Annotated in this window: 46 protein-coding genes, 1 tRNA gene and 1 other RNA gene (2 of these 48 running past the window's edge); 37 read left to right on the forward strand and 11 right to left on the reverse strand. The window is 69.4% G+C overall.

Translation table 11 applies throughout. The annotated features are described in order from the left end of the window. Both ACN6M5_RS17375 and ACN6M5_RS17380 read left to right on the forward strand, forming a co-directional pair. A protein-coding gene (locus tag ACN6M5_RS17375; protein ID WP_434951757.1) for a phosphatase PAP2 family protein crosses the window boundary here: on the forward strand, positions 1–444 show its 3' portion. It extends 234 nt beyond the left edge of the window; the window shows 444 of its 678 coding nt (coding positions 235–678); the start codon falls outside the window, past its left edge; the stop codon is at positions 442–444. Positions 445–739: 295 nt separating this feature from the next. Next, positions 740–8,023: an LPXTG cell wall anchor domain-containing protein gene (locus tag ACN6M5_RS17380; protein ID WP_434951759.1), complete on the forward strand. Its 7,284-nt coding sequence runs from the start codon at positions 740–742 to the stop codon at positions 8,021–8,023. 110 nt (positions 8,024–8,133) lie between these two features. Here ACN6M5_RS17380 and ACN6M5_RS17385 read toward each other — a convergent pair whose 3' ends face one another. Further along, positions 8,134–8,277: a hypothetical protein gene (locus ACN6M5_RS17385; protein WP_434951761.1), complete on the reverse strand. Its 144-nt coding sequence runs from the start codon at positions 8,275–8,277 to the stop codon at positions 8,134–8,136. Further along, positions 8,274–8,504, reverse strand: a complete 231-nt coding sequence (locus ACN6M5_RS17390) for a hypothetical protein (protein ID WP_434951763.1) — start codon at positions 8,502–8,504, stop codon at positions 8,274–8,276. The genes ACN6M5_RS17385 and ACN6M5_RS17390 overlap by 4 nt, the downstream gene beginning before the upstream one ends. Before the next feature lie 95 nt (positions 8,505–8,599). Between ACN6M5_RS17390 and ACN6M5_RS17395 the strand changes: the two genes are divergently transcribed. Both ACN6M5_RS17395 and ACN6M5_RS17400 read left to right on the forward strand, forming a co-directional pair. Continuing rightward, a complete protein-coding gene (locus ACN6M5_RS17395) occupies positions 8,600–9,868 on the forward strand; it encodes a saccharopine dehydrogenase family protein (protein ID WP_434951765.1) in 1,269 nt (422 codons plus the stop codon). Between the two features lie 125 nt (positions 9,869–9,993). Then, entirely contained in the window at positions 9,994–11,988 is a 1,995-nt protein-coding gene (locus tag ACN6M5_RS17400) for a helicase HerA-like domain-containing protein (RefSeq protein WP_434951767.1), read from the forward strand. Positions 11,989–12,047: 59 nt separating this feature from the next. On the opposite strand, the gene ACN6M5_RS17405 is transcribed toward ACN6M5_RS17400, so the two are convergent. Both ACN6M5_RS17405 and ACN6M5_RS17410 read right to left on the reverse strand, forming a co-directional pair. Continuing rightward, positions 12,048–12,932 (reverse strand): aminoglycoside phosphotransferase family protein, encoded by an 885-nt coding sequence (locus tag ACN6M5_RS17405; protein ID WP_434951769.1) that lies wholly within the window; start codon positions 12,930–12,932, stop codon positions 12,048–12,050. Next, a complete protein-coding gene (locus ACN6M5_RS17410) occupies positions 12,929–13,813 on the reverse strand; it encodes a helix-turn-helix domain-containing protein (protein ID WP_434951771.1) in 885 nt (294 codons plus the stop codon). The genes ACN6M5_RS17405 and ACN6M5_RS17410 overlap by 4 nt, the downstream gene beginning before the upstream one ends. Positions 13,814–13,830: 17 nt before the next feature. Here ACN6M5_RS17410 and ACN6M5_RS17415 point away from each other — a divergent pair, with 17 nt between their 5' ends. Then, on the forward strand, positions 13,831–14,439 hold the full coding sequence (locus ACN6M5_RS17415; RefSeq protein WP_434951773.1) for a GNAT family N-acetyltransferase: 609 nt from the start codon (positions 13,831–13,833) through the stop codon (positions 14,437–14,439). A gap of 3 nt (positions 14,440–14,442) precedes the next feature. Here the strand turns inward: ACN6M5_RS17415 and ACN6M5_RS17420 are convergent, their stop codons facing one another. Next, on the reverse strand, positions 14,443–14,979 hold the full coding sequence (locus tag ACN6M5_RS17420) for a hypothetical protein (protein WP_247597293.1): 537 nt from the start codon (positions 14,977–14,979) through the stop codon (positions 14,443–14,445). A 417-nt stretch (positions 14,980–15,396) separates the two neighbouring features. Here ACN6M5_RS17420 and ACN6M5_RS17425 point away from each other — a divergent pair, with 417 nt between their 5' ends. Both ACN6M5_RS17425 and ACN6M5_RS17430 read left to right on the forward strand, forming a co-directional pair. Next, entirely contained in the window at positions 15,397–15,909 is a 513-nt protein-coding gene (locus ACN6M5_RS17425; protein ID WP_434951775.1) for an FBP domain-containing protein, read from the forward strand. 35 nt (positions 15,910–15,944) lie between these two features. Then, the gene (locus ACN6M5_RS17430) at positions 15,945–16,544 is read left to right on the forward strand and encodes a hypothetical protein (protein ID WP_434951777.1); all 600 of its coding nucleotides are present in this window, start codon (positions 15,945–15,947) and stop codon (positions 16,542–16,544) included. 46 nt (positions 16,545–16,590) lie between these two features. Here the strand turns inward: ACN6M5_RS17430 and ACN6M5_RS17435 are convergent, their stop codons facing one another. Together ACN6M5_RS17435 and ACN6M5_RS17440 are read right to left on the reverse strand one after the other, a co-directional pair. Continuing rightward, a complete protein-coding gene (locus ACN6M5_RS17435) occupies positions 16,591–17,964 on the reverse strand; it encodes a DUF1254 domain-containing protein (protein ID WP_434951779.1) in 1,374 nt (457 codons plus the stop codon). Between the two features lie 119 nt (positions 17,965–18,083). After that, positions 18,084–19,076, reverse strand: coding sequence for an AraC family transcriptional regulator (locus ACN6M5_RS17440; protein ID WP_434951781.1), 993 nt, complete (start codon positions 19,074–19,076; stop codon positions 18,084–18,086). Between the two features lie 248 nt (positions 19,077–19,324). On the opposite strand from ACN6M5_RS17440, the gene ACN6M5_RS17445 reads away from it, so the two are divergent. From ACN6M5_RS17445 to ACN6M5_RS17490, 10 genes are all read left to right on the forward strand, one after another. Next, positions 19,325–19,657 (forward strand): hypothetical protein, encoded by a 333-nt coding sequence (locus ACN6M5_RS17445; protein WP_434951783.1) that lies wholly within the window; start codon positions 19,325–19,327, stop codon positions 19,655–19,657. A 248-nt stretch (positions 19,658–19,905) separates the two neighbouring features. Beyond that, complete coding sequence (locus ACN6M5_RS17450) at positions 19,906–20,991, forward strand: nitrilase-related carbon-nitrogen hydrolase (RefSeq protein ID WP_085371075.1); 1,086 nt, start codon at positions 19,906–19,908, stop codon at positions 20,989–20,991. A gap of 116 nt (positions 20,992–21,107) precedes the next feature. Continuing rightward, positions 21,108–22,211 carry a sugar ABC transporter substrate-binding protein gene (locus tag ACN6M5_RS17455; RefSeq protein ID WP_434951786.1) on the forward strand — a complete coding sequence of 368 codons (1,104 nt, stop codon included), beginning with the start codon at positions 21,108–21,110 and terminating at the stop codon, positions 22,209–22,211. Between the two features lie 101 nt (positions 22,212–22,312). After that, the gene (locus tag ACN6M5_RS17460; protein ID WP_434951788.1) at positions 22,313–23,821 is read left to right on the forward strand and encodes a sugar ABC transporter ATP-binding protein; all 1,509 of its coding nucleotides are present in this window, start codon (positions 22,313–22,315) and stop codon (positions 23,819–23,821) included. A 55-nt stretch (positions 23,822–23,876) separates the two neighbouring features. Further along, the gene (locus ACN6M5_RS17465) at positions 23,877–24,953 is read left to right on the forward strand and encodes an ABC transporter permease (RefSeq protein WP_434951790.1); all 1,077 of its coding nucleotides are present in this window, start codon (positions 23,877–23,879) and stop codon (positions 24,951–24,953) included. 56 nt (positions 24,954–25,009) lie between these two features. Continuing rightward, positions 25,010–26,023: a LacI family DNA-binding transcriptional regulator gene (locus ACN6M5_RS17470; protein ID WP_434951792.1), complete on the forward strand. Its 1,014-nt coding sequence runs from the start codon at positions 25,010–25,012 to the stop codon at positions 26,021–26,023. 31 nt (positions 26,024–26,054) lie between these two features. Further along, entirely contained in the window at positions 26,055–26,996 is a 942-nt protein-coding gene (locus ACN6M5_RS17475; RefSeq protein WP_434951794.1) for an aldo/keto reductase, read from the forward strand. 45 nt (positions 26,997–27,041) lie between these two features. Beyond that, positions 27,042–28,691 carry a GMC family oxidoreductase gene (locus ACN6M5_RS17480; protein WP_434951796.1) on the forward strand — a complete coding sequence of 550 codons (1,650 nt, stop codon included), beginning with the start codon at positions 27,042–27,044 and terminating at the stop codon, positions 28,689–28,691. Positions 28,692–28,726: 35 nt separating this feature from the next. Further along, entirely contained in the window at positions 28,727–29,443 is a 717-nt protein-coding gene (locus tag ACN6M5_RS17485) for a gluconate 2-dehydrogenase subunit 3 family protein (protein ID WP_434951798.1), read from the forward strand. Positions 29,444–29,618: 175 nt separating this feature from the next. After that, positions 29,619–30,602 carry a LacI family DNA-binding transcriptional regulator gene (locus ACN6M5_RS17490; RefSeq protein WP_434952437.1) on the forward strand — a complete coding sequence of 328 codons (984 nt, stop codon included), beginning with the start codon at positions 29,619–29,621 and terminating at the stop codon, positions 30,600–30,602. 15 nt (positions 30,603–30,617) lie between these two features. Here the strand turns inward: ACN6M5_RS17490 and ACN6M5_RS17495 are convergent, their stop codons facing one another. Then, on the reverse strand, positions 30,618–31,196 hold the full coding sequence (locus ACN6M5_RS17495; RefSeq protein WP_434951800.1) for a TetR/AcrR family transcriptional regulator: 579 nt from the start codon (positions 31,194–31,196) through the stop codon (positions 30,618–30,620). A 111-nt stretch (positions 31,197–31,307) separates the two neighbouring features. Between ACN6M5_RS17495 and ACN6M5_RS17500 the strand changes: the two genes are divergently transcribed. Continuing rightward, on the forward strand, positions 31,308–31,874 hold the full coding sequence (locus ACN6M5_RS17500) for a hypothetical protein (RefSeq protein ID WP_434951802.1): 567 nt from the start codon (positions 31,308–31,310) through the stop codon (positions 31,872–31,874). 53 nt (positions 31,875–31,927) lie between these two features. Beyond that, positions 31,928–32,233, forward strand: a complete 306-nt coding sequence (locus tag ACN6M5_RS17505) for an EthD family reductase (protein ID WP_434951804.1) — start codon at positions 31,928–31,930, stop codon at positions 32,231–32,233. A gap of 25 nt (positions 32,234–32,258) precedes the next feature. Here the strand turns inward: ACN6M5_RS17505 and ACN6M5_RS17510 are convergent, their stop codons facing one another. Beyond that, positions 32,259–32,846: a TetR/AcrR family transcriptional regulator gene (locus ACN6M5_RS17510; protein WP_434951806.1), complete on the reverse strand. Its 588-nt coding sequence runs from the start codon at positions 32,844–32,846 to the stop codon at positions 32,259–32,261. Between the two features lie 94 nt (positions 32,847–32,940). On the opposite strand from ACN6M5_RS17510, the gene ACN6M5_RS17515 reads away from it, so the two are divergent. Continuing rightward, positions 32,941–33,963 carry an aldo/keto reductase gene (locus ACN6M5_RS17515; RefSeq protein ID WP_434951808.1) on the forward strand — a complete coding sequence of 341 codons (1,023 nt, stop codon included), beginning with the start codon at positions 32,941–32,943 and terminating at the stop codon, positions 33,961–33,963. Between the two features lie 95 nt (positions 33,964–34,058). Here ACN6M5_RS17515 and ACN6M5_RS17520 read toward each other — a convergent pair whose 3' ends face one another. After that, positions 34,059–34,937: a DUF2971 domain-containing protein gene (locus ACN6M5_RS17520; RefSeq protein WP_434951810.1), complete on the reverse strand. Its 879-nt coding sequence runs from the start codon at positions 34,935–34,937 to the stop codon at positions 34,059–34,061. A 202-nt stretch (positions 34,938–35,139) separates the two neighbouring features. Continuing rightward, positions 35,140–35,227, reverse strand: a tRNA-Ser gene (locus ACN6M5_RS17525). A 104-nt stretch (positions 35,228–35,331) separates the two neighbouring features. Between ACN6M5_RS17525 and ffs the strand changes: the two genes are divergently transcribed. The 17 genes from ffs to ACN6M5_RS17610 form a co-directional block, all read left to right on the forward strand. After that, an RNA gene (gene ffs, locus ACN6M5_RS17530) (signal recognition particle sRNA small type) lies at positions 35,332–35,428 on the forward strand. Positions 35,429–35,533: 105 nt separating this feature from the next. Beyond that, a complete protein-coding gene (locus tag ACN6M5_RS17535; protein ID WP_434951812.1) occupies positions 35,534–36,868 on the forward strand; it encodes a DUF1254 domain-containing protein in 1,335 nt (444 codons plus the stop codon). 3 nt (positions 36,869–36,871) lie between these two features. Further along, positions 36,872–38,995: a phosphate acetyltransferase gene (gene pta / locus ACN6M5_RS17540; protein ID WP_434951814.1), complete on the forward strand. Its 2,124-nt coding sequence runs from the start codon at positions 36,872–36,874 to the stop codon at positions 38,993–38,995. Further along, positions 38,992–40,209 carry an acetate/propionate family kinase gene (locus ACN6M5_RS17545; protein WP_085371059.1) on the forward strand — a complete coding sequence of 406 codons (1,218 nt, stop codon included), beginning with the start codon at positions 38,992–38,994 and terminating at the stop codon, positions 40,207–40,209. The genes pta and ACN6M5_RS17545 overlap by 4 nt, the downstream gene beginning before the upstream one ends. Positions 40,210–40,233: 24 nt before the next feature. Further along, complete coding sequence (locus ACN6M5_RS17550) at positions 40,234–41,589, forward strand: acyl-CoA thioesterase/BAAT N-terminal domain-containing protein (protein ID WP_168688785.1); 1,356 nt, start codon at positions 40,234–40,236, stop codon at positions 41,587–41,589. Next, complete coding sequence (locus ACN6M5_RS17555) at positions 41,586–42,881, forward strand: acyl-CoA thioesterase/bile acid-CoA:amino acid N-acyltransferase family protein (RefSeq protein ID WP_434951817.1); 1,296 nt, start codon at positions 41,586–41,588, stop codon at positions 42,879–42,881. Before ACN6M5_RS17550 ends, ACN6M5_RS17555 begins: the two co-directional genes overlap by 4 nt. Next, on the forward strand, positions 42,881–44,173 hold the full coding sequence (locus ACN6M5_RS17560) for an acyl-CoA thioesterase/bile acid-CoA:amino acid N-acyltransferase family protein (protein ID WP_434951819.1): 1,293 nt from the start codon (positions 42,881–42,883) through the stop codon (positions 44,171–44,173). Before ACN6M5_RS17555 ends, ACN6M5_RS17560 begins: the two co-directional genes overlap by 1 nt. 70 nt (positions 44,174–44,243) lie before the next feature. Then, on the forward strand, positions 44,244–46,847 hold the full coding sequence (locus ACN6M5_RS17565) for a DNA polymerase III subunit gamma and tau (RefSeq protein ID WP_434951821.1): 2,604 nt from the start codon (positions 44,244–44,246) through the stop codon (positions 46,845–46,847). 3 nt (positions 46,848–46,850) lie between these two features. After that, complete coding sequence (gene recR, locus ACN6M5_RS17570) at positions 46,851–47,447, forward strand: recombination mediator RecR (RefSeq protein WP_085371410.1); 597 nt, start codon at positions 46,851–46,853, stop codon at positions 47,445–47,447. A 109-nt stretch (positions 47,448–47,556) separates the two neighbouring features. Then, positions 47,557–48,843, forward strand: coding sequence for an aspartate kinase (locus ACN6M5_RS17575; protein ID WP_085371411.1), 1,287 nt, complete (start codon positions 47,557–47,559; stop codon positions 48,841–48,843). Between the two features lie 100 nt (positions 48,844–48,943). Beyond that, positions 48,944–50,014 carry an aspartate-semialdehyde dehydrogenase gene (locus tag ACN6M5_RS17580; protein WP_434951824.1) on the forward strand — a complete coding sequence of 357 codons (1,071 nt, stop codon included), beginning with the start codon at positions 48,944–48,946 and terminating at the stop codon, positions 50,012–50,014. A 71-nt stretch (positions 50,015–50,085) separates the two neighbouring features. After that, positions 50,086–51,561 (forward strand): malate:quinone oxidoreductase, encoded by a 1,476-nt coding sequence (locus ACN6M5_RS17585; RefSeq protein WP_434951826.1) that lies wholly within the window; start codon positions 50,086–50,088, stop codon positions 51,559–51,561. Between the two features lie 238 nt (positions 51,562–51,799). Further along, positions 51,800–53,482, forward strand: coding sequence for an ABC-F family ATP-binding cassette domain-containing protein (locus ACN6M5_RS17590; RefSeq protein ID WP_434951828.1), 1,683 nt, complete (start codon positions 51,800–51,802; stop codon positions 53,480–53,482). 41 nt (positions 53,483–53,523) lie between these two features. Then, entirely contained in the window at positions 53,524–54,660 is a 1,137-nt protein-coding gene (locus tag ACN6M5_RS17595) for an Rv2578c family radical SAM protein (protein WP_085371415.1), read from the forward strand. Between the two features lie 132 nt (positions 54,661–54,792). Then, entirely contained in the window at positions 54,793–56,160 is a 1,368-nt protein-coding gene (locus tag ACN6M5_RS17600; protein ID WP_434951831.1) for a sensor histidine kinase, read from the forward strand. Next, positions 56,157–57,371 (forward strand): hypothetical protein, encoded by a 1,215-nt coding sequence (locus ACN6M5_RS17605; protein WP_434951833.1) that lies wholly within the window; start codon positions 56,157–56,159, stop codon positions 57,369–57,371. Before ACN6M5_RS17600 ends, ACN6M5_RS17605 begins: the two co-directional genes overlap by 4 nt. Further along, on the forward strand, positions 57,368–57,671 hold the start of the coding sequence (locus tag ACN6M5_RS17610; RefSeq protein WP_434951835.1) for a response regulator transcription factor. Its footprint extends 371 nt past the window's final position; 304 of the gene's 675 nt are visible here — the first part of the coding sequence; the start codon lies at positions 57,368–57,370; its stop codon lies beyond the right edge, outside the window. Before ACN6M5_RS17605 ends, ACN6M5_RS17610 begins: the two co-directional genes overlap by 4 nt.

Here is a 57,671-nt window from a genome sequence, read left to right on the forward strand (position 1 = left end):
GGCTCGATCGTCGTGCCCGTCGTGATCGTCCTGTTGCTGCTGGCCTTCCGGCGGCCCTGGGGTGCGACGTTCTTCGCCGTGGCGAGCATCCTGTCGGTGGCGTGCGTCCAGTTGCTCAAGCACACGGTGGGCAGAGCGCGCCCGACCGAGATCCTCGTACACTCCGACACCGGGTCATTCCCGTCCGGGCATACGGCCAACGCCGCGACGATGGTGGTGGTCCTCGCGATCATCTTCCCGCGGGTCTGGGTGTGGATCGTTGGCGTGCTCTGGGCTGTGCTGATGGCGGTCAGCCGCACCTATCTGGGGGCGCATTGGCTGAGCGACACGATCGGCGGACTGTTGCTCGGCGCGGCCATCGCGGTGATCGTGTGGGCGCCGCTCGCGCTGCGGCTGGCGAAGGAACGTCTGGAACCGCATCCGTTCTTCCTGGCGCGGCGCTGAGTCCTACATAAAATATTCTGCACTTCTCGCGTTATCGATAAGGCGTTTCGGGGTCTGCTCAATTAGGCCATCCGACGACCCACCGCACTGTGGGTCGATCCGGGTGCGTCCGCGGAAGAACGTGCCGGTGTCGCCGGCCGACTCTCCTGCAGCAACATTCGACGTCGAACCTGTCAGTGGATGTGAAAAACCCGCCCGGCTTGTCAGCCAGCGCCGCATCCACCGACGATTGGAGAAAAGCAGCGTGCGTTCTAGAAAACTGAGGTCAACTCTCGCCATTGCGGTGGTGGGTGGCGTGGGAGCAGGAGGGCTGATCGCCCTTCCAGCGGCCGCGGCTCCCGGGCAGCCATTCGACCCGACGGTCGGTGCCGTCTACATGGGCCTGGCCACGGACGCCGGAAACAACAACACGCTTCTGGTGAGAGCCGACAACCTGGATTCCGGCCTGAATTTCCAGATCGTCGGTGCCCCTCAGAGCGGGTACAACGCCCTCGGGTTCCACTCGACCTCGAACTTCATCTTCGGGTTCGCTGACAAGCCGGTGACATCCAAGGGCACCTGGATCCGAATCGACTCCGAAGGAAACCTCACCCAGTACGGCGTTCCTGCTGGCGCCTTCCCGGTGGGCTTCGACCCGGCTGCGATCACCTACTACGGTGGAACGTTCGGCAAGGGCGCATACGTCAACACGTTCGTCTTCCAGTACATGATCGGCCAGACGTCGTACATCGGTGTCGTTCCTGTTGCCGACGACGGCACGCCTCTGGCCGGCGGCACCTTCTTCCCGTCTCCGATCTCCGTCTCGGACCTGGCGTTCACGCAGGGGTACTACTGGGGATTCGGTCCGACAACGATCACTCGCATCGACCCGGTCACCTACCAGACCACGGAGTTCCCTCGACCAGCCGACCTGGCGCCGGCGGTGCTGGCGGGCACGGGCGGTGCCTGGACCTTCCCGAACGGCAACCTCGGCTTCATGTACGGCTCAACCGGCACGGTGTCCGGTCGTCCGGCGGTACAGATCCAGATCACGAACCCCAGCTCGGCCAATCCGACGTTCACCACGATCGGGCAATACGACTACCCAGGCTCGGCTGCTCAGGCGGACGCGACATTCGTCGGCCTCGACGCCGAAACCGACCTGATGCTCGTGAAGTCGGCGCCGGCGACGGTGACCCCGGGCTCGACGATCACGTACACGTTCGACGTGTCGAACCTCTCTGCGTTCACCTCCTCCGGCTCTGTCATCTCCGACACGCTGCCGGCTGCGCTGACGAACATCCAGCTGCCTGCCGGCTGTCTCCTCGATGCCGGTGTCCTCTCCTGCAACGTGCCCGTGCTCGCCGCGGGTGAGCACCACGTGGTCTCGTTCACCGCGCAGGCGCCTCTCACTCCGACGACGATCCCGAACTCCGCGGTCGTGTTCGGCAACGAGTCCGACCCCAACCTGCTGAACAACATCTCCAGCGTGTCGACCATCGTCGCCGCCGATCCAGGAAGCGCCAACGCCGCTGCGTCCGCTGCTGCCGACTCGCAGGGCAATGCCGCCGCTGTCGGTGCGGGTAACGCGGATGCGACCACCACGGCGTCCGCTGCCGCGGACATCTCTGCCGCTGCTGCCGCCCAGGCAGCGGCGAACACCACCGGGTCCACGGACGCGTCGTCCGACGCGACCACGGCGACCGCGGCGCAGGCTGCTGCCAACGCTGCGGCCTTCGGAGACAACAGCACGGACGCGAACGCGTCGTCGTCAGCCGCCGCAAACGGCGATGCGTCCGCCGCCGCGCAGGCTGCCGCCAGCGCAACGGCATCCACCGATGCAGCGGGCACGAGCTCGGCGAACGCGAACGCGTCGTCGTCCGCCGCCGCGGACTCGCAGGCCAACGCTGCCGCTATCGGTGCCGGCAACGCGGACGCGACCACGCAGGCGTCTGCTGCTGCGGACATCTCGGCTGCCGCTGCGGCGCAGGCTGCCGCGAACCCGTCGGCGTCCACGGACGCGTCGACCGACGCGACCACGGAGACGTCGGCTCAGGCCGCCGCGACCTCGGCCGCGAACGGTAACAACTCCTCGACGTCGAACGCCTCGACCTCGGCTGCCGCGAACGGCGACGTGTCGGCTGCTGCTCAGGCCGCGGCCAACGCGACGTCGTCCACCGACGCGTCCACGACGAGCACGGCGAACGCGAACGCGTCGGCCTCCGCCGCTGCCGACTCGCAGGCCAACGCTGCCGCGATCACCGCGGGCAACGCGGACTCGACCACCACGGCCTCCGCCGCGGCAGACATTACCGCTGCCGCTGCCGCGCAGGCCGCTGCGAACCCGTCCGCGTCAACGGATGCGTCCACGGACGCGACCACGCAGACGTCGGCTCAGGCGGCTGCGACCGCCGCGTCGAACGCGAACAATTCGACGGACGCGAACGCGTCGACGTCGGCTGCCGCGAACGGCGATGTATCGTCCGCTGCTCAGGCGGCGGCGAACACGACCGCGTCCACCGACGCGTCCACGAACAGCACCGCGAACACGAACGCTTCGGCGTCCGCCGCTGCTGATTCGCTGGGGAACGCTGCCGCGGTCGGCGCTGGAAACGCGGACGCGACCACCCAGGCCTCCGCCGCTGCGGACATCTCGGCTGCTGCTGCCGCCCAGGCCGCCGCGAACCCGACTGCTTCCACGGATGCGTCGACCGATGCGACCACGCAGGCGTCGGCTCAGGCCGCGGCGACCGCGGCGTCGAGCGCAACCACTACGACCGACGCGAACGCGTCGACGTCGGCTGCCGCGAACGGCGACGCGTCCGCTGCTGCTCAGGCGGCCGCGAACGCGACGTCGTCCACCGACGCGTCCACGACGAGCACGGCGAACGCGAACGCGTCGTCGTCTGCCGCTGCCGACTCGCAGGCGAACGCTGCCGCTGTCGGCGCCGGTAACGCTGACGCGACGACCACGGCGTCCGCTGCAGCGGACATCTCGGCTGCTGCTGCCGCCCAGGCCGCCGCGAACCCGACTGCTTCCACGGATGCGTCGACCGACGCGACCACGCAGACGTCGGCTCAGGCCGCCGCGACCTCGGCCGCGAACGGTAACAACTCCTCGACGTCGAACGCCTCGACCTCGGCTGCCGCGAACGGCGACGTGTCGGCTGCTGCTCAGGCCGCGGCCAACGCGACGTCGTCGACCGATGCGTCGGCCACGAGTGCTGCGAACGCGAACGCTGCTGCGTCTGCTGCTGCTGACTCGCAGGGCAACGCTGCTGCGGTTGCCGCCGGTAACGCGGATGCGTCCACGCAGGCGTCTGCTGCCGCCGACATCTCGGCCGCTGCTGCCGCCCAGGCTGCCGCGAACCCGTCCGCATCGACCGACGCGTCTACGGACGCGACGACCCAGACCGCTGCTCAGGCGTCGGCTCAGGGTGCGTCGAACGGTGACAACACGGCCGCCGCGAACGCTGCGACCTCGGCCGCGGCGAACGGCGACATGTCGGCTGCTGCTCAGGCAGCTGCGAACACGACCGCGTCGACCGATGCGTCGACCACGAGCACGGCGAATGCGAACGCGTCGGCGTCGGCCGCTGCCGACAGCCAGGCGAACGCTGCCGCCGTCGGTGCCGGTAACGCTGACGCGACGACCACGGCGTCCGCTGCTGCCGACATCTCGGCTGCTGCCGCCGCCCAGGCTGCTGCGAACCCGTCCGCGTCCACGGATGCATCCACGGACGCGACCACGCAGACGTCCGCTCAGGCTGCGGCCACCGTTGCGTCGAACGCAAACACCACCTCGACGTCGAACGCCGCGACCTCGGCCGCTGCGAACGGCGACTCGTCTGCTGCTGCGCAGGCGGCTGCGAACGCGACGTCGTCCGCCGACGCATCCACGTCGGGCGCGGCCAACACGAACGCTGCGGCCTCGGCTGCTGCGGACTCGCAGGCGAACGCTGCTGCGGTTGCTGCCGGCAACGCGGATGCGTCCACCACGGCGTCCGCTGCCGCGGACATCTCGGCTGCTGCTGCCGCGCAGGCTGCTGCGAACCCGAGCGCCTCGACCGACGCGTCCACGGACGCCACGACCCAGGCCGCCGCTCAGGCGTCGGCTCAGGGCGCGGTGAACGGTGACAACTCTGCCGCTACGAACGCTTCGGCGTCTGCCGCCGCGAACGGCGATGTCTCGGCTGCCGCTGAGGCTGCCGCGAACACGACGGCGTCGACCGACGCGTCTGCCACGTCGACGGGCAACGCGAACGCGTCGGCTTCGGCTGCCGCGGACTCGCAGGCCAACGCCGCAGCGATTGCTGCCGGCAACGCGGACGCGACCACGCAGGCGTCGGCTGCTGCCGACATCTCGGCCGCTGCCGCTGCTCAGGCTGCTGCGAACCCCACCGCGTCCACGGATGCGTCGACCGATGCGACCACGCAGACGTCCGCTCAGGCTGCGGCCACCGTTGCGTCGAACGGGAACAACACGGCAGAGGCGAACGCTGCGACCTCGGCCGCCGCGAACGGCGACGCGTCTGCTGCTGCGCAGGCGGCTGCGAACACGACCGCGTCGGCGGATGCGTCGGGAACGTCGGCCGGTAACGCGAACGCTGCAGCTTCGGCTGCTGCGGACTCGCAGGCGAACGCCGCTGCTGTCGCCGCCGGTAACGCGGATGCGACCACTACGGCGTCCGCTGCCGCGGATATCTCCGCTGCGGCCGCCGCCCAGGCTGCCGCGAACCCGTCCGCCTCGACCGACGCGTCGACAGACGCGACGACCCAGACCGCCGCTCAGGCATCGGCACAGGGCGCGGTGAACGGCGACAACTCGGCCGCTACGAACGCTTCGGCGTCTGCCGCGGCGAACGGCGACGTGTCGTCTGCCGCTGAGGCGGCTGCGAACGCTACCGCGTCGACCGATGCCTCGACCACGAGCACGGCGAATGCGAACGCTTCGGCGTCCGCTGCCGCTGACAGCCAGGCGAACGCTGCCGCAGTCGGCGCCGGAAACGCTGATGCGTCCACGCAGGCGTCCGCTGCCGCGGATGTCTCGGCTGCTGCCGCTGCGCAGGCTGCCGCGAACGCGACGGCCTCGACGGATGCGTCGACGGATGCGACCACGGAGACGTCGGCTCAGGCCGCCGCGACCTCGGCTGCGAACGGCGACAACTCTTCGACGTCGAACGCTTCGACCTCGGCTGCGGCGAACGGTGACTCGTCTGCTGCTGCGGAGGCGGCTGCGAACGCAACGTCGTCCGCCGACGCATCCACGTCGGGTGCGGCGAACGCGAACGCTTCAGCGTCGGCTGCTGCTGACAGCCAGGCGAACGCTGCTGCCGTCGGTGCCGGTAACGCGGATGCGACGACCACTGCGTCTGCTGCTGCGGATATCTCGGCTGCTGCTGCCGCTCAGGCTGCTGCGAACCCGTCCGCGTCGACCGACGCGTCCACGGATGCCACCACCCAGACCGCTGCTCAGGCGTCGGCTCAGGGTGCGGTGAACGGTGACAACACGGCCGCTGCGAACGCTGCGACCTCGGCCGCTGCGAACGGCGACGCGTCTGCTGCCGCTGAGGCTGCTGCCAACACGACCGCGTCGGCGGATGCGTCGGGAACGTCGGCCGGTAACGCGAACGCTGCTGCTTCGGCTGCTGCCGACTCGCAGGCGAACGCCGCTGCGGTTGCCGCCGGTAACGCGGATGCGTCCACGCAGGCGTCGGCGGCGGCGGACATTTCGGCCGCAGCTGCCGCTCAGGCTGCTGCGAACCCGTCGGCTTCGACCGACGCGTCGACAGACGCGACGACCCAGACCGCTGCTCAGGCATCGGCCCAGGGCGCGTCGAACGGCGACAACACGACCGCCGCGAACGCTGCCACCTCGGCTGCCGCGAGCGGCGACGCGTCGGCTGCCGCTGAGGCCGCCGCGAACACGACCGCCTCGACGGATGCGTCGGGAACATCGGCCGGGAACGCGAACGCTGCCGCGTCTGCTGCTGCTGACTCGCAGGCGAACGCCGCTGCTGTCGCTGCCGGTAACGCGGATGCAACGACCACGGCGTCTGCCGCCGCGGACATCTCGGCCGCTGCCGCTGCTCAGGCTGCCGCGAACGCGACCGCATCGACCGACGCGTCCACGGACGCGACGACCCAGACCGCTGCTCAGGCGTCGGCTCAGGGCGCGGTGAACGGTGACAACTCGGCCGCTGCGAACGCTGCGACCTCGGCCGCCGCCAACGGCGACGCGTCTGCTGCCGCTGAGGCTGCTGCGAACGCGACCGCTTCGGCGGATGCGTCCACGTCGGCTTCGGCCAACGCGAACGCTTCGGCGTCCGCTGCCGCTGACAGCCAGGCGAACGGTGCTGCCGTCGCCGCCGGTAACGCTGACGCGTCCACCGCGGCCTCCGCTGCCGCGGACGTCTCGGCTGCTGCAGCTGCTCAGGCTGCCGCGAACGCGACCGCCTCGACGGATGCGTCGACCGACGCCACCACAGAGACGTCGGCTCAGGCCGCCGCGACCTCGGCCGCGAACGGCGACAACTCCTCCACGGCGAACGCTGCGAGCTCGGCCGCCGCGAACGGTGACATGTCTGCCGCTGCTCAGGCCGCGGCCAACGCAACGGCGTCGACCGACGCATCGAACACGAGCACGGCGAACGCGAACGCTTCGGCGTCCGCTGCTGCTGACTCGCAGGCCAACGCCGCCGCCGTCGGAGCCGGTAACGGTGACGCGACCACCACGGCATCTGCCGCCGCGGACATCTCGGCTGCTGCTGCCGCTCAGGCCGCCGCGAACCCGTCCGCATCCACGGATGCATCGACGGACGCGACGACGAACGCCAACGCGGCCGCGGCCGCTTCGGCTCAGGTCGCCGCGAACGCGAACGCCACGTCCACGGCGAACGCTGCGAGCTCGGCCGCCGCGAACGCCAACATGTCTGCTGCTTCGCAGACGGCGGCGAACGCCAACGCGTCCAGCAATGCGTCGACCACATCGGAGGGCAACGCGAACGCTGCAGCTTCGGCTGCTGCGGACGTGAGCGCGAACGCTGCTTCGGTGGCTGCCGGTAACGCTGACGCGTCCACGCAGGCGTCCGCCGCTGCCGACATCTCGGCTGCTGCTGCCGCTCAGGCGGCCGCGAACGCGACCGCGTCGACGGATGCCTCAGCGAACGTCAGCACGGCCGCGAACGCTGCCTCGCAGGCTTCGGCCCGCGGAGCCGTCAACGGCGACAACACGGCTGCGGCGAACGCCGCAGCGTCTGCTGCCGCTGAAAGCGACAACAGCGCCGCCGCACAGGCCGCGTCCACCGCGAATGCGTCCGCCGACGCAGCCTCGGCGGCCTCGGCGAACGCCACCGCGAGCACGGACGCGTCGACCGTTGGCGGCACCGCCGCGAACGCGAACGCATCGCAGTCCGGCACCAGCACTAGCACCAGCGCCGCGAACGGAAAGGGTGACGGCTCACTCGCCAGCACCGGCTCCGACACCAACGGCTGGCTCGTCGGCGGAGGCATCACCGGCCTCCTGCTCGGGCTCGGGGCGTTCCTGTTCGGACGCCGTCGCAAGACGGAGGACGAGAACGGAAGCACCACCATCAGCTAGTCAGCTGAGGTGAGGTGAGCCGCTCAGCGCGGTGACCAGACACAGGAAGGGCCCGGACACACCAGTCCGGGCCCTTTCCCGTTTCTCGTTCCTGTCCCGCTCGGGAACGCTCACACCGCTGTGACGGACACCAGCCACACCTGGTCCGGATACGACATCGGCGTCTGCAGCCCCGCCGACGCGAGCGCGCGTCCGCTCAGCACCACACCATCCGGGGTCGCGCCGCGCGGCAGACTTTGGGACAGGGGCGTCACGCCGTCCGACGCGAGCCGCGCATCCACTGTCCCGAACCACGGCGGCACCTGCACGCCGTGCGACGCGTCTGGGGCGCCACGTTCGCGAGGGCGACGGCGTGCGCATCCTGGGCGGTCAGGTCGCCGAGGTCGGCGCCCCAGTGCACGATCGACGGCAGCAGGCCGCCTCGGTGATCGAGGAGCACGCTCACTCCACCGGCGCGGAGATGGGTCAGTTCGAAGGGCATGAGGCTCCTTGTCGGCTGGACGTCGGCGGGACGGCACGAACACTCTACGGGGAGGCCCTTGACCGCTGCCGTATCGGGCGCGCTAGCGTTGCGCCATGAGAATCCTGCTCGTGGGCGCCGGCGGTGTGGGCGACGCCATCGCGAAGATCGCAGCGCGTCGCTCCTTTTTCGAGACCATCGTGGTCAGCGACTACGACATCGGCCGGGCGGAGCGGACCATCGACTGGATTCGCGGACGGCACGGCGACGAGGTGGCGTCGCGGTTCGCCGCCGCCGCCATCGACGCGTCCGACCCGGATGCGGTGGCGGCGGTCGCCACCGAGCATCGGGCCACCCATGTGATGAACGCGGTCGAGCCGAAGTTCGTGCCGACCATCTTCGCCGGTGCCCTCGCCGCGGGCGCAGACTACCTGGACATGGCCATGAGCCTGTCGGAGCCGCATCCCACCGACCCGTATGCGAAGACCGGGGTGAAGCTCGGAGACGACCAGTTCGCGCAGCGCGGAGACTGGGAGTCGGCTGGCCGGCTGGCGCTTGTGGGCATGGGCGTGGAGCCCGGCCTGAGCGATGTGTTCGCCCGGTGCGCCGCCGACACGCTGTTCTCCCACATCGAGGAGCTCGGCACGCGCGACGGAGCCAACCTGGTCGTGCGCGACAGCGACGGGGCCGAGATCTTCGCGCCGTCGTTCAGCATCTGGACGACCATCGAGGAGTGCCTCAACCCTCCGGTGATCTTCGAGAAGGACGCCGGCTGGTTCACGACGCCGCCGTTCAGCGAGCCGGAGGTGTTCGATTTCCCGGAAGGGATCGGTCCCGTCGAGTGCGTCAACGTTGAGCACGAGGAAGTGCTGCTGATGCCGCGCTGGATCGACGCGGAGCGGGTGACGTTCAAGTACGGGCTGGGGGAGGAGTTCATCGGCATCCTGCGCACGCTGCACCAGCTCGGGCTGGACTCGACGACGCCCATCCGGGTGCGCAGCCAGGACGGTCCGGTGGAGGTGGCGCCGCGGGATGTGGTCGCCGCCGCCCTGCCGGACCCCGCCACGATCGGGCCGCTCATGACGGGCAAGACCTGCGCGGGCGTGTGGGTTAAAGGCACGGGCGTGGATGGGAATCCACGCGAGGTCTACCTGTACCACGTGAGCGACAACGAGTGGACGATGGCGGAGTACGAGTCGCAGTGCGTGGTGTGGCAGACGGCGATGAACCCGGTGATCGCGCTGGAGCTGCTCGCGACCGGCGCGTGGTCGGGAACCGGGGTGCTTGGGCCGGAGGCATTCGATGCCGCGCCGTTCCTCGAACTGATGGCGCGTCCCGTCGCGGAGGGCGGATACGGCCAGCCCTGGGGCCTCCGGGAGCAGTGACCCGCCCAGCCCTGCCGCCCGAAGCGATCGAGCCGGGAGTTGTGCACGCCATCGCCCGGCGTGTCGCGTGCACAACTCCCGGCTCGATTGGTGCGGGCGAGAGATGGGGACCATAGAGTGAGCGCATGAGTGACGCCGATGCACTTGCCAAAGCCCAGGCCGACGCGAAAGCCGCAGCGGAGAACGCCGCGCGACTGCAGGCGGAGGCGACGGAGGCACTGAAACGGGCCCAGGATGCGGCGGCCGCCGCGCAGGCGCAGGCCGAGGCCGCGCAGGCGGAGGCGGAGGCGGCGCAGGCGCGCGCGGCAGCGTCGCAGACGGCGGCTGCTGCGTCGGACGCCGCAACGGCGGCCAGTGCGGCGGCGACGGAGGTGGCGCCGCCGGCGCCCGCTGCATCGGCTCCTGCCGCGCCCGCGGAGGCGTTGCAGACGCCGCCCGCGCCCGCCGCATCCGCCCCGCCAACCCCCGCCCCGCCAACCCCTACCCCACTCACCGACGCCGAGGTGGACGCGGTCCGCGCCGGCTACGCGTTCACGGGCGCCGCGCTCGAGATGGGGGCGCTGGTCAACGGGGACGCGCGCGCGGATGTGCCCGTGCGCATCCCGTTGGCGATGACGAACAGGCACGGGCTGGTGGCCGGAGCGACCGGCACGGGCAAGACCAAGACGCTGCAGGTGCTCGCCGAGCAGCTGGCGGCGAACGGGGTTCCCGTGTTCGCCGCCGACATCAAGGGGGACCTGTCCGGGATCGCCGTGGCGGGCGAGCCGAACGACAAGCTGCTCGACCGCACCAAGGGAATCGGCCAGGACTGGACGCCGCGCGCCACCACCACCGAGTTCTTCTCGCTCGGCGGCACCGGCAAGGGCATACCGATCCGGGCGACCGTCGCCGGGTTCGGGCCGCTGCTGCTGTCGAAAGTGCTCGGGCTGAACGACACGCAGGAGTCCAGTCTCGGGCTCGTGTTCCACTACGCGGACAAGGCCGGGCTGCCGCTGCTCGACCTCAGCGACCTGCGCGCCGTCCTCACCTTCCTCAACAGCGCGGACGGCAAAGCGGAGCTCGCCGACCTCGGCGGGCTGTCCAGCGCGACCGTCGGCGTGATCCTTCGAGAACTGATCGCGTTCGCCGACCAGGGCGCAGACGCGTTCTTCGGCGAGCCGGAGATCGACACCGCCGAGTTCCTGAAGCTCGCCCCCGACGGCACCGGGGTTGTCAGCCTGCTGGAGGTTCCCGGCGTCCAGGACAAGCCTGCCCTGTTCTCCACGTTCCTGATGTGGCTGCTCGCCGACCTGTTCAACGACCTGCCGGAGGTGGGGGACCTCGACAAGCCGAAGCTGGTGTTCTTCTTCGACGAGGCGCACCTGCTGTTCAAGGACGCGTCGAAAGACTTCCTCGCCTCCATCACGCAGACCGTGCGGCTCATCCGGTCGAAGGGCGTCGGCATCTTCTTCGTCACGCAGACCCCGAAGGACGTCCCGTCCGACGTGCTCGCGCAGCTCGGCTCCCGCGTGCAGCACCAGTTGCGCGCCTTCACACCGGATGACGCGAAGGCGCTCAAGGCGACCGTCTCGACCTACCCGAAGTCGGGCTACGACCTCGCCGAGGTGCTGCAGCAGCTCGGCACCGGCGAGGCGATCGTCACGGTGATGGGCGAGAAGGGCGCCCCGACCCCGGTCGCGTGGACGCGGCTGCGCGCACCGCAGGGCTCCATGTCGCCCGCTCCGGAGGCGCAGCTCGACGCGACCATCGCGGCATCCCCGCTGCTCGCGAAATACGGCACGGCCATCGACCGCGACTCCGCCCGCGAAATGCTCACCCGCAAACTGGATGCTGCTGCCGCGGCCGCCGAGGAGCAGGAGCGCGTCCTCGAGCAGGCCAAGGCTGCCGTGGAGGCGCAGAAGGCCGCAGACAAGGCCGCGGCGGCGCAGGCCAAAGCGCAGAAAGCCGCAGACGCCGAGTACGACAGACTGCTGAAATCGACCGGCCCCAGCTCCCGCGGACGGCGCACGACCTCGAAACCGCAGCCCAACATCCTGGAACAGGTGCTCGGCTCGAAGGCGACGGCGTCCATCCTCACCGGGGTGGTGGAGGGGATCTTCGGCACGCGCAAACGGCGCTGAGGGCGGTCGGGGAAAGGTGGCGAGATGGCGGCGGCCGGAGTGCGCGGCCGCCGGGTCGATCAGCCGAGCCCGATCCCGGTCGCGCCCGCGTCCGGGGTGGCCTCCGGCAGCAACCCCCGCGCCAGCCGCGCCACCGACAGCGTGTGGCCGGGATCTCCGCCGCTGCGCTCCGTCCAGCAGGAGGAGAGCGCGGCCCACGCGAACGCCCAGCGCAGCATCCGGCCGGGCTCGACGCCCGCCGTCGCGCAGATCACGCCGAGCTGGCGCTCGAAGCGGCCGGGCGCGGTGGCGAGGCGCGCATCCGGGTTGCACAGGATGTTGGCGTAGTCGAAACCGGGGTCGCCGACGATATGCTTCGGGTCGATCGCGAGCCAGCCGTCCCCGCCGTCCCCCTCCCCGCCGAAGTCGAGCACGTTGCCGTGGTGCAGGTCGCCGTGCAGCACCACGTCGGCGACCGGATGCGCGATCAGCTCGCGTGCGATGGATGCGGCGTGCGCGTACAGCCCGTCGTGCGCATCCGGATGCTCGGCCGCCTCCGCGAACAGCTCGCGGAACCACGTCGTCAGCCCGACCAGCCCATCCGGTCGCGGACGGTCGTCGACGGCGTGCAGCCGCTCGGCCGTGCCGCACAGGATGAGCGTGGCCGCGTCGTCCCCGTCCGGCCCTGACGCGGCGATGGTCGCCAGGTCGCGGTCACCCGTCGCGCGTTCGATCAGGATGGCGTCGCCCTCTGCCTCGTACACCGGGGCGGCGCCGCGGCCGTCCCACCAGGCGAGCAGACGGGATCCCGCGACCTCCTCCTCGACCGTCGCCAGCTTGAGGAACGCGGGGCGGCCGCGCCACTCCACCGGTTGGAGCACGCTCGACGGGGTGGCGAACGCGTCGCCGGAGGGGGTGAGCCTCCACCGGTCGCGCCAGGGAGCAAGGATGCTGTCCGGCGTCATCGACCGCGCCCCGCGTCGGCCGCGTATGCGCCCGGGGTGGTGCCGACCACCGCTTTGAACTCGCGCCCGAAGTGCGCCTGGTCGGCGTAGCCGAGCTCGGCGGCGAGGTCCGCGAGCAGCGGAGGCGCGGGGGAGCGCAGGGCGGCGGCGGCCTCCTGGAGCCGGTAGCGCTGGATGAGCCACTTCGGGCCGAAGCCGATGTGCCCGGCGACGAGGCGTTGCAGGTGACGGACGCCGAGCCCGAACCGCTCGGCGAGCTGCTCCACCCTGGTGATGGTCCTGTCCGCCTCCACCGCCTCCACGATCGCGTCGACCAGCCGCGCCTCTGCGCCGGGAGGAGGCAGCGTGCCGAGCCAGGCCTCGATCGCATCGACGGCGCCGCGGTCGTCGCCCGTCCGCATGGCGTCCCGGATGCGCGCGGTCACCCCATCCACCCCCGGCAGCAGGAGTGCGTGGTGCTGGAATCCGGCGGGCACGCCGTCGGCGAGCGGCACGCTGGACGGCAGGGTCCGCACGCTCGTGCCGCAGAGCCCGCGCGCCACCCCGGGCCGCAGCATCGCGCCGAACGCCCAGCCGTGACCGCTGAGCGTCTTCACGCTGAGCCCGCGCCTGGCGCGGTGCAGAGCGACCTCCTCGTCCTCGATGACGAGGTTGGCCGTCGGATATTCGAGCACCTGCTGCCGCAGCAACGTGCCGTCGGCGAGCCGCCAGCGGGGGAGCCAGTAGTGGCGGACGAACGCCGCGGCGTCCTCGCCGGGCCACAGCCGTTCGATGCTCACCGGCGCCGCCCCGTTCTCGTTCAGGTGCCCGCGGCTGACCGGCGCTGCGCCGAGCCCGGTGCGGGCGTCGACGGCGGGTACGGCAGCGGCGGAGGTGCTCACGCTGACATACTTTCACGGTGAGCTCGATCCGTCCCTACCAGCCCGGCGACCGCGACGACGTGTACACGGTGTGCATCAAAACGGGGGCGAGCGGCGGAGACGCCACGGGGACGTACACGGACGACGACCTCATCCCGGATGTCTTCGCCGGACCGTACGTGACGTACCAGCCCGACCTCGCGTTCGTCGTAGACACCGGTGATCACGTGGCCGGGTACGTGATCGCCGTCGCGGACAGTGCGGCGTTCGTCGACTGGTATTCGCGCGAGTGGATGCCGGCGTTCGCGGAGAAATACCCGGTCGAGAGCGCCCGCGACGACAGGGAGCGCGAGGCGATCGGCTTCGGCCTCGACGTGCGCGGGATGCTCGTGCCCGAACTCGCCGAATACCCCGCCCACCTGCACATCGACCTCCTGCCCGAACTGCAGGGGCAGGGCTTCGGGCGCGCGCTCATCCGCACGCTGCTCGCCGCCCTCCGCGAGCGCGGGGTGCCCGGCGTCTACCTGAAGATGTCCCCGACGAATCACGGCGCCCGGGCGTTCTACGAGCGGCTCGGGTTCCACGAGCTGCCGTCGAGCAGGCCGGACGGACCGGTGTACGGCATCTCGACGTCCGCCGAGGTCTGAGGCTCAGCGCCCGAAGCGCGGCAGCCGCTCGAACCAGTACAGCAGGCCGGGCGATGCGCGGCGCAACTCCGCCAGCGTCATCGAGTCCTCGCGCCGGGTGACGGGCACGTCGAGCTCCTCCGCCACGCGCTCCATATCTTCGAGCGCCCAGAACTGCCCGCGCATCCTGATCAGCAGTTTGCCGTCCGTGCCGGTGACGAACAGCTGCGGCTGCGTGTCGAGCGTGCTGCCCTCGTACAGGTTGACCATGATGACGGAGCCGACGCTGCCGGGACGCACATCCACCGTCCTGCCGAAGAAGCCGCGCTCCCGCACGAAATCGTGGCCGACCTGGATGGTCGTGCTGAAGAAGGCGAGCACGGCGACCGTCGTCGCGCCGATCACCACGATGTGGATGCCGAGCACGAGCGGCCAGACGCCGTCCGGGATGGTCAGCCAGTAGAGGACCGCGAAAACCGGGGTGGTCAGAGCCAGGATGGCGATGATTCCGCGTGCGAAAAGGTGGGCGTGCGGACGCAGCACAACTGCCTCCTGCGTCACGCCCGTCTCCTGTCTCAGCTCACGCCGACCCTCCATCCTTCGAGGATCGCCTACCCGGAGGCGTCCCGGTAGCGGCATTTTGGGGGACACGGACGTCCGGTTTTCGGCGTGTGGCGCCCATCCGGAGCTGTCCGGGTCGCACGCGGGGGCGTTTGCTACACTGCCCGTGTGTCCACCTCGCTCATCCCCGTGCTGCCCTCCGGGCGTCAGGAGGTCGTCGGCGTTCTGAACGCCGGCGTGAGATAGCGTCGCCGTCCCCTGCCTTCCACCTCGCGCATCCAGCGAGGGATGCGGGGCTCGATCGTGCGCGCCCGTCGCGGCGCCGGTCGTCCCGTGCAGACATCGACGCGCATCCGGGCTTGCCGGCCCGTGCGACCTCAGCGGCCATCGCCGCCATTTCCGATTGGTGACACTTTCATGCTTCCCCTGACCGAGCAACAGCTCCGTTCGTCCTTCGTCAACGCCTCCCGTAAAGAGGTCAGCGACCTGACCCTGCCCGCCGACTTCCAGACCATCGACTGGAACACGCTCGACTATCTCGGCTGGCGCGACCGCAAACAGCCGAAGCGCGCATACGCGGTCGTCATCCTCGACGACGCCCCCGTCGGCCTGCTCCTCCGCCAGGCGGAGGCGTCAGCGCTCAGCCGCCCCCAGTGCTCCTGGTGCCAGGACGTCAACCTGACCAACGACGTCTCGTTCTTCAGCGCCAAGCGCGCAGGCCAGGCCGGCAAGAACGGCGACACGGTCGGAACGCTCGTCTGCACCGACTTCGGCTGCTCGGCCAACGTCCGCAAGCGCCCGCCCCTCGCCTACGTCGGCTTCGACGTGGAGGCGGCCAGGCAGGAACGGATGGCGAGCCTGCGCGAGCGCGCGGCCAGCTTCGCGGTGTCGGTGCTGCACGGGACCGGCGGCGGGGGCGGCGGGCGGTGAGGTGACGGGTGGCATCGCCGCAGTAGTGTTCAGGCGTGGAGGACGAGTCGACAGCCGAGCCTGAGGTGGTGGTGCCGCCCGGCGCGCCCGTCCGGGTGTACGAGTGGCTGGTGCCGCCCGCTGCGTTAATCGCTCTCGCTGCGTTCGAATGGTTCGCGCCGAGGCGCACCTCCTCGCACGCTGCACCCGTGTTCTCATTCCTCGCGGTGGCGCTCCTGGTCGCCGCGGGGATCGCCCTCTGGATCGCGGGATATCGTGCGTACCGTGACCTCACGGCGCGAGCCGTGGAACGTTATCGGTTGACCGGCGCGATCTCACTCGGCGTTCTCGGTGTACTGCTGTCCGTCGGGACGGCCGCAGTGGGCTGGCTTGCGCTCTTCTTCGTGGGGCGGGTGCTGGCAGAGAGTCGGCTGAGACCCATCCGGTTGCTGCGCACCGTCCTTCCGCGTCGCCGGTGGCGTCACGTTGCGGTGGTGGCGGCCCTCGTCGGAGTGGTCAGCCTTGTGCTTCAACCACTCGCCTCAGGCCTGGGGTCGCTCCCGCTCGTCGTCGTGGTGGATGTGCTTCGAATCGTGGCGCCCATGGTCGCCGGGTTCGCGCTGCGGCTTCGGCCCGGGGCGTCGGGGGTTTTCTGAAGGCACTCGTCGACGGATGGATTCCGGCATGCGATAGGGCCGCCGCTCACCCCCTCCGCAGTACCTCCGGCGGCAGCCACGTTGCATCCAGGATCGGCTCTTTCGGCCAGTATGCGCGGATGTACAGGGAGAACGGGGCTTCCGGGGCGGGAAGCCAGTTCGACTCCGGCGCGTCCGCGGGCGGCCGGTGTCCGACGTACAGGGTGAGGCTGCCGTCGTCGCCGTAGTGCAGGCCGGGGTTCTTGGTGCCGAGGGAGTACCGGCCCTGCTCGTTCTCGTAGTAGAAGTGGTGCTCGTTGTAGAGGGTGAGCGACCAGAAGCCGTCGACAGGGGGAAGCTCGCCCGCCGCGAAGGTCACCTCGTAGTTGCCGTCGCTGCCGTTCAGCTGGCGGCCGCTCGAGTCGGTGTCCGTGAAGATGTACTTGGTCTCCTGCGGGGTGTTCTCGAACATGTTCGAGCGGGCGATCGCGGCCCGGGTGACGTAGTCGGTGCCGAACGCCGAGTTGTTCTTCGCGGAGTACCATCCGTTGCCGGCTTCCGGTCCGTTGTGCTCCCAGCGCAGCAGCGGGGTGATGATCTCGCGCTCCGCCTCGGCGGCCACGTCCAGCAGCGCTCGCTTCAGGTCGGGGTCGCTGTCGGCCGCATCCAGGATCGCGGTGAACTGCTGGTAGAGCGCCTCCTCGCCCGGCAGCGGAGGAACCATGCCGAGCACATCCCGCAACTGGTCGAAGAAGTGGTCGGGCTCGACCCAGTGGATCTCGTCGGCGCTCACCTCGCCGGGCACGGGGAAGCTCGGGACGTGCTCCCAGTCGTATGGATGCGCCGTTCCGTCGAACTCGTCGAGCGGGAAGATATTGATCCGCTTGATCAGCTCGATCACGGCCGCGCGGTCTTCCGGGGTGTCCTCGATGAACACGCGCGGACAGAACGCGACCAGCGCGGTCGAGGACCGGAACACACCGGCGATCCCGTCGGGGAGGTCGCCGTCCCAGCTCGGGCCGACCAGCGCGTAGAAGCCGGCCTTCGTACCGTACTGCTTCCCCAGCTGCGCGAAGGAGTCCGTGCGCTGGTCCCACGCGGCAGACACCCAGAACCGGTCGCCGAAGTCCGGCAGCTGCACGATGACGGGCGTCACATCCAGGTCGCCGAAGCCGATCCCGTACAGCACATCCTGGTTGGTGCAGGCGATGAAGCGTTGCCCCGCCGGGATGTAGTCGGTGAGCATGCAGACCCGGTTCAGCGGAGCGTTCGGCAGCACCCCGCCACGCAGGCCGGGCTCGGGCACGGACGTGATCGCAGCGCGCCGATTGATCATCGAGACCATCGGCCAGCCCCACACATACGCCATCCGGCCGACGGCGCGCACGTACGCCTCGGTCAACCTCGTGTTCGGTGTCGGTCCGGTGACGTTCTCGGTCATGTTCCGCTCCCTGCTCGTGGTGCGGCCCATCGAACCATTGACGCCGAGGGGCTGTCTAGCCCCGTTCTCCGACGTGGATGCTCAGCGTTCGTCCGTCATCCGCCTCCCGACGGCGGGCGTCACCGCCCGGTCGAACGCAGGCTGTCCGACGGGCGCTCGCCGAACGCGGCGGCGTATGCGGCGGCGAAGCGTCCCAGGTGGACGAAGCCCCAGCGGGTGGCCACCTCCGTCACGCTGACCGTGCCGGGCGGCGCCGCCATCAGTTCCTCGCGCACCTTCTCCAGCCGGAGGCGGCGGAGGTAGGCCATCGGGGTGGTGTCGAGCGAACGGCGGAAGCCTTCGTGCATGCTGCGCACGCTGAGTGAGACGGCCGACGCGAGTTCGGACACCGTCCAGGGATGCGCGGGGCTGCTGCGCAGGAGCTCGACGGCCCGGGACACCGGCCGTGCGCCGGGGGCGGGGGCGGATCCGGTCAGCTGCTCCGAGTGGTTGTGCGGCTGGGTGAAGAGCAGGCTGTTCATCAGGAGCTGTTCGAGGCGCTGGAGCGTGAGCGGGTGGGAGAGGGGGCCTCCTGGCTGCTCGGAGACGGCGTCGATCAGGCGCAGCGCCTGCAGCATTGCCCGGCCGCCCGGGGCCATCAGGTCCAGTTCGCCGGTGAATTCGAGCGGTCGCGTCAGACGCTGGTCGAGCATGCTTTCGAGTTCGAGCTGAAGGTGTTCCCGGGGGATCATCACGGAGACCTGCGCGAAGCCGACGTCGCAGTCGAGGTCGACCGGCCGCCCCGGCATGAACACGCCGGCGGTGCGCTGCGTTCCGTAGATCGGCGATCCGAACGCCGCGCGCATCGTGGCGCGGCCCGCCGTCGGGATGTCGACGTGGAAGTTCATGGCCTCTGCCGTCTCGATGCGAACAGCATCCTGGAACTGCATGTACCCGACGGTGACCCGGCCGACGGTCAGGGCGTTCAGATCCATCGCGACGCTCGTCGACGCCCGCGCCGTGGGGAAGTCGACCGGCAGGAAGACCTCGGTGAGTGCTTCGCGCGCCTGGTCGATCCCGCGGCACGACACGATGCGTCGGCTGCGGAACATCTCGGCCGTGTTCGCTTGCATCCCGTGATTGTAAGCACGGCCGTCGGCGGCCCGGCGAGGAGCCGCACAAAACGGACACAGATCCGCGCTGGGCGGATATCGACCCGATCGAACCGCCACATACCGTGAAATTCGTCGCAGCTCCCCGGCTCGGCACCTGCACGGTGGCCTTCTCCTTCGGGTGGGGAAGGCCGCCGTGCCTCCTCCGCTGTGCTCCGCGTGCACTGCCGACGGAACACCCAGGAGACGGCAATGGAACTTCGCGAGCGATGAACGAGTCGAACGCACGGACGAGACCCCGGTGGTGCTCGCGCTGCGGGGCCCGCGCCCGGGTCATCGAGAACCCGTACTACGGGGTCGGTCTCGCCGTCCACCGCTACCTGACCGGATGCACGCGCTGCGGCTTCGTCGAGTTCCTCCCCACGGTGCGTGCCCCGCGCGCCGAGAGCCAGCCGATCGCGTCGGCCGACGACGCGTCGCGCGCGGCTCGGCTGCAGGGAGCGGTCCGCGGGTGGGCTACGAAGAGCCGGGTTTCGCTGTTCGTACTCGGTGGCCTCATCGCCGTCACAGCGGGCGTCGCGGCCTTCGCGCTCACACGTTAGCGCTCGTCCTGTGAGTGCGCTCACTCAATTTCGAATCTGATTCCACGCACCCTGCTGCTGTGGCGATATCAAGATAGTTTGCATTCTAAAACCTTAATTTATCAGCAATTTTGCTGCCAAAAGAGACAAGGTTGTCTACCGGAGAGCGACCGGTACCGAGCTGCATTCGCCCCGAAAAGAGACATTTGACACCGTCTGATAGTGCGCTAACATGACCAAACGCACCCCAAACAACGAAGGAGTTGGACGTGACTGAGCCGTACACAGTCGTAGCGCTCTCGCCGCTGCAGATCCCGATCGTCGAGCCGGAAGACGCGCTGAAGAACACCAAGCGCATCATCGGCTTCATGAAGACCGCGGTCGGCGTGGCAGCGACAGAGGGCCACCCGGTGAAGCTGGTCGTCATCCCCGAGATGGCGATCCAGGGAATGCACATGGCATTCACCGCAGGCAACCGCGAGGCGGAGAAGAAGTTCGCCCGCACGATCCCCGGTCCGGAGACCGACGAGCTGGGCAAGGCCGCTCGTGAGCTGAACACCTACATCGCCGGCGAGCTGTACCTGGTCGCCGACGACGACTTCCCCGACCGCTACTTCAACTGCGCGTTCATGATCGACCCGAACGGCGATGTGATCTACCGCCGTGCCAAGGCGACCAGCGACGGTTTCGAGGGCGGAACCCTCGGCACCACCAACCCGCACGACCTGTGGGACGAGTGGATCCAGAAGAAGGGCGACGGCAATGTGATGGACGCCATCTACCCGGTCGCCAAGACGCCGGACATCGGCAACATCGGCTACGTGATCTGCCACGAGGGCGCGTACCCCGAGATCGCCCGCGGCCTCGCGATGAACGGCGCGGAGGTCATCATCCGCGCCACGCTCATCGAGCCGCAGACCTCGCAGGGGATGTGGGAGGTGCAGAACAAGGCGCACGCGCTGTTCAACAACGCGATCGTCGTCGCACCGAACCTCGGCCCGGAGCTCGGCCCGGACGGCGTCATCAACGACCTCTTCGGCGGCCGCTCGATGATCGTCAACCAGCGAGGCAAGATCATCACCGAGACGCCAGGCGTCACGGCGGGCGACACCTTCGTGAGCACGACGATCGACATCGACGCCCTGCGTCGCGACCGTCAGGCGAACGGCGTGTTCAACGGTTTCAAGGATCTGCGCACCGAGCAGTACGCCGCGATTTACGAGAAGCCGATCTACCCGAAGAACCAGTACCTCGACGCCCCTCCCGGCGAAGGATGGCTGGCCCGCGAGCGTGAGACCCGCGCCCGCAACATCAAGCTGCTCGAAGAGCGAGGCGTCTTCACCCCTCTCGACTGAGCCAGAACGTGCGAGCGGCGGTCACTCCGACCGTCGGTCCCCTCGGGACGATGCGCCGCCGCTCGCACCCCCCCCAGCTGTACCTAGCACCGATCACCTCACAAGGAAGTGGAACCATGATCAGTCCCAGCAGCACCACGAGAAACACCCGCAGCCGTACCCGAACCATCCTCACCGTCGCCGGCCTCGTCGCGGCCACCGCTCTCGTCTTGAGCGGATGTGCACGAGGCGGAACAGACGGAGCAGCAGCCAGCGACGCGGACAAGAAGACCGGCAAGGGCCTGGTCATCGGCTGGAGCCAGCGCGGCATCAGCGGCAGCGACTGGTGGAAGACCCTCGTCGAGGGCGGCCAGGCCGAAGCCAAGAAGCTGGGGGCGACCATCCAGCTCCTCGACGCGAACGGCGACACCGTGCGCCAGAACGCCGACGTGCAGACCCTGATCACCAAGAACGTCGACGTGGTGATCATGAACCCCAACGACCCGATCGGCGTCGGAGCCTCTGTCGCAGCGCTCCAGAACGCCAAGGTGCCGCTGGTCACCGTCAACTCGAACCTCGACCCCTCGCTGGTCAAGGACATGTACTGCTACGTCGCGGAAGACCAGGGATACACCGGCTCGCTCGCCGGCGAGGTCGCCGCGAAGAAGGCCGTCGAGAAGTTCGGCACGACGGGCGAGATCAAGGTCGTCGGCATCGGCGGCTTCCCCGGCGACGTCCTGAGTGACCTGCGGTTCAACGGGTTCCTGAAGGGCTACGAGAAGGTCATGAAGGCCTACCCGGGCATCACGACCAAGAAGCTCGAGACGAAGTACGGCGAGTGGAAGCCGGACAAGGCCCTCGCGCCCATCCGGGACGTCGCGACGGCGAACCCCGACCTCAAGATCGTCTACAGCATGAGCGACGTGATGGAGGGCGGCATCGAGCAGGGTCTCCAGCAGGCCGGGATCTGGGGCGACGGCGTGATCGTCGCCGGATACGACGGCGGAATGAACGTTGTGAAGGAGATGGTCGACAACCCGACGGGGCCTCTGCAGGCCACCGCATCCAACCAGCCGTGGGACCAGGGCGTCGCCGCGGTGAAGATGGCCGTCGCCGCGTACAACAACGACAAGACGGCGTGCCCGAAGAAGGAGGTCTTCATCAAGACCACCGTCGTCACGCCCGAGAACGCCAAGGACTACTACAAGCCGCAAGACACGTACGTGCGGGCGAACGACTAAGCGCCGGCGGGTACGACCAGGAGTCGCTGCGCCCGATGTCATCGGTTCGGGCGCAGCGACCGCTGGGAAACAGACAAGTCACGAAGAAGTGCGGAGAACTTATGGACGAGCTGCAGCTCGAAGGCATCACCAAGGGCTACCTCGGTGTGCAGGCGCTCAAGGGGGTGAGCTTTTCGGTCAGGCGGGGGAGCATCCACGCCCTCGCCGGACAGAACGGTGCGGGGAAGTCGACGCTGGTCAAGATCCTCTCGGGGGCGGAGATTCCGGACGGCGGAACCATCAGGCTCGGCGGGGAGGTCGTGAAGTTCCGCGAGCCGACGGATGCGCAGGCGGCCGGGATCCACACCATCTACCAGGAGCTGAGCCTGGTGCCGTCGCTCTCGGTCGCCGAGAACATCTTCCTCGGCACGCTTCCCAATAAGGGGAGCGTCGTGAACTGGGCGCAGATGCAGGCCAAGTCCCGCGAGGCCCTGGCCCGTGTCGGCTTCGACCTCGACGTGACGCAGCCGGTCTCGAGCTTCTCCGTGGCGGAGCAGCAGGCCGTCGAGCTGGCCAAGGCGCTGCACAAGGATGCGCGCGTGCTGCTGCTCGACGAGCCGACGTCCACCCTTCCCCTGCCCGACGTCGAGCGCCTCTTCACGGTGCTGCGCAAGCTCGCGGCCGAGGGCGTCACGCTCCTCTACATCTCGCACCGCATGGATGAGCTCTACAGCCTCTGCGACGCGGTGACCGTGCTGCGCGACGGCGTGACTGCGGCCGACCTGGCCACCGCGGACACCAAACCGGCCGACGTCGTGACGGCGATGGTCGGCAAGAGCCTGGAGGGCTCCATCGCCGATGCCGCCCTCCGCGGCGAACGCAGCCCGCGCCTCGGCGCCGGCCGCACGGACAGCATCCTGATGTCCGCCCGCGGTTTGGGGGAGGACGACCGGGTGTCCGGCATCGACTTCGACCTGTACCGGGGTGAGGTCCTCGGCATCTCCGGCCTGATCGGGTCCGGCCAGTCGGAGCTCGCCAGCCTGCTCGCCGGCGCCCGCAGGAGCACGGACGGGCACCTCACGATCGACGGCAAGCAGGTCACCTTCGCCTCGCCCCGCGACGCCATCCGGCTCGGCATCGGGCTGCTCCCGCAGGACCGCAAAGCGCAGGGGTTCATCCCGGACATGGGGGTCGCCGGCAACATCACGCTGGCGAGCATGCCGATGTTCAGCAGGCTCGCCGTGATCGACGGCAAGCGTGAGAAGCGCACGGCGCAGGACATGGTGGCGAAGCTCGGGATGAAGGTCTCCAGCGTCAACCAGCCGATGAAGACCCTGAGCGGCGGAACGCAGCAGAAGGGCATCCTGGCCCGCTGGCTGGTGCGATCCTCCCGCCTGCTCATCTGCGACGAGCCGACCAGAGGCGTGGATGTCGGCGCCAAGGAGGACATGTACGAGCTGATCCGGGACTTCGCCCGCTCGGGCGGAACCGTGATCATCGCGAGCTCGGAGATCTCCGAGGCGATGATGTGCGACCGCGTGCTCGTGATGGCCAGAGGCCGCGTTGTCGCCGAGCTCGACCACGACGAGATCGATCCCCAGGGTCAGACGATCCTCCAGCTCCTCGCCTGAGCCCTCCCGGCTCGCCCCCTGAATCAACTGACTGAACCCAACGACGGGAAAGACAATGTCGAACAAACTCCTCCACGAGCCGGCGAAGCCGGCCACGCCGGCCACCGAGACCGGCGCCGTCTCCGCGCACCCCGCCTGGAGAGGCGTCGCCAAGCGCATCCTGCCGAAGACCTACCTGCTGCTGGTCCTCGTCGTCATCATCGTGATCGGCTATTACGTCTCCGCCGACTTCCTCACGCTGAGGAACGCGGAGAACGTGATCGCGGCAGCCTCGATCGTGGCCGTGCTCGCCGTCGGCCAGTTCTTCGTCATCCTGACGGGCGGCATCGACCTGTCGGTCGGCTCGATCCTGGCGATGTCGACGGTGATCGTCGCTCTGACCCTGCAAGCCGGCATGGCGACGGGACTCTCGGTCGCGTTCACCCTGTTCTGCTGCGGGATCGCCGGGCTGATCAACGGTCTGCTCGTGGTGTGGCTCCGCATTCCGCCGTTCATCGCCACGCTGGCCATGATGAGCGCCGTCAAGGGCTTCAGCTACATCATCCAGTCGACCAGCCTCATCCAGATCACCGACCAGACGTTCGTGGACCTCTTCGCCCGCGGCACGAGCCTCGGGCTGCAGAACCCGGTGATGATCTTCCTGATCGTCATGGTCCTCGCAGCGCTCGTTGCGAAGTTCACGACGTTCGGACGCTCGCTGTACGCGATCGGCGGCAACCCGGAGGCGGCGCGGCTCTCGGGCCTGCCCGTTGCCCGCAACCTTCTCATCACGTACACGATGTCCGGGCTGCTCGCCGGGCTGGCCGGGCTCATCGCCGCAGCACAGCTCCGGCAGGGCAGTTCGCTCATCGGCGTCGGCTACGAACTGGATGCGATCGCAGCGGTCGTCGTCGGCGGTGCATCCCTGATGGGCGGCAAGGGCGACCCGATCAGCGCCGTGATCGGCGTGTTCGTGCTCGCGACGATCATCAACGTGATGAACCTGGTCGGCATCTCCTCCGAGCCGCAGCTGGTGATCAAGGGCGCGGTGATCGTGATCGCGGTCTTCCTCTCCAGCGCGGGCGGCGTGCAACGGATCTCCGGATTCTTCCGCAGCCATCTGGGTCGCCGCAGCGCACGGACAGCGGGCTAGCCACGATGTCGGCACCTTCGAGCACAGACAAGCATTCGACGACTCGCGGTGCCAGGATGATCGACGTCGCACGCCTCGCCGGGGTGTCCCAGCAGACGGTGTCCCGCGTGGTGAACGGGAGCACCAACGTCGCCCCGGAGATCCGGGAGCGGGTGGAGCTCGCCATCCGGCAGCTGCGGTACCGCAGGAACCCGGCGGCCCGCGCCCTGGCCAACGGCCAGACGATGAATCTCGGGATCGTCAGCTTCGGCCTTACCCAGTACGGTCCGTCGGTCGCACTCAGCGGCATCGCCGACGAGGCGAGAAGCGCCGGTTACGCGACCAACCTGGTCACCCTCGGCGACGTCGACCGCACGGCCATGAAGGCGGCGCTCGACCACCTGGCCGAGGACGCGGTGGACGGCATCGTCGTGCTCGCGCCGGTCGAGGCCGCCCTCGAAGCGATCACCGGGCTGGAGGCCGGCGTGCCGCTCGTCGTCTTCGAGCCGGGAGCGCCGGAGGGGACGACGAGCGTCGCGACGGACGAGGTCGGAGGTGCAGCGCTCGCCACCCGGCACCTGCTCGACCTCGGCCACGACACGGTCTGGCAGGTCGCCGGACCGAGCGGCTGGCTCGGCTCGGACGCCAGGATGCGCGGCTGGTCGGACACGCTCGCGGCGAGCGGCAGGGTGACCAACCCGGTCATCTCCGGAGACTGGTCGACGCGCTCCGGATACGCGGCCGGCTGCGACATCGTCCGCAACCCGGACATCACCGCGGTGTTCGTCGCCAACGACCAGATGGCGCTCGGGGTCGTCAAAGCCCTCTCCGAATACGGGGTGCGGGTGCCGGAGGACGTCAGCGTCGTCGGCTTCGACGACGTGCCGGAGGCGCGGTACTACCGGCCGGCACTGACCACCGTCCGCCTCGACTTCGAGGAGGTCGGGCGCCTCGCTGTCGACCGCATCCTGCACCTGATGCGCGGCGGTCATGCCGACGCGCTGCCCAGGGTGCTCCCGGAGCTGGTCGTGCGCCGGAGCACGGCGCCGCCCTCCCAGGCGCCGCGAACCAGCCAGCAACACCTGAGATAGCCATCACCACCTGAGAGAGAAAGCGAAGCGCATGACCATCAAACAACTCGGACGCACGGGACTCACCGTCTCCGACATCTGCGTCGGGACCAGTGCCCTCGGCAGCTTCCCTGCGCAGTACGGCTACGAAGTGGACACGGAGACGGCTGTTGCGACCATCCGGCGGGTGTTCGACGGGCCGTTCACATTCATCGACACCTCGAACGAGTACGGCGGCGGCGACAGCGAGAAGCGCATCGGACAGGCGATCCGCGAGAACGGGGGAGTGCCGGACGGAGTGGTCGTGGCGACCAAGGTCGACCCCATCCCCGGGACCACCGACTTCTCCGGCGACCGGGTGCGCCGGTCGGTGGAGGAGAGCCTCGAACGCCTCGGCCTCGACCGGCTTCCTCTCGTCTACCTGCACGACCCGGAGAAGATCAGCTTCGAGGAGGGTGTCGCCCCCGGCGGCCCCCTCGAAGCGCTGATCGCGCTCCGCGACGAAGGCGTCATCGACTACCTCGGCGTCGCGGGAGGCCCGATCGACCTCGAGCTGCAGTACCTCGCGACGGAGGCGTTCGACGCCGTCATCAGCCACAACCGCTTCACGCTGGTCGACCAGTCGGCCGAGCCGCTGCTCGACGACGCCCAGGCCAGAGGCGTCGCGTTCGTCAATGCGGCTCCCTTCGGCGGCGGGATGCTGGTCAAGGGTCCGGATGCCGTGCCGACGTACTGCTACGCCCCCGTCAGCGACGAGGTGCTCCAGCGGGTGCGCACGATGGAGTCCCTGTGCGAGGCGTACGGGGTGCCGCTCGCCGCGGCCGCCCTGCAGTTCTCCGTGCGCGACCCGCGCGTCACCTCCACGATCGTCGGGATGTCCGAGCCGAAGCGCGTCGAGCAGACCGCCCAGCTCGCCGCAATCGACATCCCCGCCGAGCTGTGGGACGCCCTTCTGCCCGTCGCACGCCTCGGCCGCTCCGGTGTGCTGGCGTAGCCGGCGCAGCGCCGCCATCGAACCCCCGAAAGGAAAGGACACAGAATGACCACCATCAAGAACCCGGAGCCGGTCGACGTCGTGATCGTCGGCGCCGGCGCAGGAGGGGCGACGGCAGCCAAGGTGCTGACCGAAGCCGGCCTGCGCGTGGTGGGACTCGAACGAGGCCCGTGGCTGAAGCCGGAGCACGCATCCGGCGACGAGCTGAAGTACCTGAACCGCAACTTCATCTGGCAGGACCCGAAGCTCAAGCCCCGCACATACCGTCAGAACGACAGCGAGGAAGCTGTCATCACCAACTTCTCCGCGACCCCGCAGGTCGTGGGCGGCGGCACGACGCACTGGGGCGGCATGGTTCCCCGGATGACCGTCAACGACTTCCGGCTGCGCTCTCTGCACGGCGACGTCGACGGCGCGAGCCTCGTCGACTGGCCGATCAGCTACGACGACCTCGAGCCGTACTACACGCGGGTCGAGTGGGAGTTCGGAACCTCGGGTCTCGGCGGCGCGAACCGCTGGGAGGGCCGCCGCACCCGCGACTACCCGACCAAGCCTGCGCCGCTCAGCCAGATCGGCCGCACCTTCGCGACCGCGATGAACAAGATGGGCCACAGCACGTTCCCGATGCCGCAGGGCATGGTCACCGAGCCGTACCGCGGCCGCAAGCCGTTCAGCGAGAACGGCTTCTGGCAGCAGTACCCCGACCCGGGCAGCGGCAAGTCGTCGACGCTGATCAGCTTCATCCCGGATGCGATCAACACCGGCCTCTACGACCTGCGCCCGGACTGCTACGTCAGCGAGATCCTGGTCGACAAGACCGGCAAGGCGACCGGTGTGCGCTATCAGGACGAGAACGGCAACGAGTTCGTGCAGAACGCGAAAACCGTGATCGTGTGCGGCGGCGGGATCGAGACGCCGAGGCTCCTGCTCATGTCGAAGTCGGCGCTGTTCCCGGATGGGCTGGGCAACGGCAGCGGGCAGGTCGGCAAGAACGCGACCTTCCACCAGTACTCGTTCTCGGTCGGCCTGTTCGACAAGGAGCTGCACGACCCGCTCTACGGCTGGTCAGGGCACTACATGAACCTGTGCTCGTTCGACTTCTACGAGACGGACGAGTCGCGGGGGCACATCCTGGGCTCGCTGATCTTCCCGTCGATGCTCGGCCACCCCGTCAACTGGAGCTTCCCCGGCCGCCCCACCTGGGGTCAGGCGGCGAAGGACGCCGATCGGGACCTGTTCAACTACAGCATGAAGATCGGCATCCTGCTGCACGACCTCCCCGTCGAGTCCAACAGGGTCGACCTCGACCCGACGGTGAAGGACGCGTGGGGACTCCCGGTCGCCCGCATCACCCACACGCCGCACGCCAACGACTTCGCGCAGGAGAAGTGGCAGGTCAAGAAGAACGGCGAGATCCTGGAGGCGGCGGGCGCATCCAAGATCGTGCCGGTCAACATGGAGCGCATCACGGGGAACACCTCGCACGAGCTCGGCACGGCCCGCATGGGCGACGATCCCGCCACCTCGGTGGTCGACAGGTGGTGCCGGTCGCACGAGGTGCCGAACCTCTACGTGTTCGACGCCAGCTTCTTCCCGACGGCGACCGGCATCAACCCGGCACTGACGATCATGGCGAACGCCTGGCGGTGCGCCGACCGCATCATCGCCGTGGACCGTCATGGCTGGACCGACTGACCTCAACCACGATTTCAGAGGAGACAACGATAACTATGGGACAGGCAGAATGGGTCACCGTGCCGATCTCGACGCGCGATTCGAATGGGCCGCTGTTCTTCACGGAGCACGAATGGGCGACTGTCGAGGCCGCCACTGCGCGCATCATTCCGACGGACCACCATCCAGGAGCGAGAGAAGCAGGCGTGGTCCGCTTCATCGATCGGATGCTGGCGGGGACGCAGTTCGTCTTCCCGGCAGCTGACGGCAACGGGTTCCTCCGGATGGAGGGGCTGGAGGAGAAGGCCTGGCAGGAGCGCATCGAGAGCCGCCGGACGTTCTACCGGGAGGGGATCGTCGAACTGGACGGCATCGCCACCGAGAAGTTCGGCGCCCCGTTCGTCGAGCTGGACGACGACCAGCAGGACACGGTGCTGGAGACCATCTCGCGCAAGGAGAAGCCGGCGACGTTCGCCTTCGCGGACTCGGACGGGCAGGGGAGCGGGGGAGCGCCGGCCGGCAACCAGCCGGTCAACGAGGACTTCCTCGAGTTCTTCCCGCTCCTGGTGCTGAACACCAGGCAGGGTTTCTACGGCGACCCGGTCTACGGCGGAAACGACAACCGCGTCGGCTGGCGGGTCATCGGGTTCCCCGGCCCTCCGTCGCTCGCGGCGACGATGGACGGCAGCTACACGACGCTCGACTACATGATCCCGGAGGCCGAGTGGCCGTACGAGCAGCACCCCGCCGTGCTGCGCTACGGCAACCGCTGAGTCCCTGGCAAGGGATCCGGCAGGATCGCGAGCGGTCTGGCGCGCCTTTCCGGCGCCCGGCCGCTCGCGGTCGTACTCGCGGTCATAATGGGGGAATGATTTCCTCTTCCGTGCGTTCGCCGGGCGCCGGGGGCCGCCGGTGACGGAGCAGAACGAGGCGCCGCGCGCGGCGCGGATGGTCGATGTCGCCCGTCTCGCCGGGGTCTCGCAGCAGACCGTCTCGCGGGTGGTCAACGGCCACTCGAACGTCGCGCCCGAGATCCGCGAACGGGTCGAGCGTGCCATCGCCCAGCTGCGCTACCGTCGCAACTCGGCGGCGCGCACTCTGGCAACAAGCAGGTCGATGAACCTCGGTGTGCTCAGCTACGCGCTGTCCGTGCACGGCCCGGCTCTTGCGTTGTTCGGCATCGCGGAGGAGGCGCGCAGGAGCGGGTACGCCACGAGTCTGGTGAGCCTCGCGAACGTGGACCGCGCGAGCATCGAGGAGGGTCTCGACTCCCTCGTCGACGACGGAGTGGATGCGATCGTGGTGCTCGCGCCGATGACCGCCGCCGTCGAGGTGCTGCACCGGCTCGACGCGGATGTGCCCGTTGTACGGTTCGAGCAGGGCTCGCCCGCCGGGCCGTCCACCGTGTCCGTCGACGAGACGCTCGGCGCCCAGCTGGCCACCAGGCACCTGCTCGACCTCGGTCACGAGACCGTCCACTTCGTCGGAGGGCCGGACGGCTGGATGGCGTCGGATGCGCGCCGCCGCGGCTGGCAGACCGAGCTCGCCCTCGCCGGCCGGGTGACGCCTCCCGAGTTCACGTCCCCGGACTGGTCGGCGGAGTCCGGCTACCGGGCGGGGGTCAGGATCGCTGCTGACCGCTCGATCACCGCCGTCCTCGCGATCAACGACGCGATGGCCCTCGGCCTGATCAAGGCGCTCCACGACAACGGGGTCTCGGTGCCCGGAGACGTGAGCGTCGTCGGCTTCGACGACCGCGACGAGTCCCCGTACTTCCTACCGGCGCTGACCACTGTGCGGCTCGACTTCACCGAGGTGGGCCGCCGGGCCGTCGAGAGCGTGCTCCGGTCGCTGCGGGGAGAGGCGCCGGAGACCATCCCGCTCATCCAGCCGGAACTCAAGGTGCGCGACAGCACGGCGCCGCGTCGCTGACGGTGCGTCGCTGACTCAGTGCGCGGTGTCTGACCCGGTGAGTGCCCTGGCGCTGCGGATGAAGGAGGCGGCGAGCGCGTCGGCGTCGTCCAGGTAGCCGGCGACCATCGCGCCGTCGCGGATGAGCATGAGGTCGTCGGCCGTCCCGCGAGGGTCGCTCAGGCCGAGCGGCTGCACGATCTCGCCGAACGTGGCCTTGCACCAGGCGCGGTGGGTGTCGACTTCGATGCGGACCTGGCTCGTCGCATCCGGGTACTCGGCGGCCGCGTTGATGAACGGGCAGCCGCGGAAGCCCTGCTCGCACGCCATCGAGCCCAGCTGCTCGGCGATCAGCTGGAACACCCGGTCTGCGCTGCCGTCGGCGGCGGCGATGGCGCCGGTGATTCCGTCGCGTTCCAGCTGCGCCCTGCGCTGCAGGTGGGCGACCACGAGGTCGTCCTTGCTCTTGAAGTGCCGGTAGAAGGTGACCTTGGTCGTCCCGGCGCGCTCGATGACCTTGTCGACGCTGACCGCGCGGAGACCTTCTGCGTAGAACAGTTCGGTCGCCGCCTCGATGAGTCGCTCCCGCATCGACGATTTCACGCTCCCGATCATAGGTGTTCTCCTCACGTGCTCTTGCGTGCCCGGCGTTCGGTGGCTACGGTTACTCGATGTAGAGTGACTAGTCATTCTACATGACATCCCTCTCGGAAGAACGGAACCAGAATGACCACGACAACACCGGATGCGCCGGCAGCACCCATCGCCGCCTCGCTTCGCCGCCTCTACTTCGTCCGCTTCGGCTTCGCCATCGTGTGGGCGATCATCGTGGGCCTCAGTGCGGCGAGCATCACGCCGCTGAGCGCGACGCTCCTCGTGATCTATCCGGTGTTCGACCTGGTCGCGGCCGTCGTCGACCACCGGGCGTCGCGGGCGACGCGGCCGGCGGGGCTGCTGTACGTGAACATGGCGTTGAGCGCGCTCGCCGCGGTCGGGCTCATCGTCGCCGTCATGTCCGGCCGGTCCGCCGTCCTTCTCGTCTGGGGCCTCTGGGCGGTGACGGCGGGCGCGGTCCAGCTGATCGTGGGAATCTCCCGTCGCAGCCTCGGCGGTCAGTGGCCGATGATCCTGAGCGGCGGCATCTCCGTGCTCGCCGGCGTCGCCTTCGCTGTGCAGTCCGGAAATGCGGCTGCATCGCTCGTCGGACTGGCGGGATACGCGACACTGGGAGGCATCTTCTTCCTGGTCTCCGCCATCCGACTGAACCGCACGGCAACGGGCGCCGCCCGCTGACCATCCACGCACTGCACGATCAGCGAACACCGAACAACACAAGGAGAAACGCAATGTCCACGAAGATCACCATCATCATCGACAACCCGGCCGACCCTGCCGCCTTCGAGGCGGCGTACCAGGAGCTGGAGGGATTCGCCCGCCGGCTCCCCGGGCTGCGCCGGCTCGAGGCGGCGAAGGTCTGGCCGAAGGAGGACGGCACTCCAACGCCCGCGCACCGGACGCTCGACTTGTACTTCGACAGCTACGAGGACGCGTCGGCCGCCGTCGCCACTCCGGCCGCCGGGGAGTTCTTCCAGCGCCTGGGCGGAACCGGCACGACGTTCACCGGCCTGTTCTCGGAGATCGGGGCAGCCTGAGCGGAGCGCGCGGGGTCGGCCGGGGTCAACCGGCCGATCCGGCGGCGTTGACGCGCAGGCCGTCGAGCAGCAGCCGGACCATCGCGTTCGGGCTGCCATCCGCGGACGGCGCCCGGTGGCTCAGGTCTCCGACCGCTTGCAGCAGGCCGAGCGGGTCGACGCCGGAGCGCACCTCCCCGGCCGCCTCCGCGGCGTCGAGCAGCGACCGGATGGCCGGGCCGAGCTTCGCTGCGAAGTAGTCGGGGAGCGCGTCGAACGCGGGGTCTCCCGAGCGGAGAGCGGCGGAGAGGCCCTGCTTCGTCGCGACGAACCTGGTGAACCGCGAGATCCAGAGTTCGAGCGCTTCGCCGGGCGCGTGGGTCGCCAGCAGGTCGGCGGCCGCCGCGGCGGTGCCGTCGATCTCCGCGGTGAACACGGCGGCGACGAGCTCGGACCTGGTGGGGAAGTGGCGGTACATCGTCCCGACGCCGACCTTGGCCGCCGCTGCGATCTCGCGCGCGGGCGCGTCGACGCCGGAGCGCGCGAAGACGTCGCGGGCGGCCGCGAGCAGCGCTTCCTGGTTCTTGCGTGCGTCGGCCCGTGCGGGGCGTTGAGCGTCGGCGTCGGTAGCCACGGCGAGGTCCTCTTGCGTAAACGGAACAGTGTTCCGTATAGTGGTCAGCATATGCGGAACGTCGTTCCGTATAGCGATCCTACAGGAGGACCCCATGCAGTACCGCACTCTCGGCCGCACCGGAATCCAGGTCACGCCGTACGCCCTCGGCGCCATGATGCTCGGCTCGTTCGGCAACCCCGACCGTCAGGAGGGCATCCGGATCATCCACAGGGCCCTCGACGCCGGCATCAACGTCGTCGACACCGCCGACCGCTACGGGGACTCGGAGGAGGTGGTCGGAGAGGCGCTCGCCGGCCGACGGGACGATGTCGTGCTCGCCACCAAGTTCTGGGGGCCGGTGGACGACGACATCAACCACAGGGGCGCATCCCGTCGCTGGATCATGCAGGCGGTCGAGCGCTCGCTCCGAAACCTGCGCACCGACCACATCGACCTCTACCAGCTGCACCGCCCAGACCCGGACACCGACATCGACGAGACCCTCTCCGCGCTCACCGACCTGGTGCGTCAGGGCAAAGTGCGGGCGATCGGCACGTCGTCGATGCGCGGCTCCGAGATCGTCGAGGCGCAGTGGATGTCGGAGCGCCGCGGCTTCGAGCGCTTCCGCACCGAGCAGCCGAACTACTCGATCCTCGACCGCGAGATCGAGCGAGAGATTCTCCCGGTGGCACAGCGCTACGGCATGGGGACGCTCGTCTACAGCCCGCTCGCCGGCGGAGCGCTGACCGGCAAGTACCGCGCAGGCCAGGCGAACGACAATTTCCGCGCAAGCACCGGGATGCGGCACTTCCACGACGAACGCCGCCTCGCCGCGATCGAGCAGCTGATCGCCCTGTCCGACGAGGTCGGCATCCCGCTGACCCATCTGGCGATGGCGTTCGTGATCGCGCATCCGGGTGTCACATCGGCGATCGCCGGCCCCCGCACGATGGAGCAGCTGGAGGACACGCTCGCGGGCACGGAGGTCTCCCTGTCCGACGAGATCCTCGACCGCATCGACGCGATCGTCCCGCCCGGAGAGAGCATCGGCGCGATGGACATGGTCTACCGCGGGCCGGAGGTGGCCGACGCCGGGCTGCGCCGACGCGCTGCGGAGTTCCGTTCGGCGAGCTGAGCGGGCTCGGCGGTGGATGGCTGCTTCAGGCGGGGAATAACGATTGCTGGAGCAAGCTCCAGGCGTTGGAATCTCGCGCCGAAATGCGAGAGCTCCTAAAACCGATACGGCGCACGTGAGAAGCGGACGTCGGCTTCTGCGTAACCGTTGTTGTCGAGAAGCGAACGAACAGTTGCCTCCGCGGCATCGTGTTCGTCGTGGTCGAGCGGTCCGATCACCACAGAACGAATCGGAAGTCGTGGGTTCGCTTCATCCGAGCTTGCCACCTCAGCATAGGGAACGACCCCGAAGCGACCTTCGCGAAACTTGTCGCGTAGCCCTCTGCCGGTGATGAACCGCACCTCCTGCTCATTCTCAAAAGCTGAATCCTTGAAGGTCGTGATGCAAAGGCTAATCGGAACATAAAGTTGAGCCGGTGCGGCGAAGTCATGTTCGTCGAGCACGTCCAGTACGTGTCTGACGGTCTCTAGTTGCTTGGCTCGGTCATATGTCACCGGGTACCACCATCCGGACGACAAGGTAAACGAATCGGCTAATTGATCAAGCGATCCGGAGACTTCTTCGGGTTTGATGCCATCGACCCGATCGACCTTCTGCGAGGTGTCGACCTCTATTGCGTATCCCAGGTTTCCCGCGTAGGCGACCCATTGTGAAAGCGAGTCGCCGTGGCTGCTTGCGGAGACGACGTATGAACCCCTGGTTAGCGGGGCAAAATCCTCATCGTCAAGCATTCGTTTTAGATTCGTGCTGGCAGAGCCAGTTCGAGATTCGACAGCGCTCCTCACGACCTCAATTCCGTACCTGACTTCGGATAGGTCGTTGAGGGCGAGGGTCGACGATGCCCACAGCCGGTGGCGCTCGACGATGCCAATTAGTCCCCGAGCATTCGTGTAATGAAAGGCGCGCGTGTTTCGCAGCGGCTGCGGATGGGGGATTGGCACCCATCCGCTGCTGGAGGCGATATTCATCGACATTGGCCAATGATCCAATGTTCAACTAATGGGCGCAACGCGCGAGGGCTCCCGATGCGCGTTACCGCAGTCACGCTATATAGGCGCTGACTTCTCTTGGTTGGCTAGCCACGTCTGACCTGCGCTAACCCAACCCTCCCGAAGAAACAGTAAGAGAGCGCACTCTCGTCAATCGAGCGGATTCGGTGAGCGCTGAGGGAAATACTGGCGGAGAATGGGGGATTCGAACCCCCGAGGGCTTGCACCCAACACGCTTTCCAAGCGTGCGCCATAGGCCACTAGGCGAATTCTCCTGAGGCGGTGTCACTCCCGGAGGAGCAACGGCCACGAAGTATCCTACCGGGTCCGCGGGGGTGCTCGGTGCCAACACCTCTCAGTCTGACCCGCTACACTGGTTCCCGGCTCCTCACGTGGCGCCATCCAGGCCAACTCCCCCAGGGCGGAAACGCAGCAAGGGTAACCGGGCTCTGGCGGGTGCGTGAGGGGTCTTTTTCTTTGCCGTCGGTCAGGTTGTTCCGCGTACAGTTGAGCAGAGCACAGGCGCTCTTCTACACTCTGTAGAAGAGCGGTCGAGATCCGCCGATTGAGTGAGGTGCTGGATGACCGGGCCATTGAGCGAGTTGGCGTCCGAAGCGTATGTCTTCGGTTTTCCGCTGGTCTTCAACGGGGAGCAGATCCTCCGCCTCACGACCACGGGGATCGGATCGCTTCCCCCAGCGTCGTTCAACTCGTTCAGTCACGCGCGTTCGCTGGCGGATCCGCGTGACACCTTCGTCTCCATTAACAACGACACCGTCTACTCGATCGCTCCCGTCGACCTGAGCGTCGGGCCGATCCTGCTGAGCGTTCCGGATGCGGGGGACCGCTACTACGTGCTGCAGTTCGTGGATGCGTGGACCAACAACTTCGCATATGTCGGCACCAGGGCGACCGGCAACGGCCGGGGCGATTTCCTGCTCGTGCCGCCGGAGTGGGAGGGCGGACCGGAGGGCGACGGCGTCACCGTCATCCGCTTCCCGACACGCATCGCCACGATCGTCGGCCGCTGGGCCTGCGACGGCGAGGAAGACCTGGCGGCCGTCGAGGAGTTGCAGAACTCGCTCGCGCTGACGCCCATCCGGACGTCGCTCACGCCTCCGCAGGGCATGCCGGTCGTGGCCGGTGGTCTGGGGGAGGCGCTCGATTTCTTCGAGCGGTTCCGGACCTGGGCCATCGCCTTCCCGCCCGCCGAGCGCGACAGGGCGGCTCTGGATTCGTACAGCGTGCTCGGGCTGACCAGTGCGTACACGCTGGCCGAAGCGCCGGAGGAGGTGCGCCAGGCGTTGGAGGCCGGGTACGCCGCCGGCAAGCAGGCGCTCGAGATGGCCGTGCGGACCGGCGACGGTCCCGTCGTCAACAACTGGCAGGTCAACCTGCACATCTTCGACTACAACATCGACTTCTTCGAGGTCGGGGCGCTCGACGATCCGGCCTGGAAGCACACGGATGCGAAGACCAGGTATGCGACGCGGGCCGCAGCAGCGCTCGGCGGGCTCTGGGGCAACCACGGCTACGAGGCCGCGTACTTCTTCACCTATCTCGATGCGGCAGGGGATGCGCTCACCGGTGAGCACACGTACACCCTGCGACTGCATCCGACGCCGCCGGTGCGCGCGTTCTGGTCCATCACCATGTACGACCTCCCGAACTTCTACCTCGTCGAGAACGAGGCGGCGCGGTATTCGATCGGGGACAGGACGCAAGGGATCGTGTACGACGACGACGGAGGCTTGACCATCACCATGAGCACGACCAGACCCACCGACCCGACGGCAGCCGCCAACTGGCTGCCGACGCCGCAGGGCGCGTTCCGGCCCATCATGCGCCTCTACGCCCCCGAGCAGGTCCTGCTCGACGGCGGATACGAGGTCCCGGCGATCGAGCGGGTCGACTGAGTCGTGGCGCGTTCCCTCTACATCACCTCCGCCGAAGGTCACACCGGCAAGTCCACCGTCGCCCTCGGCGTGCTCGAAGCGCTCCGCCGTGCCGTCGGCAGGGTGGGTGTCTTCCGTCCGATCGCGCGCTCGACCTCCGAGCGCGACTACGTGCTCGAACTGCTGCTGCAGCGGGAGACGGCCGACATCGACTACGAGGAGGCCATCGGCGTCACGTACGACGATGTGCATCTGGATGCCGATGCTGCCCTCTCCGAGATCGTCCGCCGGTTCCGGGCGGTCGAGTCCCGCTGCGACACGGTCGTCATCCTGGGCTCCGACTACACCGACGTCGGCAGCCCGACCGAGCTGCGCTACAACGCGCGCATCGCCGCCAATCTGGGCGCTCCCGTGCTGCTGGTGCTCGGCGGGCGCATCGGCCAGGGGCTGGGCGAGCGGCTCGGCCAGGCGGAGCCGCGCACCGCGGAAGACCTCAAGCAGCTCACCGAGCTCGCGGTCGCCGAGCTGAGGGACGAGCACGTCGCGCTCCTCGGCGTCATCGCCAACCGTGCAGACTCGGACGACCTCGACGCGGTCGTCCGTGCCGTGCAGTCGGCCGTCGGGGAGACGCCGACCGGCGACACGGCCCCGGTCTGGGCGATCCCGGAGGACCCGTTCCTCGTCGCCCCGAGCATGCGCTCGATCATGGAGGCGACCGGATCCACCCTCATCGCGGGCGACGAGTCGCTGCTCGCGCGCGAGGCGCTCGGCGTCGTCGTGGCCGGGATGTCGATGAACAATGTGCTCCCTCGCCTGATCGAGGGTGCGGTGGTGGTCGTGCCGGCCGATCGAACAGAGGTACTGCTCGCGGTGCTGATGGCGAACGCATCCGGAACGTTCCCGTCCATCGCCGGCATCGTCCTCAACGGTGGGTTCGAGCTGCCGGAGCCGATCGAGCGGCTGCTGGCCGGCCTGCGGTCCCCGCTGCCGATCGTGGAGACGAACCTCGGCACCTACGACACGGTCGTGCGGATCACGCACGCCCGCGGCAGGCTCGCCGCAGACTCGCAGCGCAAGTACGACACCGCGCAGGCGCTGTTCGAGCGCCACGTCGACGCGGACGCCCTGCTCACGCGGCTCGACGTCAGCCCACGGGATGTGGTCACCCCGCTCATGTTCGAGTACGACCTGCTGGAGCGCGCCAGGGCGGCGGACAAGCACATCGTGCTTCCGGAGGGAGAGGACGACCGCATCCTGCGCGCTGCGGCGACCCTGCTCGCCCGCGGGGTCGCACGTCTCACCATCCTCGGAGAGCCGTTCGAGGTGCGCGCGAGGGCGATCGAGCTCGGCGTCGACATCTCCGGTGCGGAGGTGCTCAGCCCGTTCGACGACGTGCTGCGCCTGCGGTTCGCGACGGAGTACGCGCGGCTCAGGGCGCACAAGGGCATCACCGTCGAACAGGCATCGGACACGGTCACCGATCCGTCGTACTTCGGCACGATGATGGTGCACCTCGGCCTCGCGGACGGGATGGTGTCCGGGGCGGCGCACACGACGGCGCACACGATCCGTCCGGCGTTCGAGATCATCAAGACCCGCCCGGAGGTGTCCGTGGTGTCGAGCGTCTTCCTGATGGCGCTCGCCGACCGGGTGCTCGTCTACGGCGACTGCGCGGTGATCCCGGATCCGACGGCCGAGCAGCTGGCGGACATCGCGATCTCGTCGGCGGAGACGGCGGAGCAGTTCGGCATCGAGCCGCGCGTCGCGATGCTGTCGTACTCGACCGGGGAGTCCGGTTCCGGCGTCGACGTGGACAAGGTGCGCGCCGCCACGACGCTCGTGCACGAGCGGGCTCCCGAGCTCGCCGTGGACGGCCCCATCCAGTACGACGCCGCCGCCGATGCGGCGGTCGGCGCCGCGAAACTGCCGGGCTCGGCCGTGGCGGGACGGGCGACCGTGTTCATCTTCCCCGACCTCAACACGGGCAACAACACATACAAGGCGGTGCAGCGGAGCGCGGGCGCCGTGGCGATCGGGCCGGTGCTGCAGGGACTCAGGAAGCCGATCAACGACCTCTCCCGCGGCGCGCTCGTCGACGACATCGTCAACACCGTCGCCATCACCGCGATCCAGGCGGGTCTCTCATGAGCGCCGTCCTCGTCGTCAACAGCGGCTCGTCGTCGTTCAAGTACCAGCTGATCGACCTCGACACCGAGCGTCCTCTCGCGAGCGGGCTGGTGGAGCGGATCGGCGAGCGGTCCGGCCACACCATCCATCGCGGCCCGAACGGGACGAGCGAGCGGAGCCTGGAGATCCCGGATCACACCGCCGGGTTCCAGGCGATGATCGACGCGTTCGAGGCCGACGGCCCGAGCCTCGCCGAGCATCCACCTGTCGCGGTCGGCCATCGCGTGGTGCACGGCGGGAAGCGGTTCTTCGAGCCGACCATCGTCACGCCGCTGGTCGAGATCAACATCGAAGACCTTGCCGACCTCGCCCCGCTGCACAACCCGGCCAACCTGCAGGGCATCCGCGCTGCGGAGAAGGCGTTCCCGGATGTGCCGCACGTTGCCGTCTTCGACACCGCCTTCCACCAGACGCTGCCGCCGGAGGCGTACACGTACGCCATCGACGCCGCGCTCGCCGAGCGGCACCGCGTGCGCCGGTACGGCTTCCACGGCACCTCCCACAAATACGTGTCGGAGGCCGCCGCGGAGTTCCTCGGGCGTCCGCTGGCCGACCTGAAGCAGATCGTCCTGCACCTCGGCAACGGGGCGTCCGCCTGCGCGATCGACGGCGGACGCTCGGTTGACACGTCGATGGGGCTCACGCCGCTGGAAGGCCTGGTGATGGGAACACGCTCCGGCGACCTCGACCCGGCCGTCCTCATCCATCTCGCCAGGAGGGCGAACCTGGACATCGACGGCCTCGACGAGCTGCTGAACCGCAAGAGCGGTCTGCTCGGGCTGTCCGGCACCGGCGACATGCGGGATGTGCGGCGCGCGGCGAACGACGGAGACGAGGCGGCGCAGCTCGCCCTCGCGACCACCGTGCACCGGCTGAAGCACTACATCGGCGCGTACACCGCGCTGCTCGGCGGGCTCGACGTCCTGACCTTCACCGCGGGCATCGGCGAGAACGACGCAGCGCTCCGGGCGGATGCGCTGGCCGGGCTCGAGGGGCTGGGCATCGTGCTCGATCCAGAGCGCAACGCCAGCCCGTCGTCGGAGGCGCGGGTCATCTCGGCGGACGGCTCTCCGGTGACCGTGCTGGTCGTGCCGACGGACGAAGAGCTGGAGATCGCCCGCCAGACCGTGCAGGCGATCGGGCAGAGCGCGACGGGGGCCTCCGCCGCCGGGTGACCGGCGACCGGCTGCGGTGGTGACATGCGCGCGCGGAACGGCACGGGGCGGCGATGGTTCGCCGCCCGCCGCTCCGCTGTGTTCGCCGCAGTGTGCTCGGTGCTGCTCGCGGCGACAGCGCTCACCGGGTGCACGTCGACGGTCGTCCAGGGAGGGCCCCGCTTCGTCACCCCTCCGCTCATCCGGTACACGTCGGTCCTCTGGCCGGTTCCGCTCGAACTCGTCGGGGCCGAGCCGGGGAGCCGCCTGCGGCTGGAGGCGAGGATGAGCACACCGCGTGGGCTCTGGAACTCGTCGGCGACATACACGGTCCCCGCCTCCGGCACGCTCGACCTCGCCGCGGCGCGGCCCCAGCTCTCCCGGTTCGCCGAGCCGGACTCCGCCGGGCTGTTCTGGTCGCTGCGCGGCCCGCAGCTGGGCGAGGAGGCGCTCGCCGAACAGTGGATGCGCGAGACCTCGCCCGTCACGGTCACCGCGTTCGACGGCAGCAGGCCGATCGCCGCCCGCACCTTCCGCCTGCAGGGGATCGGGGCGGGCATCCGCACCAGTGGCGTCTTCACCAGGGACCTGCTCGCGGCGACGGCGGCCAGGGAGGGCGGAACAGCACCGCGCATCCCGCAGCAGACGCACGAGGATGTGCAGGTGGGCACGTTTTACAGCGCGCGCTCGATCGAGCGGCCGCGCACCCCGGCCGTCGTGGTGTTCGACGACCAGGCGCCCGGCGCATCCGGGGACTTCGTCGGCCCGCTGCTGACGCTGTTCGGTGCATCGGTGTTCGTGGTCCCCGTCACACGGTCGGCCGACGGCGTGCGCCTGACCTCGATCGTCGATGCAGACACCGTCGGGGCCGTGCTCGACTGGCTCGACCAACGGCAGGACGTGGACGGGCGGCAGGTGTTCGTCTACGGGACCGGCCCGTCGGAGCAGCTGGCGCTGTGGACGGCCGCGCGGTTCTCCTGGCGGCTCGCCGGGGTGTTCGCCTCCGGGGGAGCGACGGCGCTGCTCTGCCTCCCGTCGAGCGCGGTCGGCCCGGTGTTCGAGAACGGCAGGCCGGCGGGCTGCCGCGTGGACCCCTCCGTCATCGACGCGCAGGCGGTGCCCGCTCTCTCGCTCGTCCGCGGGCCGCTGGTGCTCGGCTGCTCGGAGCGCGACGAGACCCTCCGGTCGTCCTGCGCCTGGCTCGACGCCGCGATGGCCACCAGGGGCACGCGGGCGGGCGACGTCGTGCTCCGCGAGAGCACAGCATCGCACGCGACGATGGTTCCTCCCGGGCTGCCGATCGCCATCCCGGACGGACCGAGCGGGCAGCAGACCGAGCGCGCCAGGATCGCGTTCTGGAACGCCGTGCTGAACGCGCTGCTGAGGGCGGGTCGCTCGTGAGTGGCCGCCGATGGTCGCGCGCCGCCGCGCTGGTCGCCGCCCTGCTGGTCGCCGCCGTGCTGACCGGATGCGGTGGGGCGCCGCGCTCGCTCGGCCCGCGATTCGTGGTCGACCTCCTGCATCCGGGGGTCACCGACCCCGTCCTCGTCTCGCTGGTCGGACTGCGGCCGGGAGGGGATGCGGTGCTCACGGCGACGGCGCACACCGGATCCGGCACCTGGACGTCGCGGGCGGTCTACGTCGTTCCACCGAACGGCGTGATCGCGCTCTGGCGGGCGAAGCCGATCCTCGCGCCGTACCCTGCACCGGATCCCGCCGCCCTGTTCTGGAGCATGACCGGCCCTCCCGTGAGCCAGAGCGAGCTGGAGCAGACCTGGGCGGGGAACGACATCGACATCACGCTCGCGGCCGACCAGGACGGCAGGGAGGTCGCCTCCACGATCCTGCACCGCACCGGCTTCAACACCGCGACGGCGCCGCGCGACGTGTTCGCACGAGACCTCCTGAGCCCGAGCGAACGGGACGAAGCCGGCGCGGACTTCGACAGGAGGATCGGGGCCTTCGTGACGCCGCTCCCCGACCCGACGCAGCCCCGCCCCGCCGTGATCGTCGTGGACGGCGACGACGGAGGCGGCTCAGGGAGGTTCGTCGCCGGGCAGCTCGCGGCGAACGGGTTCCCCGCCTTCATCCTCCCGTCGTTCGGCCCGACGGGGCAGATCCCCGGGTCGTCGGCGCTCAGCGTCGAGTCGTTCGACGCCGCGCGGGCCTGGCTGGCTGAGCAGCCGGAGGTCGATCCGTCCCGCATCTTCGTCTGGGGCAGCTGGCGGGCGGCCCCGCTCGCCCTCTGGTTCGCGGCGAACGAGCCGTACGCGGTCTACGGCGCCATCGCGGCGAGCGGTCCGACCGCTCTGCTCTGCACGGCCTCCGGGGGAGCGTCGCCGCTGACCAGCGGGGGAGATCCTGTGCCGTGCGAGAGCCAGGTGCGGACGATCGCGGACACTCCGGCGCTGCGGCTGGACCGCATCCCTGGCCCGGTGGTGCTCGCCTGCGGCACAGCGGACGAGATCCTGTCGAACGCGTGCGAGTGGCTGACGGCGGCGGAGCAGGCGCGAGGCGAGCGGACGGGCGACGTCCTGCTGCGTGCCGTCGGGGCAGGGCACGCGATCAGCACGCCGCCGCTCGTGCCCGTCGGGCTGTCGGAGTCGTCTCCCGCGCTTGCGCAGGCGACCGAGCAGGCGCGGGCCGCGCTCTGGCGGGATGCGCTGGCGACGCTGGAGAGGGCGGTGCGGTGATGGTCGGGCGTGTGGTTCGGAGGGACGAGTCAGGCGGGTTCGGCCGGAGGATCGCCGCTGTCGTGGCCGTGCTCGCCGCCGTCGCCGTCGTGCTCACCGGATGCGCCCAACCCGACGCCGGTGCGGGACGCGAAGGTCCGCGGTTCGTCCTGAACAGGAATCCAAGCCCGGTCTGGCAACCCATCGGCATCCGGCTGACCGCCCTCCCTCCCGGCCAGCGCGTGACCATCACGGCGACGGTCCGCGACGGCGCGCTCTGGTCCTCGCACGCCGACTATCTCGTGCCGGCGAGCGGCACCGTCGACCTCGATAGGCAGGCGCCGGTCGACGCGCCCTTCGCCGGGGCGGACGGGATGGGGCTGTTCTGGTCGCTGCGCAGCGCATCCGGGGCGCCGGCATCGTCGAGCGAGACCTGGGGGGCAACCACGCAGCGGGTGGTACTGGCGGCGGCGGTCGGCGGGCGCAGGGTCGCCCAGACCTCGGTGGAGCGGATCGGCCTCGCGTCCGGGGCGGTGTCGCACGCGGTCTTCGACGACGGCATCTCGGGAGACTACTTCGAGCCGACGGCGGGCGATTCCGCGCTGCGCCCGGCCATCATCGTCTTCGACGGGACGGACAACGGCACCCCGACGGGCGTCCTCGCGGCGTCACAGCTCGCGGCGAACGGCTACCCGGCGCTCGCACTGTCCACCTTCGGCTCCGCCGGGCAGCTCGATCCGTCGCACACGTTCCCGGCGGAGCGCTTCCTGTCCGCGCTCGCCTGGCTGCGCTCCCAGCCGGGCGTCGACCGGCAGCGGATCTTCACGTTCGGAACCTCCCGGGGCGCGCAGCTCGCGCTCTGGGCGGCGGTGGCGTATCCCGGCCTGGTCTACGGCGCCGTCGCTCCGGGAGGCACGACCGGCCTGATCTGCAACTCTCCGGTGCCCAACCCCGCGGTGACGGTCGGCGGCAGCTGGGTGCCGTGCGCATCCGGTACGCGGGACACCAGCAGCGCGAACGTGCTGAACCTGTCCCGCATCCCCGGCCCGATCGTGCTCGGCTGCGCCGGCCGCGACGAACAGCTCGACAACGGATGCGCGTGGATGAACGCGGGGATCACCGCGCGTGGCGACAGGATCGGCGACGTCTACGTGCGCGCTCCGGATGCGACGCACCTCTTCTATGCGCCGCCGTACACCCCGCTGTACCTCCCGTCCGCTCCGTACGCGCAGCCGACGGAGAACGCCAGGGTGCGGCTCTGGAACGGCATCCTGGAGGCGCTCTCCGAGCCGTCGAGCGTGCCGGGGAGGTGATCGCGCCACCGGCCTGATCCCGCTGCGATCCTCCGGTCCGAATGTCAGCGGCGGCAAGTACCATGATGGGGTGGTTACCGCACTGTATCGCCGCTATCGGCCAGACACCTTCGCCGAGATGATCGGGCAGTCGCAGGTGACCGAACCGCTGATGACGGCGCTGCGCACCAACCGGGTCAATCACGCATACCTGTTCAGCGGTCCGCGCGGCTGTGGCAAGACAACGTCGGCGCGCATCCTGGCCAGGTGCCTCAACTGCGCGGAGGGTCCGACAGACACCCCGTGCGGCAAATGCTCGAGCTGCATCGAGCTGAGCCGCGACGGCGGAGGATCGCTCGACGTGGTCGAGATCGACGCCGCGAGCCACAACGGCGTCGACGACGCGCGCGACATCCGGGAGCGCGCCATCTTCGCTCCCGCCCGCGACCGCTACAAGATCTTCATCCTCGACGAGGCGCACATGGTCACCCCGCAGGGCTTCAACGCTCTGCTGAAGATCGTCGAGGAGCCGCCGGAGCACGTGAAGTTCATCTTCGCGACCACCGAGCCGGAGAAAGTGATCGGCACCATCCGGTCGCGCACACACCACTACCCGTTCCGGCTCGTGCCGCCCGCGCAGATGCTCGACTACGTGCAGAGCCTGTGCGACAGCGAGGGCGTGCAGGTCGCGCCCGGCGTGCTCCCGCTCGTCGTGCGCGCCGGCGGCGGTTCGCCGCGCGACACCCTCTCCCTGCTCGACCAGTTGATGGCGGGCTCCGACGAGAAGTCGGTCGAGTACGAGCGTGCCGTCGCCCTGCTCGGCTACACGCACGCCGCCCTGCTCGACGAGGTGGTCGACGCCATCGCAGCACGGGATGCCGCCGGCGCGTTCGGCGCCATCGACCGCGTCGTGCAGACCGGGCAAGACCCGCGCCGCTTCGTCGAAGACCTCCTCGAACGCCTCCGCGACCTCATCGTCGTCTCCGCGACCAGCGCGGAAGGCGCGGCCGCCGTGCTGCGCGGCATCCCGCAGGACGAACTCGACCGGATGGCGGTCCAGGCGATGAAGTTCGGCGCGGCAGAGCTCTCGCGCTCGGCCGACATCGTCAACGCCGCCCTCACGGAGATGACGGGCGCGACCTCGCCGCGCCTGCACCTCGAACTGATGATCGCCCGCGTGCTCGTCCCGTCGAGCGACGAGAGCGAGCGCGGCGCGCTCGCCCGCGTCGAGCGGCTGGAGCGCAGGGTCGGTGTGAGCGACGCGACCGGTGGTGGTGGTGCGGCTGGTGCCGCTGGGGCTCCGGCGGCGTACGAGCCTGCGGCGGTGCCGCGGGTTGCGCCTGCTGCTGCACCTGTTGCGCCTGCTGCTGCACCGGTGCCTGCTGCGGCGGCCTCTGCGTCCACGGGCGAGACTCCTGCGGCGGCTGCGAAGACTGCATCGGTGGATGCGCCCGACTCGGCGCCTGTCGCTTCGGGCGGTGCCGGTGCCGGTGCTGCTTCGGTGCCCGCCGCTTCGGTCGCTGCGCCCGCCGAGAAGGTCGCCCCACCCGCTGAACCCACTGCACCCACCGCACCTGCCGCGCCCCGCGCCGCTGCTCCGGTCGGTCCCGTCACGACCCAGCAGGTCAAGGACGCGTGGCCGCAGATCCTCGACGCCGTGCAGCGCGCGAAGCGCAGCGCGTGGATGGTCGTGTTCACCGCGCAGGTCCGTTCGCTCAACGATGACGTCCTCACCCTGTCGTTCCCGAGCGACAATGACGTGGCGAGCTTCAAGCAGCAGCAGGGCACGGACACGAAGGGCGTGAGCGAGTACCTCCGCCAGGCCATCGTCGACATCCTCGGAATCCGGGTGAAGTTCATCGCCAGGGCCGACGGCGCCCAGAGCGGCGGCCCCGGCCCCTCCGGCGGAACCCGCCCGACCCCCGGCACCCCAGCGCCCGGCGGCGGAGCGCCCTCGGCCGCCGCGCCGTCCGCTCCCGTCTCCGCGCCCGCCTCCGCGCCAGCAGCCTCCGCGTCTTCCGCCGGCGCCGGATCTGCGCCGGCGTCTGGCCCGAGCGGTGCGGCGTCCGCGTCCGCCGCCAGCTCCGGGTCGACTGCCGCCCCGGCAGCCTCCACCTCCGCGGCCACCTCCACCTCCACCTCCGCAGCCGCCACCACTTCCGCTGCCACCACCCCCGCCGCCGTGACGACGGAGTGGGCGGTCGTGAGCATCCCCGGCGGTAGCGCGGTACCGGCCGACGCGTCCTCGGCCAGCACCTCGGCCCCTGCCCCCACCTCCGCCGCCCGCGCACCCTCCGCGGCCGCCGCATCCGCCGTCGCGACGCTCGAACGCGACGACTACCCGCACGACGACGTGCCCCCGCCGGAGACCGAGCCGCCGTTCGAGCCGCCCGTCCCCGACGAGCCGGAGGGCGAGTGGGCGGTCAGCGCACCAGACGACGAGCCCATCGAGCGAGCAGCACCAGCCGCACCGACGGCAGCGTCCGCGCCAGCAGCGCCCGGCGCATCCACCCCCACCCAGCAGCCCGCATCCACCGGCCGCGTGGAGGAGCGCCCCGCGCGCACCGCGCCGGCGTCCGGCGCGCGCACCCCCACATTCCAGCAGCCGCAGCGGTACGGCGAGGCGGTGGTGCGCGAGATCCTCGGCGCCACCTTCATCGAAGAGCAGGCAGCACCGCCTGCCGGGTCGAGGTAAGGCGTGTACGAAGGAATCGTCCAGGAGCTGATCGACGAACTCGGGCGGCTTCCCGGCATCGGGCCGAAGTCGGCGCAGCGCATCGCGTTCCACATCCTGCAGACCGAGACGTTCGACGTGACCAGGCTCGCGGAAGTGCTGCTCGAAGTGCGTGACAAGGTGCGCTTCTGCGAGATCTGCGGCAACGTCTCCGAGCAGGAGACCTGTTCCATCTGCCGCGACCCGCGCCGCAGCCCGGAGCTGATCTGCGTCGTCGAGGAGGCGAAAGACGTCGTCGCCATCGAGCGCACCAGAGAGTTCCGCGGCCTCTACCACGTGCTCGGCGGGGCGATCAGCCCGATCGACGGCGTCGGACCGGACGACCTGCGCATCCGGCAGCTGATGCAGCGCCTCGCCGACGGCACCGTGCAGGAGGTCATCATCGCCACCGACCCCAACCTGGAGGGCGAGGCGACGGCCACCTACCTCAGCCGCCTGCTCACCACGATGGAGATCCGCGTGACCAGGCTCGCCTCCGGCCTGCCCGTCGGAGGCGACCTCGAGTACGCGGACGAGGTCACTCTCGGCCGTGCGTTCGAGGGCAGACGCCTCATCTCCTGACCTCCGCCGACCACCCCTGACGGCGCTGTCGGACCGGCGGCGTCATATGGGATTCGGCGTATGTGATCGCCGGTAGGATGGGGGTTCCGGCTTATCCCCAGGAGTATCAGTGGCCCTCATCGTGCAGAAATTCGGCGGATCGTCCGTCGCAGACGCAGAGAGCATCAAGCGCGTCGCGAAACGCATCGTCGAGACCCGCAAGGGCGGCAACGAGGTCGTCGTCGCCGTCTCCGCGATGGGCGACACGACGGACGAGCTGCTCGACCTCGCCCACGACGTCACCCCCATCCCGGCCCCGCGCGAGCTCGACATGCTGCTCACCGCAGGAGAGCGCATCTCGATGGCGCTCCTCGCGATGGCGATCCGCAGCATGGGATACGACGCGCGCTCGTTCACGGGCAGCCAGGCCGGCATGATCACCGACGCGCAGCACGGCGCAGCGCGCATCGTCGACGTGACGCCCGGCCGCATCCGGGATGCGCTCGACGACGGTGCCATCGCGATCGTCGCCGGCTTCCAGGGCTTCAACCGCGACACCAAAGACATCACCACCCTCGGCCGCGGCGGCTCGGACACCACCGCCGTCGCCCTCGCCGCCGCTCTCGGCGCCGAGGTCTGCGAGATCTACACCGACGTGGACGGCGTGTTCACCTCCGACCCGCGCGTCGTGCCCAACGCGCGCAAGATCGACCGCATCACCAGTGAAGAGATGCTCGAACTGGCCGCGGCCGGTGCGAAAGTCCTTTATATTCGCGCGGTGGAATATGCGCGTCGCCACAACGTGACCCTGCACGTCCGCTCCTCGTTCAACAACAACGACGGAACTCTCGTGCTCAACGAAGCAGCGGCCGAGGCCGCGAAGAAGAAGGACGGAACCGTGGAAGAGCCGATCATCGCCGGAATCGCCACCGATCTGAGCGAAGCAAAGATCACCGTCGTCGGCGTGCCGGATGTGCCGGGCAAGGCCGCGCAGATCTTCAAAATCGTCGCGAAGACCGAGGCCAACGTCGACATGATCGTCCAGAACGTGTCGGCCGCGGCCACCGGCCTCACCGACATCTCATTCACCCTGCCCAAGTCCGAGGGCCAGCGCGTGCTGACCGCCCTCAACGCCGAGCAGCCGGATGTGGGCTTCCAGTCCCTGCAGTACGACGACCAGATCGGCAAGCTCGCCCTCGTCGGCGCCGGGATGCGCACCAACACCGGCGTCTCCGCCCAGCTGTTCGCCGCCCTGTTCGACGCCGGCATCAACATCGAGATGATCTCCACCAGCGAGATCCGCATCTCGGTCGTCACCCGCGCAGACACGGTCAACGAGGCTGCTCGCGTCGTGCACAAGGCGTTCGGCCTCGACGGAGACGACAAGGCGATCGTCTACGCGGGCACGGGGCGCTGACCGGGCGCATCCACTGCCCCCCCCATTCACACCGCGGCGGGAATGCGCGCAGCGCGACCGTCGTTCGACCTCACAACACGAGACCCGAAGGGGCCACACCATGAGCGAGACAAGAGAACTCACCGTCGCCGTCGTCGGAGCGACCGGCCAGGTCGGCAGCGTCATGCGCCGCCTGCTGGAGGAGCGCGACTTCCCGGTCGGGCGCATCCGCTTCTTCGCCTCCGCCCGTTCGGCCGGCACGACCCTGCCGTTCAAGGGTGAGGACATCGTGGTGGAAGACGCGGCCACGGCCGACGTCGCCGGCATCGACATCGCCCTCTTCTCCGCCGGTGCGACCGGCTCGAAGGCGCAGGCCCCCCGGTTCGCCGAGGCCGGCGCCATCGTCATCGACAACTCGAGCGGCTGGCGGATGGACCCGGATGTGCCCCTCGTCGTCAGCGAGGTCAACCCCGAAGCCATCGCGGATGCGCGCAAGGGCATCATCGCGAACCCGAACTGCACCACGATGGCCGCCATGCCGGTCCTCAAGGTCCTGCACGAGGAGGCCGGTCTGGAACGCCTCATCGTGAGCACGTACCAGGCCGTCTCCGGCTCCGGCCTCGCCGGCGCCGAGGAGCTGGCCGGGCAGGTCCGCGCGGCCGTCGCCGACGAGAACCTGCTGCAGCTCGTGCACGACGGCTCGTCCGTCGCCCTGCCGGAGCCCGTCAAGTACGTGCGTCCCATCGCGTTCGACGTGATCCCGCTCGCCGGCTCGATCGTCGACGACGGTGAGAACGAGACGGACGAGGAGAAGAAGCTCCGCAACGAAAGCAGGAAGATCCTCAGCCTGCCGGAACTGCTGGTCAGCGGAACCTGCGTGCGCGTCCCCGTCTTCACCGGCCACTCGCTGTCGATCAACGCGGAGTTCGCCAAGCCGATCAGCCCCGAGCGTGCCGAGGAGCTCCTGGCGAGCGCCCCCGGCGTCGTGCTGACCGACGTGCCGACCCCGCTCGAAGCAGCAGGCAAGGACCCGAGCTTCGTCGGACGCATCCGGCGCGACGAGGGCGCCCCGGCCGGTCGTGGGCTCGCGCTGTTCATCAGCAACGACAACCTCCGCAAGGGTGCCGCGCTCAACGCGGTGCAGATCGCGGAGATCGTCGCCGAGCGCCTCTCGACCCCCGTCACCGCCTGAAACGACCTCGTCGGCGGTGCGCTGAGCGGCTCCCGGACAAAGCCGGGCGCCGGGCACCGTAGGATTGTCTGGTGAGCAATTCTCCCATCGACGTCGTCCTCATCGGCGGTGGCATCATGAGTGCCACGCTCGGAGCCCTCATCCAGAGGGTGCAGCCGGACTGGACCATCCGGCTCTATGAGAACCTGGGCGAGGTGGCGCAGGAGAGTTCCAACCCGTGGAACAACGCGGGCACCGGCCACGCGGCTCTCTGCGAGCTCAACTACATGCCGGAGGCCGCCGACGGCAGCGTCGACCCGGCCAAGGCCATCGCGATCAACGAGCAGTTCCAGCTCAGCCGCCAGTTCTGGGCGAGCCTGGTGAAGTCCGGCGATCTTCCCGAGCCGTCGACGTTCATCAACTCCACCCCGCACATGACGTTCGTGCACGGCCGGGACAACGTCACCTATCTGCGCAAGCGCTACGAGGCGCTGAAAGACCAGCCGCTCTTCGCCGGTATGGAGTACACGGAAGACCCGGCTGTGCTCGCCGAGTGGACCCCTTTGCTCACCAAGAAGCGCAACCCCAAGCAGCGCGTCGCCGCCACCCGGGTTCCCGCCGGCACCGACGTCGACTTCGGCGCGCTCACCAAGGCGCTCGTGAACGACCTCGCCGACCGCGGGGCAGACATCGCCCTCAACCACAAGGTGCGCAGCATCAAGCGCACCAAGGACGGGCTGTGGAAGCTCAAGGTGCGCCACCAGGTCGGCCACACCCCGCACGAGGTCACGGCACGGTTCGTGTTCGTCGGCGCGGGCGGCGGCGCCCTGCACCTGCTGCAGAAGTCCGGCATCCCCGAGATCAACGGCTTCGGCGGTTTCCCGATCTCCGGCCAGTTCCTGCGCACCAGCGACCCGAAGATCGTCGCCCAGCACCAGGCGAAGGTCTACGGCAAGGCCGCCGTCGGCGCACCGCCCATGTCGGTGCCGCACCTCGACACGCGCGTGGTCGACGGGCAGGCGTCGCTCCTGTTCGGGCCGTACGCCGGGTTCAGCCCCAAGTTCCTCAAGACCGGCACGTGGTGGGACCTCCCCGGTTCGATCCGCGCGGGCAACCTCATCCCGATGCTCGCTGTGGCGAAGGACAACTTCGACCTCATCAAGTACCTCGTCGGCGAACTGCTCGCCAACCGGGCCAAGAAGATGAAGGCGCTGCAGGAGTTCATGCCCACCGCCAAGAGCGAGGATTGGGAGCTGATCACCGCCGGCCAGCGCGTGCAGGTGATGAAGAAGGACGCGAAGAAGGGCGGCGTGCTGCAGTTCGGCACAGAGGTCATCGCGTCGGAGGACGGCTCGATCGCCGGTCTTCTCGGGGCGTCGCCCGGCGCATCCACTGCGGTGCCGATCATGCTCGACGTGCTCAAGCGGTGCTTCCCCGACCGGTACGATTCCTGGCTGCCCACGCTCACGGAGCTCGTGCCCACCATCGGGACGACGCTGAACGACAAGCCTGCCGAGGCGGAGCGCGTGGTCGCCGAAACGGCAGAGGTGCTGCACATCTCGCGCTGAGCCTTTCGGAAAGCGCTGGACATTTCGGCGACGACGTTGGTAGAGTCGTCGGCGCTATGAAGTAGGAATCTCCTTATCGTCCCGCGCCCGAGGCTTTCGCCCACGCGATGCAGTGCATCGTGGCGCCGTCGACATAGCCAGATGACCAGGTCATCGCTTTTCAGCGCTCCGGCGCGGCTGTCGACGGGAACACCCGGCGGGAAACGGCTCCTCGGAGCGCTCGACAAGGCGGTTTCCCATGCCAGTGCATTTTCCAACAACCATTCCCGTCGCGGCGGTCGCCGACCACCTCAAGGCCGACGGCATCTCGCAGAGCTACGGCGATCGGCGCGTGCTCACCGACGTCTCGCTGACCGTCGCACCGGGCTCCCGGCTCGGCCTGATCGGCGAGAACGGGGTCGGCAAGTCGACGCTGCTGCGCATCCTGGGCGGAGCCGAGGCCCCGGACGGCGGTGCGCTCGTGCGTCCGGCTCGCACCGGCATCCTCTGGCAGGAGGTGCGCTTCACGCCCGAGGACACCCTCACCGCGCTCATGGAGAGCGCTCTGGTGGAGGTGCGGGCGATCGAGCGCGAGCTGGAGGCTTCGGCGTCCGCCCTCGCCGGCGACGATCCGGATGCGGACGCGGCTGCGGCTACGGCAGCGACCGCGCGCTATGCCGCGGCGCTCGACGCGGCGGAGCGTGCCGACATCTGGAGCGTGGATGCGCGGCGCGACGAACTCCTCGACGGTCTCGGTGTCGGGTCCATCCCGCTGCACAGACGGCTGTCCGAGGTGTCCGGTGGCCAGCGCAGCAGATTCGCCCTGGCGGCGCTCCTGCTGTCGCGGCCGGACGCACTCCTCCTCGACGAGCCCACCAACCACCTCGACGACGACGCTGCGCTCTTCCTGGAGCGCCAGCTGATCGCCTGGCGTGGTCCGGTGGTGTTCGCGAGCCACGACCGCGCCTTCCTGGATGCGGTCGCGACCAGCCTGCTCGACCTCGACCCTTCGCGCTCCGGCACGACGGTGTTCGGCGGCAACTACAGCGCATATCTGGCCGCGAAGGCGGACGAGCGGGAGCGCTGGGAGCGGCAGTTCGCCGACGAGCAGGATGAGTTGAAGGCGCTGAAGTTCGCTGTCGACGTGACGGCGCGCGGCATCGCCTGGTCCGGCAAGGTGCGCGACAACGACAAGTTCGCCAAGTCGTTCAAGGGCGGTGCGCTGGACAAGCAGATCAGCCGCCGCATCAAGAGCGCGTCCGGACGGCTCGACGACCTCTCGGAGAACCAGGTGCGCAAGCCGCCGGCGATCCTCAGCTTCGCGGGCATCCCGACCGGGTCGCAGGCGCTGAACGAGGAGGCTGGCACGCTGGTGCAGGTGTCGGATGCGCGCATCCCGGACCGCCTCGATGTCGTTTCGTTCCGAGTGGAGCCGCAGTCGCGCATCCTGATCACCGGTCACAACGGGGCGGGCAAGTCGACGCTCCTGTCGGCGCTGGCCGGACGGCAGCCGGTGGACTCCGGTGCGGTGACGAGGAGGAAGGGCCTGCGGGTCGGCCTCCTCGAACAGGACGTGCGCTTCGCCGACCCTGCCGCGAGCCCGCGGAGGATCTACGAGGAGCGGCTGGGCGAACGGCGCGCGGAGGCTGTGCCGCTGACCGGTCTCGGCCTGGTCGCGCCGCGCGACGTCGACCGCCCGGTCGGCACCCTGTCGATCGGCCAGCAGCGCAGGCTCGCCCTTGCGCTGATCCTCGCCAAACCGCCGCACGTCTTCCTGCTCGACGAACCGACCAATCACCTCTCCCTGTCGCTCGCGACGGAACTGGAGGAGGCGCTCGGGGCGTATCCGGGAGCCGTGGTGGTGGCGAGCCACGACCGCTGGCTGCGCGGAGCGTGGACGGGGGAGCGGGTCGAGATGGCCGGAGGTCGCATCCTGGCCTGAACGCGCTTGCTTAACCTTCGAACATATGTTCGAATGAATCCATGAGATGGAGCGGGCAAGAACTCACGGCGGAAGAGCCGTCGACGCTGCCGGGGCTGGCGCGGCTCAACAACCTGGTGCGGTCGGTGCGCACCCCCGACTTCGCGGGCATCACGTTTCACGAGGTGCTCGCGAAGTCGGCGCTCAACAAGATCCCCGGTGGCGGAGGGCCGATGCCGTTCGGCTGGACCATCAACCCATACCGTGGATGCTCGCACGCGTGTGTCTACTGTTTCGCCCGGCCGACGCACTCCTATCTCGAGCTCGACGGCGGCAAAGACTTCGACCAGGAGATCATCGTCAAGGTCAACGTGGCCGATGTGCTCCGCAAAGAGTTGAGCCGACCGAGCTGGGGGCATCACCCGGTGGCACTCGGCACCAACACCGACCCGTACCAGCGGGCGGAGGGCCGGTACGCGCTGATGCCGGGGATTATCGACGCACTGGCAGACACGGGCACGCCGTTCAGCATCCTCACCAAGGGGTCGCTGCTGCGGCGCGACCTCGACCAGCTGGCAGACGCCGCCCGGCGGGTGCCCGTCGACCTCGCGATGTCGATCGCGGTCTACGACGACGAGCTGCAGCAGTCGGTCGAGCCGGGGACGCCCACCACCAAGGCGCGGCTGGCGACGGTCACGGCGGTGCGGGAGCACGGACTCGACTGCGCGGTGTTCCTCATGCCGATCCTGCCCTACCTCACCGACACCAGGGCGCACCTCGACGAAGCGCTCCGGCAGGCGAAGGAGGCGGGGGCGACGTCGGTGCTCTACACGGCCCTCCATCTCAAGCCGGGCGTGAAGGAGTGGTACTACCTGTGGCTCGGGAGGGAGCACCCCGAGCTGCTGCCGCAGTACCGCCGCATGTACGGGGGAGGGGCGCACGCTCCGAAGGAGTATCGCAAGTGGCTGGCGGCCAAGATCAAGCCGCTGATCAGTGCGCACGGGCTGCAGCGCGGAGAAGAGGACCCGCTGACGGGCGGGGTGCGGTCGACGGCGCTCGGGATGCTGCGCGACGGCGAGGGGGAGCGGCAGGTGGTGTCCGCCGCAGCGGGCGCGCGCCGCATCAGGGTGATCCCGGAGGAGGTGGATGCGGAAAGCAACGGACTCACGGTGCTCGGGGTGCAGCCGACGCTGTTCTGAGAGGACAGCAGGGCGGTGATCCGAAACCCGGGCGGGGTACATTGTTTTGGATATCGGGGTACACACGGGATGGCGGAGGTGACATAATCCCCCTGAGGCTCAGGCGGAGGCTCAGGACACGAGGGGGTGGAGATGTCGCTCGGGCTACCGAGTCATCTCGCGCGGGTCGCCAACTCGCGGGCGCTCGCCACTGCTGCGCGCTGGGCGGGAATGGTGTGCCTGGCGTCCGCGTTCGTGAACGTGACTGTCGCCGGGTTCGGGGCCGCCGGAGCGTTCTCATGGGTCGGCCTGCTGGTGCTGCTGCCGATGGTGGGGCTGCTGGTGCTGCTGGCGCGGGGGAGGACGCTCGCGCTGACCGTCGCCTACCTCGTGGTCGGGGCGCTGTCCACCTACGTCTACGTGCTGATCCTCCTCACGACGACGCCGAGCTACACCGACACCAACCTGTTCGTCGTGGCGCTGCCGGTGGTCGCGATGACGCTGGTCGGCGGGGCGGGCACGGGATCGCTGACGGGGATCCTGTGGTCGACCGTGGGGTTCGCGCTCGCCGAAGTGGCGGTGATGCTGGCCGCGTCCAATGCGGGGCGGGTGTTCCGGCCGGACGCGATCTCGCTCGGCGCATACCTGCTGTTCGTCGGGGTGCTGGCGTTCGACGGGATCACCCGCGGCACGCGCAGCCGCACCCAGTCCGCGATCCACCGGTCCGTCCGGGATGCGCGGCTCATCGACCTGCGCCGCGACGTGATCGCCGAGTACGCGGCCGACCTCCACGACACGGTCCTCAGCGAACTGCTCGCCGTGGCCGCCGCCCCGCCTGGGCCGCTGGCACCGCGGCTCCGGGCGCGCATCGAAGCCGACCTGGCGTCGCTCGGCGGCGCGGTGCCGGGGGCGGCTGGAGTGGCTGGAGTGCCGGGAGTGGCTGGGGCGCCGACTGCTCGCGACGTGGGGGAGGATCCCGAGACAGCAGAGGGTCGCGCCGACACGGGTGCCGCGGGCGACCCAGGCGGCGCGGGCTCTGGAGGCGACCCCTTCGCGGGCGTGGGCGGCCCAGCGCCGCACCACGTGCATCCACGGGGTGACGGCACCGCGGATGTGTGGCTCGGCAGCGAGCTGCACCGGGCGGTCGAATCCGCCCGCGACGAGGGGCTGGCGGTGAGCATCTCCGGCGACCGGGATGTGATCGGCCGGCTGTCGGAGGAGCGCAGGCGGGCCGTCGGGCTGGCCGTGCGGCAGTGCCTCGTCAACGTGGTGCGGCACTCCGGGAGCGCGACCGCCGAGGTGACGCTGTCGTCGTCCGGGGACTCCGTCTCCGTCATGGTGGTCGACGAGGGGCGCGGGTTCGTGCCGTCCGCTGCTGCGACGGACAGGCTCGGGCTGCGACAGTCCGTGCACGACAGGATCGGACGCGTCGGCGGCGCCGTGACCATCTACTCGAGCGAGGACGTCGGCACCACCGTGCTCATCGTCGTCCCGGCCGGCGACGAGGAGGCGGCGGGATGACCGCGCTCGACGACGCCACCATCGTGCGGCTGCGCTCCGGGTCGTTCGAACGCACCCCGCAGCGGCTCGACCCGCTCGGCGTGCAATCGGCGTGGATGCTCGTCCCGCTGCTCTGCGTGGTGGCCGTCGGGTACGCCGTCTACTCCACCGTCCAGCACGCCCACCAGCTGCGCGACCCGGCGCTCGCGTACTCCGCCATCGTGCTGCTCGTCCTCGCCGGCATCGCGTTCTCCGTGCGCGCGCATCCGGCCCTCGCCCCGTTCGGGCGCGGCGCCCACCTCTCCGTGATGGCGGTGACGCTCATCGCTGCCCTCGCGTTCACAGCGGCGGCGTGGGGGCGCAACCTGCGCATCCAGGACGACTGGGGGCAGATCGCCGTCGCCCTGTTCCTGATCGCCATGCCGTTGTACCGGCCGATCTCCGAGGTGATGGGCGTCGCCATCGTCTCCGCGTTCGCCCTCGGGCTCTCCTCGGCACTGCAAGGGCCGTCACTCACCCTGGTGACGAGTCCCGTCGTGTACTTCACCGTGTCGGCGACGCCGATCGTCGCGCTCGCGTTGGGAGGGTGCGGGTACGCCTGGACGATGACCGGCGAGACCCTGGCCTGGCGGCAGGTCGCCAAGCGCGGGCAGGCCGAGCTCGACACCGAGCTGCGCGAGACCGCCAGGCGCATGGTGGGACAGGAGCAGATGTCGACGCTGAACGAGTCGACCGTGCCGTTCCTCGCCGACCTGCTCCGGCGCGGCGAGATCACCCAGGCGGACACCGCGGAAGCACGCGAGCTCGCCGTCCGGCTGCGCGACGGGACCGTCACCGCCGTCGACCGCACCTGGCTCGCCGAGCGGCTCTCCCACGCGCTCGCCCAGCGCGGGCTCGACCAGCGCACGACGCGCACGCTCCGGATGGTCGACGACCCCGAACGCCTCGACAGGGTGCTCAGCGACGAACAACGGGCGATCGTCGGCGCCATCATCGCGACCACCGCATCGCTGCCGGGGCTCGACCCGGCCTCCGTGCGCATCGTCGCGAGCAACCCGGAGCATCCGGCGTTCGAGCTGACCGCGGCGGCCGGGCAGATCCCGCGCGACCAGCGGAGGGCACTCTCCGCCCTGCTCAGCTCCCTGCGCTCGGTGGCGATGGACGCGTCCATGCGCAGCCACGGCCAGCACATCACGATCCGTTTCGCCTACCCGGAAGGGGAGAACAGGTGACCAGTGCATCCGCTCCACCACCGCCGATCCGCCTGGCGCTGCTCGACGACCACGAACTGCTGCTCGACAGCCTCTCCTCGTGGATCGAGAAGAACGCCCCCGACCTCGACCTCGTGCTGCGCGCCAGCAGCTGGCTCGAACTCGTGCACAGCGACCAATTCCCCACCGACCTGGTCATCATGGACCTGCAGTTGCGGGAGACCATCTCCATCGGCGCGCGCGTGCGCACCTGCCGGGCGGCCGGGGCGAAGGTGATCGTGCTCAGCGCCGTCGACACCGCCGAAGACCGGGATGCGGCGC

Source organism: Leifsonia araucanica, from assembly GCF_051161895.1.
Classification (GTDB): Bacteria; Actinomycetota; Actinomycetes; order Actinomycetales; family Microbacteriaceae; genus Leifsonia.

Coding starts and splice junctions, on each gene's coding strand:
- ACN6M5_RS17505 (WP_434951804.1), top strand. CDS start 31,928: ATGTCCACGAAGATCACCATCATCATCGACAACCCGGCCGACCCTGCC.
- ACN6M5_RS17480 (WP_434951796.1), top strand. CDS start 27,042: ATGACCACCATCAAGAACCCGGAGCCGGTCGACGTCGTGATCGTCGGC.
- ACN6M5_RS17460 (WP_434951788.1), top strand. CDS start 22,313: ATGGACGAGCTGCAGCTCGAAGGCATCACCAAGGGCTACCTCGGTGTG.
- ACN6M5_RS17605 (WP_434951833.1), top strand. CDS start 56,157: ATGACCGCGCTCGACGACGCCACCATCGTGCGGCTGCGCTCCGGGTCG.
- ACN6M5_RS17455 (WP_434951786.1), top strand. CDS start 21,108: ATGATCAGTCCCAGCAGCACCACGAGAAACACCCGCAGCCGTACCCGA.
- ACN6M5_RS17405 (WP_434951769.1), bottom strand. CDS start 12,932: ATGACGCCGGACAGCATCCTTGCTCCCTGGCGCGACCGGTGGAGGCTC.
- ACN6M5_RS17590 (WP_434951828.1), top strand. CDS start 51,800: ATGCCAGTGCATTTTCCAACAACCATTCCCGTCGCGGCGGTCGCCGAC.
- ACN6M5_RS17425 (WP_434951775.1), top strand. CDS start 15,397: ATGCTTCCCCTGACCGAGCAACAGCTCCGTTCGTCCTTCGTCAACGCC.
- ACN6M5_RS17400 (WP_434951767.1), top strand. CDS start 9,994: ATGAGTGACGCCGATGCACTTGCCAAAGCCCAGGCCGACGCGAAAGCC.
- ACN6M5_RS17600 (WP_434951831.1), top strand. CDS start 54,793: ATGTCGCTCGGGCTACCGAGTCATCTCGCGCGGGTCGCCAACTCGCGG.
- ACN6M5_RS17550 (WP_168688785.1), top strand. CDS start 40,234: ATGCGCGCGCGGAACGGCACGGGGCGGCGATGGTTCGCCGCCCGCCGC.
- ACN6M5_RS17395 (WP_434951765.1), top strand. CDS start 8,600: ATGAGAATCCTGCTCGTGGGCGCCGGCGGTGTGGGCGACGCCATCGCG.
- ACN6M5_RS17485 (WP_434951798.1), top strand. CDS start 28,727: ATGGGACAGGCAGAATGGGTCACCGTGCCGATCTCGACGCGCGATTCG.
- ACN6M5_RS17580 (WP_434951824.1), top strand. CDS start 48,944: ATGAGCGAGACAAGAGAACTCACCGTCGCCGTCGTCGGAGCGACCGGC.
- ACN6M5_RS17475 (WP_434951794.1), top strand. CDS start 26,055: ATGACCATCAAACAACTCGGACGCACGGGACTCACCGTCTCCGACATC.
- ACN6M5_RS17495 (WP_434951800.1), bottom strand. CDS start 31,196: ATGATCGGGAGCGTGAAATCGTCGATGCGGGAGCGACTCATCGAGGCG.
- ACN6M5_RS17445 (WP_434951783.1), top strand. CDS start 19,325: ATGAACGAGTCGAACGCACGGACGAGACCCCGGTGGTGCTCGCGCTGC.
- ACN6M5_RS17440 (WP_434951781.1), bottom strand. CDS start 19,076: ATGCAAGCGAACACGGCCGAGATGTTCCGCAGCCGACGCATCGTGTCG.
- ACN6M5_RS17535 (WP_434951812.1), top strand. CDS start 35,534: ATGACCGGGCCATTGAGCGAGTTGGCGTCCGAAGCGTATGTCTTCGGT.
- ACN6M5_RS17515 (WP_434951808.1), top strand. CDS start 32,941: ATGCAGTACCGCACTCTCGGCCGCACCGGAATCCAGGTCACGCCGTAC.
- ACN6M5_RS17560 (WP_434951819.1), top strand. CDS start 42,881: ATGGTCGGGCGTGTGGTTCGGAGGGACGAGTCAGGCGGGTTCGGCCGG.
- ACN6M5_RS17390 (WP_434951763.1), bottom strand. CDS start 8,504: ATGCCCTTCGAACTGACCCATCTCCGCGCCGGTGGAGTGAGCGTGCTC.
- ACN6M5_RS17500 (WP_434951802.1), top strand. CDS start 31,308: ATGACCACGACAACACCGGATGCGCCGGCAGCACCCATCGCCGCCTCG.
- ACN6M5_RS17545 (WP_085371059.1), top strand. CDS start 38,992: ATGAGCGCCGTCCTCGTCGTCAACAGCGGCTCGTCGTCGTTCAAGTAC.
- ACN6M5_RS17490 (WP_434952437.1), top strand. CDS start 29,619: ATGGTCGATGTCGCCCGTCTCGCCGGGGTCTCGCAGCAGACCGTCTCG.
- ACN6M5_RS17520 (WP_434951810.1), bottom strand. CDS start 34,937: ATGTCGATGAATATCGCCTCCAGCAGCGGATGGGTGCCAATCCCCCAT.
- ACN6M5_RS17470 (WP_434951792.1), top strand. CDS start 25,010: ATGATCGACGTCGCACGCCTCGCCGGGGTGTCCCAGCAGACGGTGTCC.
- ACN6M5_RS17435 (WP_434951779.1), bottom strand. CDS start 17,964: ATGACCGAGAACGTCACCGGACCGACACCGAACACGAGGTTGACCGAG.
- ACN6M5_RS17465 (WP_434951790.1), top strand. CDS start 23,877: ATGTCGAACAAACTCCTCCACGAGCCGGCGAAGCCGGCCACGCCGGCC.
- ACN6M5_RS17595 (WP_085371415.1), top strand. CDS start 53,524: ATGAGATGGAGCGGGCAAGAACTCACGGCGGAAGAGCCGTCGACGCTG.